Genomic DNA, 41,750 nt, shown 5'->3' with positions numbered 1-41,750 from the left:
TCCGCGTACACCGCAAAACCTGTGGGAGCTGGCGTTGCCAGCGATGAGGCCGGCAAGACCCACGAATAACCAGCAGGTCAGCGCTTCTCCGCCTCATAGTTATCCAGCGTATCCCGGGCAATCTCCCTGCCCAGGGCAATCAGCTCCGGCGCCTTGTAGAACTCGAAGAAGCGGCACACCCGCTTCGGCACGTTGACCAGCACATCCGGGGGATACCCGGCGATCTTGTATTGCGCCAGCGAGGTCTGCATCACTTCGAAGCTCTGGTTGATCAGGTCCAGCAGCGACGCCGGTCCGACGTTGTCGACGATGAACGAGCCCGTGGCCGAACGCGGTGCGCCGTCGCTTTCCGGCGCCGCCGAAGGTTGCTGGGCCTTGGGGCTGGCAGCGTCGGCCAGCCACGGGTTGGGGACCGGTGCAGGTTCGGCAGGCAGGTCCTGCTCCAGCTCCAGTTCCTTCTCCAGCCCCAGCAGCGCCTCGGCCTGCTTGCGGCGGAACGGCAGGCGCGAGCCCACCGAGCTGATCAACTGGTTGAAGCGCAGCTTGAATGCCGCCGGCCGTTCGATCACCGGCAGCACGTAGTGCTTCTGGTTGGTGGCATTGAGGTTGACCGCGATGATCAGGTCGCAGTGACTGGACACCACCGGAATGATCGGCAACGGGTTGAGGATGCCGCCGTCGACCAGGGTGCGGTTGCCCTGGACCACCGGGGTGAACAGGCTGGGAATCGCCGCCGAGGCGCGCATGGCCTGGTGCAGGCAGCCTTCCTGGAACCAGATCTCCTGCTGGTTGGTGAGGTCGGTGGCGACCGCCGTGTAGGGGATGCGCAACTGCTCGATATTGATCTCGCCGACGATCTTGCGGATCTGGCCGAAGACCTTTTCGCCGCGGATCGCGCCCAGGCGGAAACTCACGTCGACCAGGCGCAGCACATCCAGGTAGTCGAGGCTTTCGATCCAGTTGCGGTAGTCCTCCAGCTTGCCGGCGGCATAGATCCCGCCGATGACCGCACCCATGGAACAGCCGGCGATACAGGCGATCTCGTAGCCGCGCCGCTCGATTTCCTCGATCACGCCGATATGCGCATACCCCCGGGCACCGCCCGAGCCCAACACCAGTGCCACGCGCTTTTTCATGGTTCGACCCCCTGTCACATGACGTAACAATGCACCTGTTCACCGCTGCGCTTCAATCACCGTCGGCGCTGGGCTACGCTGGTCATGGCACTTTTCAATGGCCGCGCCGTCGAACACGGCAACATCACCGATTTATCCTTTTGAGGTAACACCCCATGAAAGCCTGGATTACCCTGCCCCTGATCGTTCTGGCCCTGGCTGGCTGCGCGGGCAAGACGGCCTATCGTGACAGTTGCGGCTCCCAGCTCGACGCCGCCTGGAAAGAACTCGACCTGGCCAAGGCCGAAGGTTTCGCCGGCACCGTCAGCTATTCCAAGGCCCTGTCGCTGCTGACCGGCGCCAAGACCCAGCAACAATTCGAGGCCTTCGAGGGCTGCACCAAGAAAGCCGAGAAAGCCCGTTTCTATATTCGCGAGTCCCGCGCCGGACGCTGAGCAATGAGGGGGTGGCATGTCGAAGATGTTCGATCACGTCGTCGCCGAGATCCTTGGCCTGCAGGTACGCCTGATGGCGTGCCAGGCACGCCTGGCGGCGAACACCGACAGCGAGGCGCTGCATGACCTGCGCACCACGGTGCGGCGCCTGCGCAGCCTGCTGCGACCGCTGCGCGGATTGCCGGGGGTGGATCAGTTGGAAAGCGCGGGCAAGGCCATCGGCGACCTGACCACGCCACTGCGCGACCGCGAGGTGCTGGCCGAACAACTGGTCGAGCGCGACATGCCGGCGGCCGCGCAGCGACGCCTGGCGGGGGAGGGGGTGATCTTCGCCTCGGTGGCTTCCAGCACGCAGTTGCAGAAATTGCTGGCGATCATCGACGCCTTCCCCGGCTTTCTTCGTGCCATCGACCATCAGCGACTGGTGCCGGACCTCGGCAAACGCATCAGCAAGCGCCTGGACAAGCAGTGGAAGACCATCGTCAAGGCCATGCACGACCCCGCCCATGATCGTCACCGTCTGCGCCTGCTGATCAAGCGCGCGCGTTATGGCACCGAGGCGTATCCGAAGCTGAGCCGGATCGGCAAGTCGATGCGTGCCGAACTGAAGAACGCCCAGGACGATCTCGGCCACTGGCACGACCTCCTGCAATGGCTGACCCAGGCGGAAAAACAGGCGGACCTGGCGCCGCTGGTGGCGCAATGGCAGGCGCAACTGGTGGACGCCGAGCGCAAGGCCGACAAGACCCTGGCCCGCCTGCTCAAGCATATCGACGAGCGATAGGCCGCTGAATTGGCAGTTATGCGGCCTGCCTCCCGTCCATGTCTGCTCTTAAGATCGTAGGACTTTTCCGCAGGACGAGGTCCGCATGAATTTTTCCCAACTGCTCACCGCCGTCCGCCAGCGCCCGCAGGAGGTAGTGATCCCCGCCGAATGGGCCCAGGGGCGCGCCTGTTTTGGCGGCCTGATGGCGGCGCTGGTGTATGAGGCCATGCACGCCCGGGTATCGCCGGAGCGTCCGGTACGCTCGCTGGCCATCACCTTTGTCGGTCCTGCCGAGCCCAATGTACCGATCAGCTTCGAAGTGGAACTGCTGCGTGAAGGCAAGGCGGTCAGCTCGCTGCTGGGTCGGGCGATCCAGAACGGCCAGACGGTGACCCTGGTGCAGGGCAGCTTCGGTGCCGGGCGCAATTCGGTGATCGATATCCCGGCGCTGCCGGCGGTGGAGATGAAGAGCCTGGCCGAGTCCAGCCCGGAAATGCCCTATATCCCCGGTGTGACCCCGGAATACATCCGCTTCCTGTCGATGCGCTGGGGTATTGGCAGCCTGCCGTTCGCCAACAAGCCCGATCGCCAGATGGGTGGCTGGATGCGTCTGCGCGATGCGGTGGAAGAGCCGGTGACCGAGGCCCATCTGCTGGCGCTGGTGGATGCCTGGCCGCCGGCGACCTTGCCCTGGCTGAGCAAGCCGGCGGCCGGCAGCACCCTGACCTGGACCATCGAATTCGTCCAGCCGGTGGCCAGCCTGAGCACCCTGGACTGGTGCAAGTACTGCGCGGTGATCGAGCATTCCCGCGATGGCTACGGGCATACCGCCGCCTGCACCTGGAATGCCGCAGGCGAGTTGCTGGCGATCAGCCGGCAGACGGTGACGGTGTTCGCCTGACCCTCAATGATGCCGGTGGCGTTCGCGCCAGGTGCGCCACCAGGCACCACTCAAGACAAAGCGCGGAAAGGTGATGAACTGCTCGGTGAGCAGGCGCTTGACCGCGTCCTGCCGGTCGCTGAACGGCTCCGGCTGTGCGGCTTCCAGGCGATGGCCATGGCGTTGCAGGCCGAGGCCGGCGATCAGGCTGATGATGCCGACGATGATCTGGCCCGGGTCGAGGCTGAACAGTCCTGACAGCACCAGCAGCGCGCCGACGATGAACAGCGGCACGGCGATCAGGTGCAGCACCAGGTTGGTCGGGTTGCGGTGATTGTGGTGATAGCCGCGCCATTGCCAGGCGGGCAGGTTGGGCAGGCGTTTGTTCATGGGTATTCCTCGGACTTTGCGGTGGCGCGTGTCGGAAGAATAGTTGTGGCTTGTGGGTGGGGCCAATTGAGGGGATTGATCGGTGGTATAGGTGTGTCTGTTGCTGCCTCATCGCGGGCAACGCCCGCTCCCACAGGGTTCGGCGGTATACGCGGTCCTTGTGGGAGCGGGCGTTGCCCGCGATGAGGCCCTCCAATTCCCTACAGCTTCAGCTGTCCGATCACCTTGTTCAGCTCCCCGGCCAGTGTCGCCAGTTCGCTGCTGGTGCTGGCCGACGACACCGTCTGCTGCACCGTGTCCTCGGTCACGTCACGGATGCTCACCACCGCGCGGTTCATCTCTTCCGCGACCTGGCTCTGCTGCTCCGCCGCCACGGCGATCTGCGTGTTGCTTTCGCGCATCTGCGCCACTGCCGCGGTGATTTCCGCCAGCGCCTCGCCAGCCTCCTGGGCCTGCTTGACGCAGTCGTCGGCCTTGAACGAACTCTCGGTCATGAATTCCACCGCATCCTTGGTCCCGGCCTGCAGGGCGGAGACCATTTCGGTGATTTCGTCGGTGGAGGTCTGCACGCGCTTGGCCAGGTTGCGCACCTCGTCGGCGACCACGGCGAAGCCACGGCCCAGGTCGCCGGCACGGGCAGCCTCGATGGCGGCGTTGAGGGCGAGCAGGTTGGTCTGTTCGGCAATGCTGTGGATCACGTTGACCACGCCGTTGATCTTCTGGCTGTCCTCGGCCAGCTGGCGAATCATCTCGGCGGTCTGCTGCACGCCGCTGGAGAGCCCGGCGATCGAGGTCTGCACCCGGTTGACCACCTCCTTGCCGCTGCCGGCGAGGGAGTCGGCGGTCTGCGACAGGTCGCGGGTGGCGCCGGCGTGCTGGGCGATGTGGTAGACGGTGGCGGACATCTCGTTGATCGCCGTGGCCGCCTGGTCGGTCTCGCTCTGCTGGCCGAGCATGCCCTGGCGCACGTCGCTCATGCTCGAGGCCAGGCGCGCGGCGCCGGAGTCCAGTTGCGCGGCGGTCACCGCGACGGTGTTGACCACCCGGTGGTAGGTGGTCTGCATGGCGTTGAAGGCACTGGCCATCTGGCCGACCTCGTCGCCGCAGGACAGCGGCACGCGGGCCGACAGGTCGCCGGTTTTCTCGACGTGCAGGATCACGTCCTTGAGGGTGTTGAGCTGGGCGAGCAGGAAGCGGATCAGCAACTGCGAGGCGCAGAGCATCGCCAGCATCAGGATCAGCACGCACACCGCGTAGTTGCCGAAGCGGTCGCTGTAGACCTGCATGAAGCTGGGCGACGGCGCCAGCACGGCGATGCGCTGACCGTCGCGGCTGATCACCTGGGCCCCGGCCAGCGGCGCTTCGCCGAACACTGCGTAGGGTTCCAGGCTGACCCAGCCGCTGGCGTTGGCCAGGGCAGCGACCGGCTGGCCCTGGTAGCTGGGCGTCTGCCCCGGGGCGAAGGCGAGGATATGCGGTGCCTGCGGCAGCGCCTGCCCGGCCGGCCAGGCGGCGAGCAATCGGGCTTCGGCGACGGCGCGGTCATGGGCTTCGTCGACCCGGGCCTGCTGTTCGAGGAAGACCGCGTACAACACCAGGAACAGGGTGGTGACGAAGGCGACCGCGTTGACAGCCCAGAACTTGTACTTCAGGGAGATGTTGCTAAGCCAGGCACCCATGGTAGGTCTTCTCTGAGTTAAGCGTTTGAGCGGAAAGTTTTTTGGCAAGGTGCCAGCATTCTGGTCGACTAATCAGCAATAAATCTTGATATGTGTCAAGCCAGCTCCGGGAGGCCGAAGAAGCGTCGGGCACACAGGGTTGTATGTGCCGCCAGCTGGGCTTCGGACTCGCCGCGATGCCGGGCCACTTCGCGCAATACCTCGGGCAGGTATGCCGGCTCATTGCGACCGTTCTTCGGCTTCGGTCGCAGGCTGCGCGGCAGCAGGTAGGGGGCGTCGCTTTCCAGCATCAGGCGGCCTTCGGGGATATTGCCGACCAGGCCATGCAGGTGGGTGCCGCGGCGCTCGTCGCAGATCCAGCCGGTGATGCCGATATGCAGGTCGAGGTCGAGGTAGCCGAACAGCGCCTCGCGCTCGCCGGTGAAGCAGTGCACCACGGCAGCGCTGAGGTGGTCGCGGTAGTCCTTGAGGATATGCAGCAGGCGCTCGCTGGCGTCGCGCTCGTGAAGGAACACCGGCATTTGCAGTTCGACGGCCAGGGCCAACTGCTCTTCCAGGGCCTTTTCCTGTTGCGGGCGCGGCGAGAAATCGCGGTTGAAGTCGAGGCCGCATTCACCCACCGCCTGCACCCGTGGCTGCTCCAGCAACTGGCGCAGATGGCGCGGGCTGTCGGCGCCCCATTGACTGGCATCGTGAGGGTGCACGCCAGCGGTGGAGAACAGGCGCTGGCCGCTTTCATCGAGGCGCTGGCACAGTTCCAGGGCTTCCTCGCTGCCGGCCAGGCTGGTGCCGGTCAGGAGCATCTGCCGCACCCCGGCGGCCTCGGCGCGGTCCAGCACATCCTGATGAATGCCGGCAAAACTGGAGTTGGTCAGATTGACGCCGATGTCGATGAGTTGCATGGTGCTACCTCGAATTTCGCGGATAAACCCGCTGGCAAAGCCGAAAAATAACAATAAACACAAGAACTTCAATGAGTTGCCGTGGTCATTTGCGGTCAATTGTCATAAGGCCGCTGCATAGTATGCCGCCACGCACGCCATCACGGCCTGTTCCTGGAGACCGGATGTCCCGAGCTTTGCTGATGATCCTGCTGTTCGCCGGGCTGCTTGTTGCAGGGCCGGCGCATGCGCGGGTGGCCGGTCCGCCCCAGGTGGCCAGCAGCGGCAAGGACCGCGACCTGGCGCAGATCCGCGCCAGCCGCGAGCTGCGGGTGCTGGTCAACCAGAGCCGCAACAGCTCGGGGGAGGTCAAGGGGCAGCCCTACGGCGTCGAGTATCACCGCGTGCGGGCCTTCGAACACTACCTCAACGCTCGCGCCCGCGACGGCCAGGAAATCCGTCTGAAGCTGATTCCAAAGGCCAAGGAGCAACTCATTCCGGCACTACAGCGGGGCGAGGGCGACCTGGTGGCGCCGGGCGAACTGCTCGATCCGGTGTCGACCCGTGGCGTCAGTGCCAGCGACCCGGTATTGGCCCATGTGCCGCTGGTACTGGTGGGGCGCAAGGGCGAGCGCAGCTATAGCAAGGTCGAGCAACTGTCCGGACGCACGTTGGTTCTGCCCGCTGGTAGCGCCGCCGGTGACACCCTGCACGAGCTCAACCAGCGCCTGGCCCTGCGCAAGCATGCGCCGATCAAGGTCGAGTGGATCGATCCGAGCCTGGCGGTGGAGGACGTGCTGGAGATGGTCCAGGGCGGGATCCTGCCGCTGACGGTGGTCGAGCAGCCGATTGCCGAGCGCTGGGCCAAGGTCATGCCCAAGCTGCAGATCCAGCGCAAGGTCAGCCTGACGGCACCGGAATCGACTCACTGGTTCATGCGTCGCGATGCGGTGATGCTGCATGCCAGCGTCGATCGTTTTCTCCAGGAATACCGCGTTCCGGCGGACCAGGACGTGGCCTTCGAGCGCATCTACCGGCGCCTGTACAAGGTGCATTACCCGCTGGCCAAGGCCAACCGCCAGCGCCTGGACAAGCTGCGTCCGCTGCTGCAAAAGCATGCCGAGGCGCAGAACCTCGACTGGCTCAACCTTGCCGCGCTGGCCTTCAAGGAGTCCTCGCTGAACCCGGCGGCCCGCGGTGCCGGCGGTGCCCACGGGCTGATGCAGATCACCCCGAGCGCGGCGCAGCGGGTCGGGGTCAGCGATATCAACAGCGTCGATGGCAATGTCCAGGCCAGTGCGCGCTACCTGGCACTGATCCGGCGCAAGTTCTTCTCCAGCAACCAGCTCAACGAGCGCGAGCGCATGGCGTTCGTCCTGGCCGCCTACAACCTCGGCCCGGAACGGGTCCAGGCCATGCGTGCGGAAGCGCGGCGGCGCGGGCTGAACCAGAACCAGTGGTTCTTCCAGGTCGAGCGGGTGGCCCTGGAGCAGGTGGGAATGGGGCCGGTCAGCTATGTTAATAGCGTCAACAAGTACTTCCTGGCCTTCGACCGGGAGCGGGCGGCGCTGGAGTCCTCCCGGGGTGGCAAGGTGAAGGGTGGTAAGTGATCCATTAATTCGATCTTTATGATGGATTAATTGCGATTTTCATATCCATAAATATGATTATTATGGCGCCAACAACACAACACACCTTGTAAGGAACACAGCAAATGAACGCCATCCACTCCGTAATGACCACCCGCGCTGGCTGGGGCATGACAATCCTGCGCATCATCGTCGGCATCATCTTCATGGCCCACGGTTCGCAGAAACTCTTTGGCTGGTTTGGCGGTGGCGGCCTGGCGGGTACCGCGCAGTTCATGGAGAGCCTTGGCCTGACCCCGCCCACCCTGATGGCGGCCTTGTCCGGCGGCGCGGAGTTCTTCGGCGGCCTGGCCCTGGTCATCGGCCTGCTGGTGCGGCCGGCAGCGGTGGCACTGATTGGCCTGCTGGTGGTGGCGATCTTCTCGGTGCATATCCACAACGGCCTGTTCATGCAGAACAACGGCTACGAATTCGCCCTGGCGCTGCTGGGCGGCGCGCTGGCGGTACTGTTCGAAGGGGCAGGGCGGGCGTCGCTGGACGCGGCGATTTCGAAAAGCTGAAGCCGTTGAAAAGGGCCTGTCATGCAGGCCCTTTGTCATTGGTCGTGTTGACAGTCCGCCAGCGGCTTCTCTAGGATGCCCACCTGCGCCGATTTAAACAGCTACTTGCGGGGCGCGGGAGAGCCCTCCAAGGTGATCCGAATACCGCTAAAACGCTGGTTCGGTGATGCCTCCCACCGCAGCCCAGCGGGATCTGCGAGGCGGAGAATATGACTCCATGAGTTGCCCACGTTCCAGTGTCTGTCTGACCCCCCTGTCTTCCAGCCAGTCGGCGCGCACCCCACGGGTGTTGCTGAGTGGTCCGCACCAACCGACCCTGGTTCGCTTCCTCGATGGCTGGCCGCGACGCAAGGGCCGCGCCACTGCACTGCTGATTCAATTCGTCGATCTGGAAACGTCGCTGGCGGACTTCGCCGATGACCGCTTCGACCTGGCCGTGGTCCAGGCGCCGGGCAAGGAGCAGGCGGCCGAGGTGATCGGGCATCTGACCCGGATTGCGCGGCAGGGGTTGATCACTCGGGGTTGAGGTTTTCTTTGTGCTCCCGGGCCCTATCGCTGGCAAGCCAGCTCCCACAGGGATCGCATGCACCGCTGAACCTGTGGGAGCTGGCTTGCCAGCGATAGGGCCTGAGAGAGCGATGCAACTCATCGGGGATAACTGATGCTGTTCACATACCAGGTCGCCTCACCCCCAGGCGTCTGCACCACCACCTCGTCATCCTTTTCCTTCTTCAGCAGCGCCCGGGCCATGGGCGAGTCGACCGAGATGTAGTCGTTGCGCCCGTAGATCTCGTCATAGCCGACGATGCGGAATTTCATCTGCTCGCCGTCGTCGTTCTCGATCTCCACCCAGGCGCCGAAGAACACCCGGCCTTCCTGTTCCGGGCCGTAGTCGACCACCTTCACATCCTCAAGGCGCTTGCGCAGGTAGCGCACGCGGCGGTCGATCTCGCGCAGGAGCTTCTTGTTGTACTGGTAGTCGGCGTTTTCGCTGCGATCGCCCAGGGAGGCGGCCCACGCCACCTTCTGGGTGATCTCGGGGCGGTATACCCGCCACAGGTGGTCCAGTTCCGCCTTCAGTGCCTCGTGTCCCTCGCGGGTGATGATGTTGGTAGCCAATCCGTTCTCCTGGGCGGGCGTTACGTCAGGGACGCTAGTGTGGTGTTTTGCAAATACGACCAATAAGTCGCGAGTGATTTTTGTGCTCAGGCAAGGCGGCGCGACGAGTCGTAGCCCAGCTACGGCGAGGAGCGACAACGCAGCATGAGCGCAAAAAGCGCCGCGAATTATGGTCGTTATTTGTGAAACACCACACTAGGGTAACCCGTGCTCAGCCTTCACGCAGCACCGCCAGCGGGCTGGCATTCAGCGCCCGGCGGGTACCCAGTACGCCGGCGCCGCCGACCAGTACCGCACCCACCAGCGGCAACAGCAGCAGCGAAGGATGCGGGCTCCATTCCAGGTCGAAGGCATAGCGGTACAGCACCCAGGTGATCAGTTCGCAACCGATGGCCGCCAATACACCGCTGGCGGCGCCGAGCAGGCCGAACTCGATGCGCCGCGCCTTGACCAGCAACGCCCGCCCGGCACCGAGGGCGCGCAGCAGGGCGCCCTGGCGGATGCGCTCGTCGAGGGTCGCCTGCAGGCCGGCGAATAGCACCGCGAGGCCCGCTGCCAGGACGAACAGCAGCACGTACTGCACCGCCAGGGTGACCTGAGCGAGGATGCTGCGCAGTTGTTCGAGCAGGGCATCGACCTGGAGGATGGTCGCCGCCGGGAAGGCCCGGGACAGGGCGACGATCTGCTGGTCGTTGCCCGGCGCCAGGTAGAAGCTGGTCAGGTAGGTGGCCGGCAGACCCTGCAGGGTGCCGGGCTGGAAGATCATGTAGAAGTTGGGCTGGAAGGTATCCCAGTTGACCTCGCGCAGGCTGCTGACCACGGCCTCGCGGGTGTCGCCGCCAATCACGAAGGTCAGCTTGTCACCCAGCTTGAGCTTGAGGCTTTCCGCCAGCTTGGCCTCCACCGATACGCCGGGGATCGCCTCGGTCTGTGGCTGGCCCTGCCACCATTGCCCGGCGCTGATGCTGTTGTCGTCCGGCAGCTCGGCGGCCCAGGTCAGGCTCAGGTCGCGCTGTACGGCGCGGTCGCCGGCGGAATCCTTGCTGACGATCTGTTGCACCGCTTCGCCGTTGATCTGCGTGAGACGCCCCGGCACCACCGGGTACAGCGGCGCGGCGTGACTGGAGAAACCGGCCAGTTCCTTGCTGAACGCGGCCTTGTCGTCTTCGAGGATATTCAGCGCGAAGTAGTTTGGCGCGTCCTCGGGCAACTGGTTGTGCCAGGTGTCCAGCAACTCGATGCGCAGCAAGGTGATCAGGCCCATGGCCAGGAGGATCAGGCCGAAGGCCAGGGACTGCCCGGCGGCGGCCAGCGGGTGGCGCAGCAACTGGCCGAGGCCGAGGCGCCAGGCCAGCGGCGCACCGGCCAGCAGGCGGCGCAGGCTGCGCAAGCCGACGAGCAGCAGGCCGCCCAGCAGCAGCGCGGCGACCAGGCCGCCGCCGAGCAGGGCGAAGGTCAGCAGCAGGTCGAGGCTCAGGCGCCACATGATCAGGCCGAGGGCGAGGATCGCCGCGCCGTACACCAGCCAGCTGCTTGGCGGTACGGGCAGCAGGTCGCGGCGCAGGACCCGCAGTGGCGGTACCCGGCCGAGGGCGGCCAGTGGTGGCAGGGCGAACCCGGCCAGGGCCACCAGTCCGGTAGCGATCCCGGCCAGCGCCGGGGCCACGCCACCATCAGGGATTTCTGCTGGCAGCAGGCCGTCGAGGAGGGCGAACAGACCGAGCTGGGCCAGCCAGCCGAGCAGGGCACCGGTCAGCGCGGCGAGGCTGCCGAGAATCGCCAGTTGCAGGCAGAACAGGCTCAGCGCTTGGCGCCGCGACAGGCCCAGGCAGCGCAGCAGGGCGCTGGCATCGAAACGGCGCACGGCAAAGCGGCTGGCCGACAGTGCCACCGCCACGCCGGCCAGCAGCACCGCGACCAGGCTGGCCATGTTCAGGTAGCGCTCGGCCTTGCCCAGGGCGCCGCCGATCTGCTGGTTGCCATCGCGGGCATCGCGGATGCGCTGGTTCGGCGCGAGGTTGCCGTCGAGGAACTGGCGGTAGTCGGCGAGCACCAGGTTGTCGCCACGCCACAGCTCGCGGTAGGTCACCCGACTGCCGGGCTGGACCACGCCGGTGGCATCGAGGTCGGCGAGGTTGATCATGACCCGCGGGGTGAGGCTGTAGAAATTGCCGGCGCGGTCCGGTTCGTAGGTCAGCACCCGGCTCAGGCGCAGGGTCTTCATGCCGACGTCGATGCTGTCGCCGATCTTCAGGTTCAGCGCCGCCAGCAGGCGCGGTTCGACCCAGGCTTCGCCCGGCGCGGGTCCGCCGCCACTGGTTTCCGTGCCATAGGGTTCCGGCGCGCTGCGCAGTTCGCCGCGCAGGGGATAGGCGGCGTCGGCCGCCTTGACGCTGGACAGCTGGATGCCGTTGTCGGTGGCGATCACGCTGGAAAATTCAACGACCTTGGCGTGGGCCAGGCCGAGCGTGGTGCCACGCTCGATCTGCTCGGCACTGGCCGGCGAGCTGCCCTGCAGCACCAGGTCGGCACCGAGGAATTCGGTGGCGCGCAACAGCATCGCGCCGTTGAGGCGAGCACCGAAATAGCCGATGGCGGTACTCGCCGCCACGGCGATCAGCAGGCCGAAGAACAGCACCCGCAACTCGCCGGCACGGGCGTCGCGAAGCAACTGGCGCACGGCCAGGGCGAACAGGCGGAACAGGGACAGGTGTGCCATCTAGGGCTCCATCGGGGTGACCATATGGCCCGCATCCAGGCGGATCTGCCGGCGGCAGCGGCGCGCCAGGCGTTCGTCGTGGGTCACCAGGATCAGGGTGGTGCCGCGCTCCTTGTTCAGTTCGAACAGCAGGTCGCTGATGCGCTCGCCGGTGTGGCTGTCGAGGTTGCCGGTGGGTTCGTCGGCGAACAGTACGTCCGGCTCGGCGGCGAAGGCTCGGGCAATGGCCACCCGCTGCTGCTCGCCACCGGACAGCTGGCGCGGCGAATGGCTCAGGCGCTGGCCCAGGCCGACCCGTTCGAGCAGGGTGCGGGCGTGCTCGCGGGCGTCGCGGCGACCGTCCAGTTCCAGCGGCAGCATGACGTTTTCCAGGGCATTGAGGCTGTCGAGCAACTGGAACGACTGGAACACGAAGCCGACGTGTTCGGCACGGACCTTGGCGCGCTGGTCTTCATCGAGGGGGCCGAGGTCGTGGCCGGCCAGGGTTACCGAGCCGGCACTGGGCTGGTCGAGGCCGGCGAGCAGGCCGAGGAGGGTGGACTTGCCGGAGCCCGAGGCCCCGATGATGGCCAGGCTGTCGCCTTCCGCCAGTTCCAGGGAGAGTTCATGCAGGATGGCGAGGTTGCCTTCCGCGCTGGGAACCACTTTGCTAAGGTTCCGCGCAATGAGAATGCTGGGGCCCATGGAGAATCCGATGCGAGTGTGGTTATTGAGTGCTGGCCTGGCCTTGCTGTGCATGGCGCAGAACGCAGCGGCGGGTACCGTGTTGATCGTCGGCGATAGTATCAGCGCCGCTTTTGGCCTGGATACCCGCCAGGGGTGGGTCGCCCTGCTGGAGAAGCGGCTCAGGGACGAGGGTTTCAAGGACAAGGTCGTCAATGCTTCGGTCAGTGGCGACACCAGTGCAGGCGGCCAGGCGCGGCTGCCGGCGCTGCTTTCCGAGCACAAGCCGAGCCTCGTGGTGCTGGAGCTGGGCGGCAATGACGGGCTGCGTGGGCAGCTTCCTACGCAATTGCAACAAAATCTTGCCTCGATGATCGACAAGTCCCGGGCATCCGGGGCCAAGGTGCTCCTGCTTGGCATGCAACTGCCGCCGAACTACGGCGCGCGCTATACCAAAGCCTTCGCTCAGGTCTATTCCGATCTCGCCATGCAGAAGAACGTTCCCCTGGTGCCGTTCTTCCTCGAAGGTGTGGGCGGGCATCCCGAGCTGATGCAGGCCGATGGCATCCACCCGGCGCAGAACGCCCAGGGCCAGTTGCTGGAAAATGCCTGGCCGGCAATAAAACCGCTGCTTTGACGCTTTTATAGTGACCGGCTTTCGGCTAATGTTGCGCCCCCGATTTGGAGCCCCCGATGCCGCGTCCCGCCTGGTCCCTGTATGCCTATCAATTGATCGAGCCCGACGAGCAGCTTGACCTGTTCGCCTGTCAGGAGATCCGCGTGCACCTGGTGGCCCGTCAACTGGAGCTGGGTGGCTCGGCAGACCGCACCCTGTGCGGCACCTTGCTGCCGGCCCAGCCACGTTGGTCGGGCGTGCCCAGTACGGTCTACCGCGACCGCCGCCTGTGCCCATTGTGCCGGGCGATCCTGGAGGCCCAGCGTAGAGGCACAAGGCCAGTCTGGCCGGAGCTCTGAAGGACGCTTCCCATCCGGCAGCCGTGGATGCCGAAAATTCCTACAGCGGTGTACAATCGCTTCCTTGACCCCCGAATTTTCGAAGGATTTCCCGGATGTTGCCGCGCTTTCCCGCCGTCACCCGTTGCCTGTCCCTGGCTGCCTTGCTGGCGGCCGGTCCCGTTTCCGCGCTGGAGTTTCCTCTGCCACCGCCAGGCGAAGACATCATCGGTCAGGTCCAGGTGATCAAGGCCAAGTACGAAGACACCTTCGCCGATATCGGCACTGCCGGTGACCTGGGCTATCTGGAAATGGTCGCCGCCAACCCGGGCGTCGATCCGTGGCTGCCGGGTGCTGGCACCGAGATCATCCTGCCAACCCGCTTCATCCTGCCGCCGGGTCCGCGCGAGGGTATCGTCATCAACCTCGCCGAGTACCGCATGTACTACTTCCCGAAAGGCGAGAACGTAGTGCACACCTACCCGCTGGGCATCGGCCGTGAAGGCTGGGGCTCGCCGATCGCGCAGACCAAGGTGACCGCCAAGACGCCGAACCCGACCTGGACTCCGCCGGCTTCGATCAAGGCCGAGCACGCCGCCGATGGCGATCCGCTGCCGAACGTGGTGCCGGCTGGTCCGGACAACCCGCTGGGGCCGTTCAAGTTCACCCTGGGCGTGCCGGGTTACCTGATCCACGGCTCGAACAAGAAGTTCGGCATCGGCATGCGCACCAGTCATGGCTGCTTCCGCATGTTCAACAACAACGTGCTGGAACTGGCGAAGATGGCCCCGGTAGGTACGCCGGTGCGGATCATCAACGAGCCGTACAAGTTCGGCATGAGCGGCGGCAAGGTCTACCTTGAGGCGCACACCCCGCTGGACGACAAGGGCGATCCGTCGGTAGTGGACAAGCACACCGCCGTGATCAACGCCCTGCTCAAGCGTGAAGACCTGGCCAACAGCGTGCAGGTTAACTGGGATATGGTGCGTGACGTGGTGGCTGCCGAGGATGGGATGCCGGTCGAGATCGCGGTGCCGAGCGCAGCGGATGGCAATGTGCCAATGGTCTCGAGCAATCCATATCAACAGCAGTAGTTGTCAAAAAGATGTATCGAGGGACCGCATTGCGGTCCCTTTTTGTTTGCCCGGGAGAATGTGACAGGCAATAAAAAAGCCGACCCACAAGTGGGTCGGCTTCAAATAACAATCCCGAAGGATTATTACTTGCGGCTGGCTTTTTCCAGCATACGCAGAGCGCGCTCGTTAGCTTCGTCAGCAGTTTGCTGAGCTTTCTGAGCGGCAGCCAGAGCGTCGTCGGCTTTGCGATACGCTTCGTCAGCACGAGCTTGTGCACGAGCTGCTGCGTCTTCGGTAGCAGTCAGACGAGCTTCGGTTTCTTTGGATACGCTGCTGCAACCGGTAGCCAGAACTGCGGCCAGGGCCAGAGCAGAGAATTTCAGAACGTTGTTCATCGTGTTCCCCTTCAAGGACTTTCTATTAAATAGCCATCTCTCAACAAAGAGAAACTGGCCGGCGTACATAGTACCCATTACTTGTAGTAAGTAAACTGACAGAGCGCAAGAATTGGAAAAAAATTGTCTTGCCATCCGCCTTGACAGCGGGAGTGTACGAAAACCGTGCATTTCCGGGCGTTGCTAGTGTAAGGCGTTCTTGTAAAAGTACTTTTTCTTGAACTAATGGTGACTTTTAGTGTCATGTTGCGTCATAACAAACGGATCATCCGGTTAGCAGTTCAGGACGTTGCCGTGCACGCCATCCAGGTGTCCCGCGACGTGGAATTTTTTCCGACCAGTACCTTGAGCATCCGGGCAGGGGGCGCCTACTATTTGTAGCGTGCCTGGGGCCTGGAGAACGAGCAGGCCGTTCTTGCTGTCCACATGGGCACGGGGTGGCGTAGAGGTTCCTTCGCCGGACAAACATCGGTTAAGGTAGGGTTTTGTTACAAGACCCGCGAGGAGTAGTGATGAGCGAGGCGTTGTCCATCCACCATGACCAGGCCGGTCATCAATTCGAGACCAATGTGGACGGTCATCGTGCCTACCTGACTTACATGGACCTGGGTAAGCAGACGCTGGATATCTATCGCACTTTCGTGCCAAACGCCCTGCGCGGCCGCGGTATCGCCGCTGCCCTTACCGAACGGGCGCTGGCCTATGCCGAGGAGCGCGGCTATACCGTGATCCCGTCCTGCTCCTATGTCGAGCGCTACATGGAGCGGCACCAGAAGCATTCGTCCAAGGTCTGACCGCTTCTTCTATTTATTGCGCATATGAAAACGCCGGGCATTGCCCGGCGTTTTCGTTCATGCCTTTCAGGCGCGCCGTTTTGGCAGCACGTCCTTGAGCTTGGTGCGCATGTTGCGCAGGGTGGTGGCGGTGGCTTCCCAGTCGATGCAGGCGTCGGTGATGGAAACCCCGTACTGCAACTGGTCGAGGTCCTTTGGAATCGCCTGGCAGCCCCAGTTCAGGTGGCTTTCCACCATCAGGCCGATGATCGACTGGTTGCCTTCGAGGATCTGGTTGGCGACGTTCTCCATCACCAGTGGCTGCAGGGCCGGGTCCTTGTTGGAGTTGGCGTGGCTGCAGTCGACCATGATGTTCGGCTTGATCTTGGCCTTGTTCAGCGCCTGCTCGCACAGGGCGACGCTGACCGAGTCGTAGTTCGGCTTGCCGTTGCCGCCGCGCAGGACCACGTGACCGTAGGCGTTGCCCTTGGTGGTGACGATGGATACGCCGCCTTCCTGGTTGATGCCGAGGAAGCGGTGCGGGCTGGAGACCGATTGCAGGGCGTTGATCGCTACGGTCAGGCCGCCGTCGGTGCCGTTCTTGAAGCCGACCGCGGAGGACAGGCCGGAAGCCATTTCGCGGTGGGTCTGGGATTCGGTGGTGCGTGCGCCGATGGCCGACCAGCTGATCAGGTCCTGCAGGTACTGCGGGGAAATCGGGTCGAGGGCTTCGGTGGCGGTCGGCAGACCCATTTCCGCCAGGTCCAGCAGCAGTTGGCGACCGATGTGCAGGCCGTCCTGGATCTTGAACGAGTCATCCAGGTACGGGTCGTTGATCAGGCCTTTCCAGCCCACGGTGGTGCGTGGCTTCTCGAAATAGACGCGCATCACCAGGTACAGGGTGTCGGAGACTTCCGCAGCGAGAACCTTGAGGCGCTCGGCGTACTCATGGGCGGCCTTGACGTCATGGATGGAGCAGGGGCCGACCACGACGAACAGGCGATGATCCTTGCCGTCGAGGATATTGCGCACCACTTCACGGCCTGCGGTCACGGTCTGAAGCGCGGTGGCGCTGAGTGGGATCTCCTTCTTGAGTTGATCGGGCGTGATCAGTGTCTCGTTGGAGGCAACGTTAAGGTCGTCGATCGGTAAATCAGCCATCGTGTTACTCGTCAGGTCACGGATGCCGGCCGCCAGCGATCCCCGTGCGGCGGAGCAGCATGATTGAGCTCAGCGGGGAGCGGAACCTTAGCGCGTAATCCCTTGCCTCGACAATGGGCAAATGCCTGATAACAGTGCGCTTCGGGCCTTTGAAACCGGGTTTTTGCGACTAAAGTGGCTGAGGTCGCTCCAATGTCGGCAGAAATCCCTAATATCGACCGCGTACATCCTTCAATCACAAGGCAGAAGTGCAATGAGCAAAGGCCTGAACGACAAACTGGTGGTGGCGATCTCCTCGCGGGCACTGTTCGACCTGGGGGAGAGTCACCGGCTGTTCCTCGCCGAAGGCGTCGAGGCTTATCGCCAGTATCAGATCGAGCACGAGGATGAGCCCCTGCAACCTGGCGATGCCTTCCTGCTGGTGCAGAAGCTGCTGGGACTGAATACCTTGCTCGGCCAGCCCCGGGTCGAGGTGGTGCTGGTCTCGCGCAACAGTGCCGACACCGGCCTGCGCGCCTTCAACTCCATCGAGCATTACGGTCTGGGTATTTCCCGTGCGGCCTTCGTCGGCGGGCGCAGTCCTTATCCTTATCTGGCGGCCTTCGGTTGCCACCTGTTCCTCTCCACTGACGCCGACGACGTGCGCAGCGCCCTGGATGCCGGGTTTGCCGCTGCCACCATTCTTTCCGGCGGGATCCACCGTGAGGCGACCGAGGAGCTGCGCATCGCTTTCGATGGCGATGCCGTGCTGTTCTCCGACGAGTCCGAGCGGGTCTACCAGATGGGCGGGCTCGAAGCCTTCCAGGCCAACGAGCGGCTGGCCGCCCGCCAGGCCCTGCGCGGCGGGCCGTTCAAGCCATTCCTGGCGGCTCTGAATCAATTGCAGGGCGAGTTCCCCAGCACCGCCTGCCCGATCCGTACCGCGCTGGTCACCGCCCGCTCGGCACCGGCGCATGAGCGGGTGATCCGCACCCTGCGCGAGTGGGATATCCGTCTCGACGAGTCGCTGTTTCTTGGTGGCCTGGACAAGTCGGCGTTCCTCGAAGCGTTCGCCGCCGACGTGTTCTTCGACGACCAGACCGGGCATTGCGAGCGGGCCGGCAAGGTCGTCGCCACCGGCCACGTGCCGCACGGTATCAGCAACCAGTCGGACCTGCCGTAAGCCCCGCCGGACGGGGCCTGCGCATCGGTTTGGCGCTGCTAAGCTGAAGCTTGCCCTGCCGCTCTGGCAGTCGAGGAGGTCAAATGATCCGTTCGATGTTGTACGCCACGGACCTCGGTGTATACGCGCCTTATGTCATGCAACACGCGCTGGCCCTGGCGCGGAATTTCAATGCGGAGCTCTACGTGATCCATGCCGTCGAGCCCATGGGGCAATTCGCCGAATCGCTGCTGCAGAGTTACCTCGACGAGCAGACCCTGGACCAGTTGCACAGCCAGGGCGTGAATACCGTGATGGCCAACATCGAACAGCGGGTGCTGGAAAACTTTCGCGATGAACTGGGGGATCAGGAGGATCTGGCGCTGATTCGCGCGGTGCGGGTGCGCCAGGGGGATCCGGCGGAGGTGATCCTGGAACAGGCCCATCGCCTCAATGTCGATCTGCTGATTGTCGGCAGCCATAGCCAGGGGGCCGGGGCGGAGATTCCGATTGGCCGCACGGCGGTGCGGATTCTGCAGTTGTCGCCGGTGCCGGTATACATGGTGCCGCTCGCGCAACATCTGGGGCGGCGGAAAGTTTGAAGGGTTTTTCCGTATCGCCTGTAAGAAAACCGGTGAAATTGTTCTAGATTTATTCTCCTGACCACTAATATAGTTATAACTCGTCGCTGTTGCCGGTGACGCCCAGCCTCTGAGGGATACCTATGAAGCTTCAACAATTGCGCTACATCTGGGAAGTGGCGCACCACGATCTCAACGTTTCCGCGACAGCGCAGAGCCTGTACACCTCCCAGCCGGGGATCAGCAAGCAGATTCGCCTGTTGGAAGACGAGCTGGGCGTGGAAGTGTTTGCCCGCAGCGGCAAGCATCTGACCCGTGTCACGCCTGCGGGCGAGCGGATCATCAACACTGCCGGGGAAATCCTGCGCAAGGTCGAGAGCATCAAGCAGATCGCCCAGGAATTCTCCAACGAGAAGAAGGGCACCCTGTCCATCGCCACCACCCACACCCAGGCGCGCTATGCCTTGCCGCCGGTGATCAGCTCGTTCATCAAGCAATACCCGGAAGTGGCCCTGCACATGCACCAGGGTTCGCCGATGCAGATCGCCGAGATGGCCGCCGACGGCACCGTCGACTTCGCCATCGCCACCGAAGCCCTGGAGCTGTTCGGTGACCTGGTGATGATGCCGTGCTACCGCTGGAACCGCTGCGTGGTGGTGCCCCAGGGCCATCCGCTGACCAAGCTGCCGAAACTGACCCTGGAAGTGCTGGCCGAATACCCGATCGTCACCTACGTGTTCGGTTTCACTGGTCGTTCCAAGCTCGACGAAGCCTTCAGCCACCGCGGCCTGACCCCGAAAGTGGTGTTCACCGCCGCCGACGCCGACGTCATCAAGACCTACGTGCGCCTCGGCCTGGGTGTCGGCATCGTCGCCAAGATGGCGGTGGATCCGAAGCTCGACAGCGACCTGGTGGTGCTCGATGCCAGCGAGCTGTTCGAGTCCAGCATCACCAAGATCGGTTTCCGTCGCGGTACCTTCCTGCGTGGCTTCATGTGCGACTTCATCGAGAAGTTCGCCCCGCACCTGACCCGCGAAGTGATGGCCAAGGCGATCCAGTGCCATAACAAGCAGGAACTGGAAGAGCTGTTCGAAGGTGTCGAACTGCCGGTGCACTGAGTTTCAGGCACCCATGAAAAAACCGGCCTTGGCCGGTTTTTTCGTTTCTGCCGATCAGCTCTTGGTGATCAGGTTGCCGGCATGCAGCCCGCATTCCTTCTGGGTCGACTCTTCCCACCACCAGCGGCCCTCGCGCTCGTGCTGGTTCGGCAGCACCGGGCGGGTGCATGGCTCGCAGCCGATGCTGATGAAACCGCGCTCGTGCAGGCTGTTGTACGGCAGTTCGAGCATGCGGATATAGCCCCAGACTTCCGCGCTGCTCATCTGCGCCAGCGGGTTGAACTTGTACAGGGTGCGCTCCGGGGTGGAGAAGGCGCTGTCGATTTCCAGGGCCGCCACCTGGCTGCGGGTGCCCGGGCTCTGGTCGCGGCGCTGGCCGGTGGCCCAGGCGCTGACCGTGCTCAGCTTGCGCCGCAGCGGTTCGATCTTGCGCACGCCGCAGCATTCGCCGTGGCCGTCCTTGTAGAAGCTGAACAGGCCCTTTTCCTTGACGAAGGGGTCGAGCCTGTCGCGATCCGGCGAGAGGATCTCGATCGGCAGCTTGTATTGCTCGCGCACCTGATCGATGAAGCGGTAGGTCTCGGGATGCAGGCGCCCGGTATCGAGGCTGAACACCTTGACCTGCTTGTTGAGCTTCCAGGCCATGTGCACCAGCACCACGTCTTCGGCGCCGCTGAAGGAAATCCACAGGTCGTCGCCGAAATGCTCGAAGGCGAGCTTGAGGATGTCCTGGGGTGACTTGTTGGCGTAGGTCGCGGCAAGGGCGGCGACGTCGAAGGGTTGGCTCATCAGGCGGCTTCCGGTCATTGAATGGCGCTGGGCGCTCGTAGTGGGCAGATGTTACCAAAAAATGCCGGGTAGACGGGCTGCATTGCTGGCCTTAGAGTGCGCCTTCCATTTTTGGCGTTGTTCGAGGAGTGAGCTGTGGAAATTGCCTGTCTCGATCTGGAAGGCGTACTGGTCCCGGAAATCTGGATCGCCTTCGCGGAAAAAACCGGAATCGAATCGCTGCGGGCCACCACCCGCGACATTCCGGACTACGACGTACTGATGAAGCAGCGCCTGCGCATCCTCGACGAGCACGGCCTGAAGCTGGCGGATATCCAGGAAGTCATCGCTACCCTCAAGCCGCTGGACGGCGCCATCGAGTTCGTCAACTGGCTGCGCGAGCGCTTCCAGGTGGTGATCCTCTCCGACACTTTCTACGAGTTCTCCCAGCCGCTGATGCGCCAGCTGGGCTTCCCGACCCTGCTGTGCCATCGCCTGATCACCGACGAGAATGATCGCGTTGTGAGCTACCAGCTGCGCCAGAAGGACCCCAAGCGCCAGTCGGTGCTGGCGTTCAAGAGCCTGTACTACCGGGTGATCGCGGCGGGGGATTCGTACAACGACACCACCATGCTGGGTGAGGCGGACGCGGGGATCCTGTTCCATGCGCCGGAAAATGTGATCCGCGAGTTCCCGCAGTTCCCGGCGGTGCATGATTTCGAGGCGTTGAAGCAGGAGTTCATCAAGGCTTCGAACCGGGCGTTGAGCCTTTAGATAATGCAGGGTCTGTGAAGGCCCTATCGCTGGCAAGCCAGCTCCCACAGTGACCGCGTGCGCCGCCGAGCCTGTGGGAGCTGGCTTGCCAGCGATGAGGCCCTCACAAGCCCTGAAGAGTTTCCAGAAGCACCCGCACCTTGGTAATCGACTCCTGATACTCGGCCTCCCACTCCGAGTCCGCCACCACCGCACCACCACCCCAGCAGCACACCTGCCCATCCTTCACCAGCAAACTGCGAATGGCGATCGAGCTGTCCATCTCGCCGCGCACGTCCACATACAACAGCGACCCGCAATACAGCGCCCGGCGGCTGGGCTCCAGCTCGTCGATGATGGCCATCGCGCGGATCTTCGGCGCGCCAGTGATCGAGCCGCCGGGGAAGCTGCCGGCGATCAGGTCCAGGGCATCCCTGTCCGCCGCCAGGCGCCCGGTGACGCTGCTGACCATATGGTGAACGTTGGGGTAGCTCTCCAGGCTGAACAGCTCCGGCACCCGCACCGAACCGATCTCGCAGGTGCGCCCGAGGTCGTTGCGCAGCAGGTCGACGATCATCAGGTTCTCGGCGCGGTCCTTGGTGCTGGCCAGCAGTTCCTCGCCGTTGGCGCGATCTTCCTGTGGATCGGCGCTGCGTGGCCGGGTGCCCTTGATCGGCCGGGTTTCCACCTGGCCGTGGCTGACCCTGATAAAGCGCTCCGGCGACAGGCTCAGCAGGGCGCTGCCATCCTCCAGTACCTGGAAGCCGGAAAACGGTGTGGGACAGGCGGCGCGCAATGCCTGGTAGGCACTCCACGGATCGCCCTGGCACGGCGCGCGGAAGCGCTGGGTCAGGTTGATCTGGTAGCAGTCGCCGGCCTGGATGTACTGCTGGACCCGTTCGAAGGCCTGGCGATAGTCGTCGGGGGTAAGGTCACCGCGCATCGGGGCATCGAGACGGAAGCCGGTTCCGTTATCTGCTTCAGCGGGCAGGGTGAACAGGTCGACCAGACGCTGGCGCTCGGCTACGGGCAGGGTGGGGTGGAACAGCAACTGGCTGGTGCCCAACTGGTGATCACTGAGCAGCGCCCAGGCATACAGCCCAAGGGTCGCATCGGGCAGGCCGAGATCGTCCCGGGCCAGCGCCGGCAGGTGCTCCAGGCGGCGGCCGAAGTCATAGCTCAGGTAACCGATCAAACCGCCGGCAAACGGCAGCTCGACCCCGACCGGCAACTGCGCCTCGCCGAGTTGCGCGAGGCTTTCGCGCAGGCGCTGCAAGTACGCCGTACCGCTTTCACCCTCCTGGGCCACCAGGCTGTGCAGCGGCCAGGCGCTGAGCAGGTCGAAGCGGCCGCGTTCGGCACCGGGACGGGCGCTGTCCAGCAGCACCGCGCCGGGCGCATGGCGTACTCGGGCGAAATAAGGCGCCGGATCGGGAAGATAGGGCAGGGGAACCAGGGTGCAGGTCGGCATTCGTCTGAACGGTCGGCGAGGCGGGGGAGGCATTGTAGACCCCCGAAACGATTGCTCCTAGGGGTTTGAACGACCGCCCCGTGCGCAAGAGCGCCGGGGCGGCAGTCGTTACTGCTTGGAAGGAACGTGACCGAACAGCTGCTGGGCGAAGCGCACGCGCTCCTCGGCAGTTTCCTGCTTGCCATCCTTTGCCAGCTCTTCGAGGTGCGCCTCGATGGCGTGGGTGCGCTGGGTCAGGCCGCAGTCGTTGGCGATCTGGATGTTCAGGCCGGGGCGGGCGTTGAGTTCGAGGATCAGCGGACCCTTGTCCTGGTCCAGGACCATGTCCACGCCGATGTAGCCCAAGCCGCACAGCTCGTAGCAGCCGGCGGCGAGTTTCATGAAGCCGTCCCAGTTCGGCAGTTGCACGCCGTCCACCGCGTTGGTGGTGTCCGGGTGCTTGCTGATGATGTTGTTCAGCCAGGTGCCGCGCAGGGTGACACCGGTGGCCAGGTCGACACCGACGCCGATGGCGCCCTGGTGCAGGTTGGCCTTGCCGCCGGACTGGCGGGTCGGCAGGCGCAGCATGGCCATCACCGGGTAGCCCATCAGCACGATGATGCGGATGTCCGGCACGCCTTCGTAGCTGATGCTCTTGAAGATCTGGTCCGGGGTTACCCGGTATTCGATCAGCGCGCGGTCGCGGTGTCCGCCGAGGGAGTACAGGCCGGTGAGGATACTGGAGATCTGGTGCTCGATTTCCTCGTGGCTGATGATCTTGCCGGACACCGTGCGGTAGCGGTTCTCGAAGCGGTCGGCGATGACCATGATGCCGTCACCGCCGGCACCCTGGGCCGGCTTGATGACGAAGTCGCTGCGTCCGCCGATGATCTCGTCGAGTTTCTCGATCTCTTTCTCGGTGGAGATGATCCCGTACATTTCCGGCACATGGATGCCGGCCTGGATCGCCCGCTCCTTGGTGATGATCTTGTCGTCGACGATGGGGTACAGGTGGCGCTTGTTGTACTTCAGGACATAGTCCGCGTTGCGCCGGTTGATACCCATGATGCCCCGGGCTTCCAGGGCCTTCCAGGTTTTCCAGAGTCCGAACATCAGGCGTCAGCCTTTACGAAAGCCTTGAAGCGAACCAGCTCCGTCAGGCGGTAGCCGCGGTAGCGACCCATCGCCAGCATGAAGCCCACCAGGATCAGCAGCACCGCCGGGAAGGTGAAGACGAAGTACACCAGCTCCGGCACGCTCATCAGCAGATGCGCCAGGGAGGCGGCGAACAGCGTGCCGATGGCGACCTTCATGGCGTGGCCGCCGCCGCGCTCTTCCCAGGTGATGGACAGGCGTTCGATGGTCATGGTCAGGATCACCATCGGGAACAGCGCCACCGACAGGCCGCGTTCCAGGCCCAGCTTGTGGCTGAACAGGCTGATGGCGGCGATCAGTACCACGACGAAGGTCAGCACCACCGACAACCGCGGCAGCATCTGCAACTTGAGGTGTTCGAGGTAGGAGCGCAGCGACAGGCCAAGCGCCGTGATCACCGTGAACAGGACGATACCGAAGCCCAGCTGGGTCTCGCGGAAGGCCAGGGCGATCAGCACCGGGGTGAAGGTACCCAGGGTCTGCAGGCCGATCAGGTTGCGCAGGATCAGGATCACCAGCACGCCGATCGGGATCATCACCATGATCATGAAGGTCTGCTGGGTCTGCAGTGGCAGGCCGTAGAGGGAGTATTCGAGGAAGTCGGCGTCGGTGTTCTCGTCGGTCAGCTTGGCCAGGCGGATGGCGTTCATCTCGCTGTTGTTCAGGCTGAAGCTGACGTTGACCTTCTTGCCGCCGTCGACGGTGATCAGGTTGTCGTCACCGGTCCACCACAGCAGGCGGTCGCTGGGCAGGCCCTGCTCGCCGGTCTCGGGGTTGAAGTACAGCCAGTCGTTGCCGTTGAAGCTGCGCAGCCAGAGTTCCGGGGTCTGCGGCTGGTCGGCCACCAGGCGGATGGTCTGCACCCGTTCCAGCGGCACGTGGGCGATGGACAGCAGCAGGTCGATGACCTTGGCCTTCTTCTGCACCGAGGTATCGCCGGCCAGCAGCAGCTTGACGTTGTCGTCGTTGAGATTGTTGACACGCTTGATGGTCTCGCTGACGAAGGTCTCGACGTCGGCGGAGTGCTGGCGGATCGGCGCCATCAGGGCTTCGGCGGCGATCTTCTCGGGACCTTCCACCGGCAGGCTGTCGCGGAAGGTCGGGCCCTTGACCTTGGGTTTTTCGCTGCTGTAGCGCTTGGTCAGGACCAGGCGGTAGTACAGGGTCTGGTTGCCGCTGGCGCGGCGTGCCGACCAGGTCACCTTGCGGTTGCCGTCGACGCGGTTGACGCTGACCCCGTAGTTGTTGGAGATGAAGCTCTCGTTGAGGCTGACGTAGTCATGGCTCAGCGGCGGTACGTACATCTGGACCTTGACCGGGTCTTTCGGGCTGGCGACGAACTCGACCTTGGCGTCGATGTTCCACAGGTCGTCGGTCTCGTCCTCGGTCACCGGGATGCCGAGGAAGAAGATCTGATAGGCCGTGATCAGGACGCCCAGGAGCACCAGGACGGTGATCAGGACTTTCAGATGAAGGGTAAGAGAGCGCATCGGAATTACTCTGCGGTGTGAGCGTCAGTGGCGCAGGCGGGTTTGCCGGCAGCGTATTTAAGGCTTGGATCGACCAGTGCGTCGAAGTGCTTGAGCGCTTCGGAACCGATCAGCAGCGGATACTGGAAGGCGCTGCGGTCGGTGAGGTTGACTTCGATCTCGCGCAGGGCATTGCCCATGCAGATGTTCAGGGCGATCACCGGGCGGGCGGTGTAGGCCTTGCCTTCCTCGGGATCGTAGTCGCCGGCGCGGCGCTTGATCTTGCTGACCCGCGCCAGCGGGCGTTCGATCGGGTGGCTGTGGGCGGCGTCGATGGCCAGGTAGAAGCGCACCCAGGACTCGCCGTTGCGCTTGAAGCGCTTGATATCGCGGGCGCTGAGGGAGGCGGTCTTGGCCCCGGTGTCGAGTTTGGCGGCGACTTCCAGGTCGATGTCGCCGAGCCGGGCGTATTCGTTCAGGCCGTACACGGTCTTGCCGGTTGCCTGGGCCACGAGGGGCAAGCAACAGAGGCCGAGCAACGATAGAAGTGGCGAAAGTCTCATAGATCCTGGCGCAATGCTGTGGGGTATTCGGGTCAAGGCCACTGGCAAACTCTGCGCAAGCTCCTCGTTCGTCTGGCACAAGAAGATGACAGACACACTATCCATGCCACAAAAAACGGGGCGGCGGCATTCTATCACGCTGATGGTGGTACGCCAGCAGCGGCAATGAGACAACGCCGGCGGCGGTGAAGTTCGTTCTTAGACGATTGTCGACAATATTGATTTTGTCTTTGACTGCGAGGGTCAATTTGGCTAGTTTTGCCGCATTGATTTTCAAAGGTGTCGACAATCATGCTGGACACAGCCCAAGCCCCCGGAGTCGTTGCAGACGAGTCGGAAACCCTGTCCGAGAACGTCTTCCGACGCATCCAGGCGGCCATCGTCAAGGGCGAGATCGCCCCGGGCAGCAAGATCTCCGAGCCAGAACTGGCACGCACCTACGGCATCAGCCGCGGCCCGCTGCGCGAGGCCATCCACCGCCTGGAGGGCCAGCGCCTGCTGGTGCGCGTGCCCCATGTCGGCGCGCGGGTGGTGTCGCTGTCCCACGCCGAGCTGATCGAACTCTACGAAATCCGCGAATCCCTCGAAGGCATGGCCTGCCGCCTGGCCGCCGAGCGTATGAGCGTAGCCGAGATCGACGAGCTGCGGCGGGTGCTGGATACCCACGAACGCGACGCCGCGTTCCAGGCCGGGGTTGGCTACTACCAGCAGGAAGGCGACTACGACTTCCACTACCGGATCCTCCAGGGCAGCGGCAACAAGACCCTGGTCAAGATGCTCTGCGACGACCTTTACCAGCTGGTGCGCATGTACCGCATCCAGTTCTCGGCCACGCCCAACCGGCCGCGCCAGGCCTTTGCCGAACACCACCGGATTCTCGATGCCATCGCCGACCGTGACGGCGAACTGGCGGAACTCCTGATGCGCCGGCATATCGGCGCATCCAAACGCAACATCGAGCGTCACTACCTGGACGCCACTAGCCCACGAGGTGAGTCATGAGTCAGAAAAGCAGTCCCGGCCAGCGCTTTCGCGACGCGGTAGCCGCCGAGCACCCGCTGCAGGTGGTCGGTACCATCAATGCCAACCACGCCCTGCTGGCCAAGCGCGCCGGGTTCAAGGCCATCTACCTCTCCGGTGGCGGTGTCGCCGCTGGCTCCCTGGGCCTGCCAGACCTGGGCATCACCGGCCTGGACGACGTGCTCACCGATGTGCGCCGCATCACCGACGTCTGCGACCTGCCGCTGCTGGTGGATGTCGACACCGGTTTCGGCGCCTCGGCGTTCAACGTCGCCCGTACCGTCAAGTCGATGATCAAGTTCGGCGCCGCCGCCATCCATATCGAGGACCAGGTCGGCGCCAAGCGCTGCGGCCACCGTCCGAACAAGGAAATCGTCTCGCAACAGGAGATGGTCGACCGCATCAAGGCCGCCGTCGATGCCCGTACCGATGACAGCTTCGTGATCATGGCGCGTACCGACGCCCTCGCCGTCGAAGGCCTGGAAGCCGCCCTGGACCGCGCCGCCGCCTGCATCGAAGCCGGCGCCGACATGATCTTCCCCGAGGCCATCACCGAACTGTCGATGTACAAGACCTTCGCCGAGCGCGTGCGCGCGCCGATCCTGGCCAACATCACCGAATTCGGCGCCACGCCGCTGTACACCACCGAGGAGCTGGCCTCCGCCGACGTATCCCTGGCGCTGTACCCGCTGTCGGCCTTCCGCGCCATGAACAAGGCCGCCGAGAACGTCTACGCCGCCCTGCGCCGCGACGGCACGCAGAAGAACGTGATCGACACCATGCAGACCCGCATGGAGCTGTACGACGCCATCAATTACCACGCCTTCGAGCAAAGCCTCGACGCCCTGTTCGCGCAGAAAAAGGCCTGAGCCAAAGGCCCCTGATTAGCCAATAGCTTCCATAACAAGTTCAAGAAAGGAGATATCCCATGGCCGAAGCAAAAGTACTCAGCGGAGCCGGCCTGCGTGGCCAGGTGGCCGGGCAGACCGCACTGTCGACAGTCGGTCAGGCCGGTGCCGGGCTGACCTACCGCGGCTACGACGTGCGTGACCTCGCCGCCAACGCCCTGTTCGAGGAAGTCGCCTACCTGCTGCTCTACGGCGAGCTGCCGAACAAGGCGCAACTGGCCGAATACCAGGCCCGCCTGAAAACCCTGCGCGACCTGCCGCAAGCGCTGAAGGAAGTGCTCGAACGCATCCCGGCCAACGCCCACCCGATGGACGTCATGCGCACCGGCTGCTCGGTGCTCGGCACCCTGGAGCAGGAACTGAACTTCGACCAGCAGCGCGACAAGACCGATCGCCTGCTCGCCCTGTTCCCGGCAGTGATGTGCTACTGGTACCGCTTCAGCCACCACGGCGTGCGCATCGACTGCACCAGCGACGAAGACACCATCGGCGGCCACTTCCTGCACCTGCTGCACGGGAAGAAGCCGAGCGAGCTGCACGTCAAGGTGATGAACGTCTCGCTGATCCTCTACGCCGAGCACGAGTTCAACGCTTCGACCTTCACTGCGCGGGTCTGTGCTTCGACCCTGTCCGACCTGTACTCCTGCGTCACCGCGGCCATCGGCTCGCTGCGCGGCCCGCTGCATGGTGGTGCCAACGAAGCGGCGATGGAACTGATCGAACGCTTCCAGAGCCCGCAGGAAGCGGTGGCCGAACTGCTCAAGATGCTCGAGCGCAAGGACAAGATCATGGGCTTCGGCCATGCCATCTACAAAGAGTCCGACCCGCGCAACGAGGTGATCAAGGGCTGGTCGAAGAAACTTGCCGACGAAGTGGGCGACAAGGTCCTGTATCCGGTCTCCGAAGCCATCGACAAGACCATGTGGGAGCAGAAGAAGCTGTTCCCGAATGCCGACTTCTACCATGCCTCGGCGTACCACTTCATGGGTATCCCGACCAAGCTGTTCACCCCGATCTTCGTCTGCTCGCGCCTGACCGGCTGGGCGGCGCACGTGTTCGAGCAGCGCGCCAACAACCGCATCATCCGTCCGAGCGCCGAGTACACCGGCGTCGAGCAGCGCGCCTACGTGCCGATCGAGAAGCGTTGATATAGACCTTGAGCACACCGCTTGATCCTGTGGGAGCTGGCTTGCCAGCGATAGGCCAGACCCGGCAATGAAGCTGTTCCTGCCGACCTCATCGCTGGCAAGCCAGCTCCCACAGGGGGCGGTGGGGCTCTTGAGAATAATGATCGACACAAAACCGAACCCGTGACCGAGCCGACCTGAAATGAACACCGAATTCCGCAAGTCCCTGCCAGGTACCGCCCTGGACTATTTCGATGCCCGTGCGGCGGTCGATGCGATCGCGCCGGGTGCCTACGACCGCCTGCCCTACACCTCCCGCGTGCTCGCCGAGAACCTGGTGCGCCGCTGTGATCCGGCAACCTTGAACGCCTCGCTCGGCCAGCTGATCGAGCGCAAGCGCGACCTCGACTTCCCCTGGTTCCCGGCCCGTGTCGTCTGCCACGACATTCTCGGCCAGACCGCCCTGGTCGATCTCGCCGGCCTGCGTGACGCCATTGCCGACAAGGGCGGTGACCCGGCCCAGGTCAACCCGGTGGTGCCGGTCCAGTTGATCGTCGACCACTCCCTGGCCGTGGAATGTGGCGGCTTCGACCCGCAGGCGTTCGAGAAGAACCGCGCCATCGAAGACCGCCGCAACGAAGACCGTTTCCACTTCATCAACTGGACCAAGAAGGCGTTCAAGAACGTCGATGTGATCCAGCCGGGCAACGGCATCATGCACCAGATCAACCTGGAGAAGATGTCCCCGGTGATCCATGCCGAACGCGGCGTGGCCTATCCCGATACCTGCGTCGGCACCGACAGTCACACCCCGCACGTCGATGCCCTGGGCGTGATTGCCATCGGTGTCGGTGGTCTGGAAGCCGAGAACGTGATGCTCGGTCGCGCCTCGTGGATGCGCCTGCCGGAAATCGTCGGCGTCGAGCTGTCCGGCAAGCCGCAGCCAGGCATCACCGCCACCGACGTGGTGCTGGCCCTGACCGAATTCCTGCGCAAGCAGAAAGTGGTCGGCGCCTACCTGGAGTTCCATGGCGAGGGCGCCCGGGCCCTGACCCTCGGTGACCGCGCCACCATTTCCAACATGGCCCCGGAATACGGTGCCACGGCGGCGATGTTCGCCATCGACCAGCAGACCATCGACTACCTGCGCCTGACCGGCCGCGACGAGCAGCAGGTCAAGCTGGTGGAAACCTATGCCAGGGAGGCCGGCCTGTGGGCCGACAGCCTGGTCAACGCCGAGTACGAGCGGGTACTGCGCTTCGACCTGTCCAGCGTGGTGCGCAACATGGCCGGCCCGTCCAACCCCCATGCCCGCGTCGCCACCAGTGATCTTGCGGCCAAGGGTATCGCCGGCGCCTGGGAGGAAGTCCCGGGGCAGATGCCGGACGGTGCGGTGATCATCGCCGCCATCACCAGTTGCACCAACACCAGCAATCCGCGCAACGTCATCGCTGCCGGCCTGCTGGCGCGCAATGCCAACAAGCTGGGCCTGACCCGCAAGCCGTGGGTCAAGTCATCGCTGGCGCCGGGTTCGAAGACCGTGGCCCTGTACCTCGACGAAGCCGGACTGACCGACGATCTGGAGCAGCTGGGCTTCGGCGTGGTGGCCTTCGCCTGCACCACCTGCAACGGCATGTCCGGCGCGCTGGATCCGGTGATCCAGCAGGAGATCATCGATCGCGACCTGTACGCCACCGCCGTGCTCTCCGGCAACCGCAACTTCGACGGGCGTATCCACCCGTATGCCAAGCAGGCCTTCCTCGCTTCGCCGCCGCTGGTGGTGGCCTATGCCATCGCCGGGACCATCCGCTTCGATATCGAGAAGGATGTGCTGGGCGTGGTCGACGGCAAGGAAATCCGCCTCAAGGACATCTGGCCGAGCGACGAGGAAATCGACGCGGTGGTCCGCGCCTCGGTGAAGCCGGAGCAGTTCCGCCAGGTGTATATCCCGATGTTCGCCATCGAAGAGGACAAGGGGCCGAAGGTCGCGCCGCTGTACGAATGGCGGCCGATGAGCACCTATATCCGCCGTCCGCCGTACTGGGAAGGCGCCCTGGCCGGCGAACGCACGCTCAAGGGCATGCGCCCGCTGGCGGTGCTGCCGGACAACATCACCACCGACCACCTGTCGCCGTCCAACGCCATCATGATGGACAGCGCGGCCGGCGAGTACCTGGCGAAAATGGGCCTGCCGGAAGAGGACTTCAACTCCTACGCCACCCACCGCGGCGATCACCTGACCGCCCAGCGCGCCACCTTCGCCAACCCGAAACTGTTCAACGAAATGGTCCAGGAAGGCGGCAAGGTCAAGCAGGGTTCGCTGGCGCGGATCGAGCCGGAAGGCCAGGTCACGCGCATGTGGGAGGCGATCGAAACCTACATGGAGCGCAAGCAGCCGCTGATCATCGTCGCCGGTGCCGACTATGGCCAGGGCTCGTCCCGTGACTGGGCGGCCAAGGGCGTGCGCCTGGCGGGTGTCGAGGCCATCGTTGCCGAAGGCTTCGAGCGTATCCACCGCACCAACCTGGTGGGCATGGGCGTGCTGCCGCTGGAGTTCAAGCCGGGCACCGACCGCAAGACCCTGGAACTGGACGGCAGCGAACTGTACGACGTGGTCGGCCAGCGCACGCCGCGGGCGACCCTGACCCTGGTCATCACCCGCAAGAACGGCGAGCGCGTCGAAGTGCCGGTGACCTGCCGCCTGGATACCGCCGAGGAAGTGTCTATCTACGAGGCTGGTGGCGTGTTGCAGCGCTTTGCCCAGGACTTCCTCGAAGGCGCGGCTTGATGGCAAGGCCCGGGCAGTGATGTCGGCTGTCCGGGCCTCATCGCTGGCAACGCCAGCTCCCACAAGGTTCGCGGTGCATGCGATACCTGTGGGAGCTGGCGTTGCCAGCGATTGGGGTTTCACCAATTGAACTGACAGGACAAATCCATGGCGCATGTACCCCAGATAAAAATCCCCGCCACCTACATCCGTGGCGGCACCAGCAAGGGTGTGTTCTTCAATCTCCAGGACCTGCCCGAAGCCGCCCAGCTCCCCGGCGCGGCCCGCGATGCCCTGCTGCTGCGGGTGATCGGCAGTCCCGATCCCTACGGCAAGCAGATCGACGGCATGGGCGGCGCCACCTCCAGCACCAGCAAGACAGTGATCCTGTCGCGCAGCATCAAGCCCGATCACGACGTCGATTACCTGTTCGGCCAGGTCTCCATCGACAAGGCCTTCGTCGACTGGAGCGGCAACTGCGGCAACCTTTCGGCGGCGGTGGGCTCCTTCGCCATCAGCGCCGGCCTGGTCGACGCCAGCCGCATCCCGGCCAGCGGCATCGCCACCGTGCGTATCTGGCAGGCCAATATCGGCAAGACCATCATCGCCCATGTGCCGATCACCAATGGCGAGGTCCAGGAAACCGGCGACTTCGAGCTGGACGGTGTGACCTTCCCGGCAGCCGAAGTGCAGCTGGAGTTCCTCGATCCGGCGGCGGACGAGGATGGCGACGGCGGGGCGATGTTCCCCACCGGCAACCTGGTGGACCAACTGGAGGTGCCGGGTGTCGGCAGCTTCGAGGTCACCCTGATCAACGCCGGGATCCCGACCATCTTCGTCAATGCCGAGGCCATCGGTTACACCGGCACCGAGTTGCAGGACGCGATCAACGGCGATGCCGAGGCCCTGGCCCGGTTCGAGACCATCCGTGCCCACGGCGCGGTGCGCATGGGGCTGATCAAGCATGTCGACGAAGCGGCGGGGCGCCAGCACACGCCGAAGGTGGCCTTTGTCGCGCCGCCGGCGGATTACCTGTCGTCCAGTGGCAAGCAGGTCAAGGCTGCGGATATCGACCTGCTGGTGCGGGCGCTGTCCATGGGCAAGCTGCACCACGCCATGATGGGTACGGCGGCGGTGGCTATCGGCACGGCGGCGGCGATTCCGGGCACGTTGGTGAACTTGGCGGCCGGTGGTGGCGAGCGTGAGGCGGTGCGTTTCGGCCATCCGTCCGGGACCCTGCGGGTGGGCGCGCAGGCGCAGCAGGTGAGCGGGCAGTGGAGCGTGACCAAGGCGATCATGAGCCGCAGTGCGCGGGTGTTGATGGAAGGGTGGGTGAGGGTGCCGGGGGATTCGTTCTAAGGCACTTTCTTCTGCGGGAGAAGCGGTGTTCGTCGTGAGGCGGGCACCGCTTTTTTGTTGTCCTCTCGGGCCTCATCGCTGGCAAGCCAGCTCCCACAGGTTCGGCAGTACATGCAATCCTTGTGGGAGCTGGCTTGCCAGCGATGAGGCCCGGAAGAGCACTGCAAAACCCCCAGGCATAAAAAAAGCCCCGCTTTTCAGCGGGGCTCTTTCAACGCAGGGTCCAGCTTAGACCTGAACAGCCGGGATCTTGGCGTTCGCAGCGGCTTCGCGGAACTCGGCGATCTGGTCGAAGCTCAGGTAGCGGTAAACGTCGGCAGCCATGCTGTCGATGTTCTTCGCGTACTCCATGTACTCCTCGACGGTCGGCAGCTTGCCGATGATCGAAGCGACTGCGGCCAGTTCGGCCGAAGCCAGGTACACGTTGGTCGCGTCGCCCAGGCGGTTCGGGAAGTTACGGGTCGAAGTGGAGACCACGGTCGAACCGGTCTGCACACGTGCCTGGTTACCCATGCACAGCGAGCAGCCTGGCATTTCCATGCGTGCGCCAGCCTTGCCGTAGATGCCGTAGTAGCCTTCTTCGGTCAGCTGGTGGGCGTCCATCTTGGTTGGTGGAGCCAGCCACAGACGGGTTGGAATGCCACCCTTGACCTTGTCCAGCAGCTTGCCGGCAGCGCGGAAGTGACCGATGTTGGTCATGCACGAACCGATGAACACTTCGTCGATCTTCTCGCCCTGTACGGTCGACAGCAGGCGGGCATCGTCCGGGTCGTTCGGCGCGCAGAGCACAGGCTCCTTGACGTCGGCCAGGTCGATCTCGATGATCTCGGCGTATTCGGCATCGGCGTCGGCAGACAGCAGCTCAGGGTTGGCCAGCCAGGCTTCCATGGCTTGCGCGCGGCGCTCCAGGGTGCGTGGGTCGCCGTAGCCTTCGCCGATCATCCAGCGCAGCAGGGTGATGTTGGACTGCAGGTACTCGGCGATAGCTTTCTCTGGCAGCTTGATGGTGCAACCGGCAGCGGAACGCTCGGCCGAGGCGTCGGACAGTTCGAACGCTTGCTCGACGGTCAGGTCGTTCAGGCCTTCGATCTCCAGGATGCGGCCGGAGAAGGCGTTTTTCTTGCCTTTCTTCTCGACGGTCAGCAGGCCTTTCTGGATCGCGTAGTAAGGGATCGCGTGAACCAGGTCGCGCAGGGTGATGCCAGGCTGCAGCTTGCCCTTGAAGCGAACCAGGATCGATTCAGGCATGTCCAGCGGCATGACGCCGGTGGCTGCGGCGAAGGCGACCAGGCCGGAACCGGCCGGGAACGAGATGCCGATCGGGAAGCGGGTGTGCGAGTCGCCACCGGTGCCGACGGTGTCAGGCATCAGCATGCGGTTCAGCCAGCTGTGGATGATGCCGTCGCCAGGACGCAGGGACACGCCGCCACGGGTGCGGATGAAGTCTGGCAGGGTGTGGTGGGTGGTGACGTCGATCGGCTTCGGATAGGCCGCGGTGTGGCAGAACGACTGCATGACCAGGTCGGCGGAGAAGCCCAGGCAGGCCAGGTCTTTCAGCTCGTCGCGGGTCATCGGGCCAGTGGTGTCCTGGGAGCCGACGGTGGTCATCTTCGGCTCGCAGTAGGTGCCCGGGCGAACGCCGGCTACGCCGCAGGCCTTGCCGACCATCTTCTGCGCCAGGGTGTAGCCCTTGCCGGTGTCGGCAGGCTGCTCTGGCTTCTTGAACAGGTCGGAAGCGCCCTGGCCCAGTTCGGCACGGGCTTTTTCGGTCAGGCCACGGCCAACGATCAGCGGGATACGGCCGCCAGCGCGGACTTCATCCAGCAGGACTTCGGTTTTCAGCTCGAAGTTGGTGACCAGCTCGTCGCTGCCGTGACGGCGGACTTCACCCTTGAACGGGTAAACGTCGATGACGTCGCCCATGGCCAGGTTGGTGCAGTCGAATTCGATCGGCAGGGCGCCGGCGTCTTCCATGGTGTTGTAGAAGATCGGGGCGATCTTGGTGCCGAAGCAGAAACCACCGGCGCGCTTGTTCGGCACGTACGGGATGTCGTCGCCGAAGAACCACAGCACGGAGTTGGTAGCGGATTTACGGGAAGAACCGGTACCGACCACGTCACCGACGTAGGCGACCGGGAAGCCCTTGGCCTTGACCGCTTCGATCTGTGCCAGCGGGCCGACCGAACCAGGTTGCGAAGGCTCGATGCCGTCACGGGCCATTTTCAGCATGGCCAGGGCGTGCAGCGGGATGTCAGGGCGCGACCAGGCGTCCGGGGCAGGGGACAGGTCGTCGGTGTTGGTTTCGCCAGGCACCTTGAACACGGTCAGGGTGTACTTCTCGGCGATGGCCGGACGCGAGGTGAACCACTCGCCGGCAGCCCAGGATTCCAGCACGGCCTTGGCGTGAACGTTGCCGGCCTTGGCTTTTTCGGCCACGTCGTGGAAGGCATCGAACATCAGCAGGGTGTGCTTCAGTTGCTCGGCCGCGACGGCGCCCAGCTCGGCGTCATCCAGCAGCTCGACCAGGGTGGCGATGTTGTAGCCGCCCTGCATGGTGCCCAGCAGCTCGGTGGCACGCTTGCGGTCGATAAGTGGGGAAGTGGCGTCGCCCTTGACGATGGCGGAGAGGAAAGCGGCCTTGACGTAGGCGGCTTCGTCGACTCCCGGGGGAACGCGGTCGGTGATCAGTTCAACGAGGAAGGCTTCTTCGCCGGCCGGCGGGTTTTTCAGCAGCTCGACCAGGCCTGCAGTTTGTTCGGCGTTGAGCGGCTGGGGAACGATACCCAGTGCTGCGCGCTCTTCGATATGTTTGCGGTAGGCTTCAAGCACAGTTATTACCCTCATCAGTGGTCCCAAATGGGTGTCCGGGACGCTCATCCAGAAAATCCGCACTCATGCGCAAATACGGCTTTTTGAGCCGCGTAGCCAGAGTTGCAGGAAATCCTTACAGAAGCTGCTTTCAAAGTTTTACGCCTGTAGAACGGAGGCTGATGAGGGCTGGTGCGGGACATTCAGGGCTGAATCTCCCGAACCAACGCCGTTCTACCGGATGAACTGTGCTCGTGACGCTTTGAAAACAGCTTCTAACGGACATTGGTGCCTAAAAAGGCGGTGTGATTCTACGGCAATTTCCAAATAAAGGTAAGGCGACGACGAAGACTTTAGCGAGTGACCCCCGTTAGACAAAGGGCTAACATGGCCGCCTGTTTCACTGCCATGCTGTCGATTCGCCCATGTCCAATCAGTCCATCAAGACGCCTTGCGTCGGCCTCTGCTCCACGGTTTACGGGGATACGGTGTGCCGTGGCTGCAAGCGCTTCCACCACGAAGTGATCCACTGGAACGGCTATAACGACGACGAGAAACGCGCCGTCTGGCTGCGCCTGGAGCAACTGCTGGTGCAGGTGATGACCGCCAAGCTGGAGGTGTTCGACATCGAGCGCCTGCGCCAGCAACTGGAGCAGCGCAAGATCCGCTACGTGGCCCACCAGTCGGAATATTGCTGGGCCTACCAACTGATCGCCCGCGGCGCCCGGGTGATCCGCGAGCTGGAGGCCTACGGCCTGGTCCTGCTCCCCGAGTTCCGCGACTGGGAACTGCCGGAACTGCGCGACGCCATCGATACCGAGTTCTTCCTGCTTTCCGAAGCCCACTACCAGCGCTACATCGCCCCGGGGTTCCTCAAGGATGCCCTGGGCGCCAGGTAGTTCGTCAGTTGCTCCGGCTTTTGTTCCAGAGGCTTGTATGCTCAAGGAACCACTCGGGTATTCGTGAAACTGATCAGCAGTCGTTTCAACGTCAGGGAGACTGAACGATGAACACTGCTGCCCCCGCCGTACACCGGCATACCCCGACGCTCCGGGCATTCGATGCACGCGGCCTGGTGATTCGCGATATCGCCTATCTGCGCGAGCTGGACGTAGTGCCTGTAACCTGCCTGATCAGCCGCCATCAGCATGACGCCCGTGGATTCCCGCTGCGCAGTGCCGATCCGCGCCTGTACGAGCAGGGTCTATGGAACGTCGCCTGGCACACCGACCTGGCCGGCCAGGCGCTGTGTACCCGTAGTCTGGATGCCGGCCTTAGCGTGACCCTGCACGATGCTGCTCGTCGTCCCGGTCTGCAGGTCGACCATATCCGCCAGCTCGACGGCGGCGGCGAGGATCCTGCCGAGGCCGTCACCCGGCTCTGGAGTTACGAAAGCCCGACACTGCGTGGACGTGTGCTGACCCTCAGCGAGCAGCTTGCCGGGCAGCCGGCAAGGATTACCGAACGCTTCGTTTACGCTGCGGCGACCCCCGCCGAACAGGCATTGAATCTCGCCGGCCTCTGCGTACAGCACTTCGACCCGGCCGGGGTAGTGGTCATCGACCAGATGACGCTGACCGGTGTAGCGCTTTCGCTTAGCCGGTTCCTGCTGGACGGCGCCGATGACGCCGAGCATGAAGCCGACTGGCAGCAGGCAACGTTGCCGCTTGGAGACGTCCACACCAGCCTGACCCGCAGCGATGCCACCGGCGCAGTGCTGACCACCACGGATGCCGCCGGCCACCGCCAACGTATTGCCTATGACCTGGCCGGGCAGTTGCGCAGCCGCTGGCTAGTGCTGCCAAGCGGCGAAGACGTGCAAATGGTTGCCGCACTGGACTATGACGCCGCCGGCAACCTGCTGCGCCAAGTGCATGGCAACGGAGTAGAGGTCAGCTGTCGCTACGAGGCGCAGACCCTGCGCCTGGCTGCGATCCGTGTCGAGCGTCCCGCCGGGCATCCGCTGGGCGCGGCGCTGCTCCAGGACTTGCGCTACGAGTACGACCCCGTCGGCCATGTCACGGGCATCGCCAATGAAGCCGCAGGCCCGACCTACTGGCGCAACCAGCGGGTCTCGGCGCGCAGCACCTATCGACATGACAGTCTCTATCGGCTGGTCGAGGCCACGGGTCGGGAAATGGCCAGCGCCCATTGGCAGGGCGGTCGCCTGATGCCGGTAGCGGTCGCCCTGGATGATGCCACCTACACCCGCTACGCCCAGGGCTACCGCTATGACCATGGCGGCAATCTCAGGCAGATTCGCCACAGTGCGCCCGTTGCGGCCAGCAGCCACACCACCGAGATTACCGTCAGCGCCTGCAGCAATCGCGCCGTGCTCGCCAGCCTGGGCGACAGTCCGCAGCAGGTGGATGCGCTGTTCACCGCTGCCGGCGCTCAGCGCCAGCTGAACCCCGGCCAGGCGTTGCGCTGGACGCCGCGTGCCGAGCTGCGCAGCGTGGTGTTGGCCACCCGTGACGTCGATCAGGAGCACTATCGCTATGACGCGGCCAGCCAGCGCGTGCTGAAAGTCACCCGCAGCAGTGGGGCGCCGACCCGACGGGTGGTCTATCTGCCGAATCTGGAGCTGAGGAGCATGGGCCATGGCGACGAAGCGCTCGAGGCGCTGCAGGTCATTCAGGTGCCCGACAGCGGCCGGGTGCGGGTCCGCCTGTTGCATTGGCAAAGCGGCAAGCCGGATGGCATCGACAACGATCAGTTGCGCTACAGCTACACCACCCTCACCGGCAGTTGCGGCCTGGAAATCGACGGCAACGGTGCGCTGATCAGCAACGAAGAGTTCTATCCCTTCGGCGGTACTGCGATCTGGACCGCACGCAATGCGCTGGAGGCGGACTACAAGACCCTGCGCTACTCGGGCAAGGAGCACGATGCCAGCGGCCTGTGCTATTTCGGCTATCGCTACTATCAGCCTTGGGTCGCTCGCTGGTTGAGCGCGGACCCGGCGGGAACGCGGGACGGGCTCAATCCCTATGCGATGGTCGGCAACGACCCGGTGAGCTTCTTCGATGCCCAGGGATTGATGCGACGTTCGCCGCAGGCCGGTGGCAGCAGGCCGTCCACGCCACCCTTCATCACCATGGCAAGGGGCTTGCACCAGTTCCCCTCGCTGGAGCGGCGCCAGGTGATCGATGCCCTGCAAGACGCCCGGGGCATCATGGCCAAGGTACTCCATCCCGATCCTTTGCCCGATGAGGAGATGCGCACCTGGTTCGGCCCGGCGTATCCGATGCAAGCCCGGCAGGTGGTGGAAACCTGGGGCAAGGTTGCGCAATTCCTGACCACCTACAGCTCGCCTTATCCGGGCTACGACAAGTTCCACAGGGTGCTCTCTCCCGAGCCCGACCAATATGCGCTGGTCGACAGCGATGACTTCGATGGCGTATTGAGGATCGATTCGGGCTTCTTCGATAGCAGTACCTCGGCTGTCGAGCGAACGGCGACAGTCATCCACGAGCTTTCCCACCTGAGCCGGGTATCGAAGGTTCCGGTGCCAGGGCCGGGTACGCGGGATTTCTTCTATCTGCTGGAAGGCAATGCACGAAGGGATTCGGACAGGATGGTCAATAAAGGGGACATGGCGCCCGAGGATCTCGAGGATCCCCAGTCCCTGTTCAACGAAATCGCTACGCTAGACAACCTGGTTGTGGAGCATGTGGATGAAACCGTCATGAAGTACTCCACGCCGCTCAAGCGTGACTTCATGGTCGTCAGGCAGGCGCGCCACGAATTCGAAAGCCGGCCATTGCTGCGAGCCCGGGTTGCAGCCAGGAATGCCGACAGCATCGCCCAGGCGGCGATGGCGATCGCTGCCCGACGTCCTTGAGCGGTTGCTGGCCGGACGCGGCGCCGGCCAGCGACATTAAGCTCAGCCCTGCGCCAGTTCGTTCAGGTGCGCCGCGACCTCTGCGGTCTTCAGTACCAGCACGTCGCTTTCCAGCGAGTCCAGCACCACTTCCGCGGTATTTCCGATCAGTGCCCCTGTAATCCCGGTGCGGGCCACGGTGCCGATGACCGTGACCACGGCGTCCAGCTTGCTGGCGGTGTAGGGAATCAGCACATCCGCCGGCCCTTCGGCGACATGCAGGCGCTCGTCGCTGATGTCGAATTCGGCCTGGAACGCCGCGCATTCCTCGCGATAACGCTGTTCGATGGTTTCCTTGAGCTGGTACACCGGATCCGCCGCCGAGAGCATCGGCGACGGATGGGCGGCGATCACGTGCAGGTCGCCCTTGGCCAGCCCGGCGATGGCGTAGCCGTGGTCGATGATGTCGCCGTGCAGCACACGGTGGTCCTGGTCGCGGTTGCCGACGTCGACCGCCGCCAGGATCACCCCGCCGGTCCATGGCCGTTCGGTCTTGACCATCAGCACCGCCGCCGGGCACAGGCGCAGCAGCTTCCAGTCCGAGGGAGTGAGCAGGGCCTTTTTCAGCGGGTTGTCCGGGCGATGCTCCTTGATCACCAGCTCGCAGCCCTCGGCCTGCTGCACATCGATGATCGATTCGTGCAGGGTGTCGTGCCAGGCCTGCTCGAAGGTGACGTTGTCGTAGCCATCGTCGTGCAACTGGCTGCTGAGCAGGCTGAGCAGGGCGCTGTGGTCGTGCTTGCGATCGCACATCAGCAGGTGCAGGCGCGCGCCGGTGGCCGTGGCGATGAGCTTGGCCCGGGTCAGGGCGCGGCTGTGGGCGTGTTCGGGATCGAGGACCACGAGGATGCTGCGGACGGCTTGCATGAGTCTGGACTCCCTTGGGAAATGACGACCGATGCCTGACTATAGTCGGCGCCCGCCGCGACGGAGCTTGATGCATATCAAAGCATAGTCACTGGTGCGCGCCGGCCGCGCCGGTATAATCGCCGGCCCTGTCGCCCTCATGCCGTTTGTGAATCATGGAACCCATTCCCGAAATCGACGCCTTCCTCGGTTGCCGCACCCCCGACGCCTGGGTGCAAGCGGCGCTGGCCGACCAGGAAACGATGCTGATCGACCATAAGAACTGCGAATTCAAGGCGGCGAGCACCGCCCTCAGCCTGATCGCCAAGTACAACGCCCATATCGACCTGATCAACATGATGTCGCGCCTGGCCCGCGAGGAGCTGGTCCATCACGAACAGGTGCTGCGCCTGATGAAGCGCCGCAAGATCCCCCTGCGTCCCGTGTCCGCCGGCCGCTACGCCTCGGGCCTGCGCCGTGTGGCCCGGGCCCACGAGCCGGCCAAGCTGGTCGACACCCTGGTGATCGGCGCCTTTATCGAAGCGCGCAGTTGCGAGCGGTTCGCCGCACTGGTGCCGCATCTCGACGAAGAACTCGGCAAGTTCTACTACGGCCTGCTCAAGAGCGAGGCGCGGCACTATCAGGGGTATCTGAAGTTGGCCCTGCAATACGGCGATGCCGAGGATATCCAGCGCACCGTGGACAAGGTGCGTGAGGTCGAGGTCGAGCTGATCCTTTCCCCGGATGAAGAATTCCGCTTCCACAGCGGCGTCCCTGCCTGAGTTGACTCTACACCCCCCCCTGTGGGAGCGGGTTCACCGGGACGCCGGACCGCCGCGATGACGGCAGTGAAGCCACC

38 protein-coding genes are annotated in these 41,750 nt (G+C 64.0%); 22 read left to right on the top strand and 16 right to left on the bottom strand.

Annotated features, from left to right (window positions below; translation table 11 throughout):
- Positions 1 to 77 precede the first annotated feature (77 nt).
- A complete protein-coding gene (locus ACODSK_RS24165) occupies positions 78 to 1,136 on the bottom strand; it encodes a patatin-like phospholipase family protein (protein WP_489019609.1) in 1,059 nt (352 codons plus the stop codon).
- A gap of 155 nt (positions 1,137 to 1,291) precedes the next feature.
- Between ACODSK_RS24165 and ACODSK_RS24160 the strand changes: the two genes are divergently transcribed.
- The 3 genes from ACODSK_RS24160 to ACODSK_RS24150 all read left to right on the top strand — a co-directional run bounded on the left by ACODSK_RS24160 (position 1,292) and on the right by ACODSK_RS24150 (position 3,237).
- Positions 1,292 to 1,570 (top strand): hypothetical protein, encoded by a 279-nt coding sequence (locus tag ACODSK_RS24160; protein WP_009394459.1) that lies wholly within the window; start codon positions 1,292 to 1,294, stop codon positions 1,568 to 1,570.
- A gap of 16 nt (positions 1,571 to 1,586) precedes the next feature.
- Complete coding sequence (locus tag ACODSK_RS24155; RefSeq protein ID WP_489019608.1) at positions 1,587 to 2,354, top strand: CHAD domain-containing protein; 768 nt, start codon at positions 1,587 to 1,589, stop codon at positions 2,352 to 2,354.
- Between the two features lie 85 nt (positions 2,355 to 2,439).
- Positions 2,440 to 3,237, top strand: coding sequence for an acyl-CoA thioesterase (locus ACODSK_RS24150; RefSeq protein ID WP_489019607.1), 798 nt, complete (start codon positions 2,440 to 2,442; stop codon positions 3,235 to 3,237).
- A gap of 3 nt (positions 3,238 to 3,240) precedes the next feature.
- Here ACODSK_RS24150 and ACODSK_RS24145 read toward each other — a convergent pair whose 3' ends face one another.
- The 3 genes from ACODSK_RS24145 to ACODSK_RS24135 form a co-directional block, all read right to left on the bottom strand.
- Entirely contained in the window at positions 3,241 to 3,606 is a 366-nt protein-coding gene (locus ACODSK_RS24145; RefSeq protein WP_489019606.1) for an Mpo1-like protein, read from the bottom strand.
- 200 nt (positions 3,607 to 3,806) lie between these two features.
- Positions 3,807 to 5,285, bottom strand: coding sequence for a methyl-accepting chemotaxis protein (locus tag ACODSK_RS24140; protein ID WP_489019605.1), 1,479 nt, complete (start codon positions 5,283 to 5,285; stop codon positions 3,807 to 3,809).
- Positions 5,286 to 5,380: 95 nt separating this feature from the next.
- A complete protein-coding gene (locus ACODSK_RS24135; RefSeq protein WP_489019604.1) occupies positions 5,381 to 6,187 on the bottom strand; it encodes a TatD family hydrolase in 807 nt (268 codons plus the stop codon).
- A gap of 164 nt (positions 6,188 to 6,351) precedes the next feature.
- Here ACODSK_RS24135 and ACODSK_RS24130 point away from each other — a divergent pair, with 164 nt between their 5' ends.
- From ACODSK_RS24130 to ACODSK_RS24120, 3 genes are all read left to right on the top strand, one after another.
- Positions 6,352 to 7,776 (top strand): MltF family protein, encoded by a 1,425-nt coding sequence (locus ACODSK_RS24130; protein WP_489019603.1) that lies wholly within the window; start codon positions 6,352 to 6,354, stop codon positions 7,774 to 7,776.
- Positions 7,777 to 7,880: 104 nt separating this feature from the next.
- The gene (locus tag ACODSK_RS24125) at positions 7,881 to 8,315 is read left to right on the top strand and encodes a DoxX family protein (protein WP_489019602.1); all 435 of its coding nucleotides are present in this window, start codon (positions 7,881 to 7,883) and stop codon (positions 8,313 to 8,315) included.
- Positions 8,316 to 8,532: 217 nt separating this feature from the next.
- Entirely contained in the window at positions 8,533 to 8,841 is a 309-nt protein-coding gene (locus ACODSK_RS24120; protein ID WP_489019601.1) for a hypothetical protein, read from the top strand.
- A 119-nt stretch (positions 8,842 to 8,960) separates the two neighbouring features.
- On the opposite strand, the gene greB is transcribed toward ACODSK_RS24120, so the two are convergent.
- The 3 genes from greB to ACODSK_RS24105 form a co-directional block, all read right to left on the bottom strand.
- On the bottom strand, positions 8,961 to 9,434 hold the full coding sequence (gene greB, locus ACODSK_RS24115; RefSeq protein ID WP_489019600.1) for a transcription elongation factor GreB: 474 nt from the start codon (positions 9,432 to 9,434) through the stop codon (positions 8,961 to 8,963).
- Positions 9,435 to 9,645: 211 nt separating this feature from the next.
- On the bottom strand, positions 9,646 to 12,153 hold the full coding sequence (locus ACODSK_RS24110; protein WP_489019599.1) for an ABC transporter permease: 2,508 nt from the start codon (positions 12,151 to 12,153) through the stop codon (positions 9,646 to 9,648).
- Entirely contained in the window at positions 12,154 to 12,837 is a 684-nt protein-coding gene (locus tag ACODSK_RS24105; protein ID WP_489019598.1) for an ABC transporter ATP-binding protein, read from the bottom strand.
- A 10-nt stretch (positions 12,838 to 12,847) separates the two neighbouring features.
- On the opposite strand from ACODSK_RS24105, the gene ACODSK_RS24100 reads away from it, so the two are divergent.
- The 3 genes from ACODSK_RS24100 to ACODSK_RS24090 all read left to right on the top strand — a co-directional run bounded on the left by ACODSK_RS24100 (position 12,848) and on the right by ACODSK_RS24090 (position 14,864).
- Entirely contained in the window at positions 12,848 to 13,453 is a 606-nt protein-coding gene (locus tag ACODSK_RS24100; RefSeq protein ID WP_489019597.1) for an arylesterase, read from the top strand.
- A gap of 56 nt (positions 13,454 to 13,509) precedes the next feature.
- On the top strand, positions 13,510 to 13,791 hold the full coding sequence (locus tag ACODSK_RS24095; protein ID WP_489019596.1) for a hypothetical protein: 282 nt from the start codon (positions 13,510 to 13,512) through the stop codon (positions 13,789 to 13,791).
- 95 nt (positions 13,792 to 13,886) lie between these two features.
- Positions 13,887 to 14,864, top strand: a complete 978-nt coding sequence (locus tag ACODSK_RS24090) for a L,D-transpeptidase family protein (protein ID WP_489019595.1) — start codon at positions 13,887 to 13,889, stop codon at positions 14,862 to 14,864.
- 125 nt (positions 14,865 to 14,989) lie between these two features.
- Here the strand turns inward: ACODSK_RS24090 and oprI are convergent, their stop codons facing one another.
- Positions 14,990 to 15,241 (bottom strand): outer membrane lipoprotei OprI, encoded by a 252-nt coding sequence (oprI, locus tag ACODSK_RS24085; protein WP_037058464.1) that lies wholly within the window; start codon positions 15,239 to 15,241, stop codon positions 14,990 to 14,992.
- A gap of 512 nt (positions 15,242 to 15,753) precedes the next feature.
- On the opposite strand from oprI, the gene ACODSK_RS24080 reads away from it, so the two are divergent.
- Positions 15,754 to 16,035, top strand: a complete 282-nt coding sequence (locus tag ACODSK_RS24080; protein ID WP_042125370.1) for a GNAT family N-acetyltransferase — start codon at positions 15,754 to 15,756, stop codon at positions 16,033 to 16,035.
- A gap of 66 nt (positions 16,036 to 16,101) precedes the next feature.
- On the opposite strand, the gene ACODSK_RS24075 is transcribed toward ACODSK_RS24080, so the two are convergent.
- A complete protein-coding gene (locus ACODSK_RS24075) occupies positions 16,102 to 17,175 on the bottom strand; it encodes a 3-deoxy-7-phosphoheptulonate synthase (RefSeq protein WP_489019594.1) in 1,074 nt (357 codons plus the stop codon).
- 253 nt (positions 17,176 to 17,428) lie between these two features.
- On the opposite strand from ACODSK_RS24075, the gene ACODSK_RS24070 reads away from it, so the two are divergent.
- The 3 genes from ACODSK_RS24070 to cysB all read left to right on the top strand — a co-directional run bounded on the left by ACODSK_RS24070 (position 17,429) and on the right by cysB (position 20,015).
- On the top strand, positions 17,429 to 18,337 hold the full coding sequence (locus ACODSK_RS24070) for a 5'-nucleotidase (RefSeq protein WP_489019593.1): 909 nt from the start codon (positions 17,429 to 17,431) through the stop codon (positions 18,335 to 18,337).
- Positions 18,338 to 18,420: 83 nt separating this feature from the next.
- Entirely contained in the window at positions 18,421 to 18,918 is a 498-nt protein-coding gene (locus ACODSK_RS24065) for a universal stress protein (protein WP_489019592.1), read from the top strand.
- Positions 18,919 to 19,040: 122 nt separating this feature from the next.
- Positions 19,041 to 20,015: an HTH-type transcriptional regulator CysB gene (gene cysB, locus ACODSK_RS24060; RefSeq protein ID WP_009394496.1), complete on the top strand. Its 975-nt coding sequence runs from the start codon at positions 19,041 to 19,043 to the stop codon at positions 20,013 to 20,015.
- A gap of 54 nt (positions 20,016 to 20,069) precedes the next feature.
- On the opposite strand, the gene ACODSK_RS24055 is transcribed toward cysB, so the two are convergent.
- On the bottom strand, positions 20,070 to 20,804 hold the full coding sequence (locus ACODSK_RS24055; protein WP_489019591.1) for a phosphoadenylyl-sulfate reductase: 735 nt from the start codon (positions 20,802 to 20,804) through the stop codon (positions 20,070 to 20,072).
- A 135-nt stretch (positions 20,805 to 20,939) separates the two neighbouring features.
- Between ACODSK_RS24055 and thrH the strand changes: the two genes are divergently transcribed.
- A complete protein-coding gene (gene thrH / locus ACODSK_RS24050) occupies positions 20,940 to 21,557 on the top strand; it encodes a bifunctional phosphoserine phosphatase/homoserine phosphotransferase ThrH (RefSeq protein ID WP_489019590.1) in 618 nt (205 codons plus the stop codon).
- A gap of 103 nt (positions 21,558 to 21,660) precedes the next feature.
- Here the strand turns inward: thrH and pabB are convergent, their stop codons facing one another.
- The 4 genes from pabB to rloA all read right to left on the bottom strand — a co-directional run bounded on the left by pabB (position 21,661) and on the right by rloA (position 26,173).
- The gene (gene pabB / locus ACODSK_RS24045) at positions 21,661 to 23,007 is read right to left on the bottom strand and encodes an aminodeoxychorismate synthase component I (RefSeq protein ID WP_489019589.1); all 1,347 of its coding nucleotides are present in this window, start codon (positions 23,005 to 23,007) and stop codon (positions 21,661 to 21,663) included.
- 108 nt (positions 23,008 to 23,115) lie between these two features.
- Positions 23,116 to 24,099 carry an alpha-L-glutamate ligase-like protein gene (locus tag ACODSK_RS24040; RefSeq protein WP_489019588.1) on the bottom strand — a complete coding sequence of 328 codons (984 nt, stop codon included), beginning with the start codon at positions 24,097 to 24,099 and terminating at the stop codon, positions 23,116 to 23,118.
- The gene (gene rloB / locus ACODSK_RS24035) at positions 24,099 to 25,631 is read right to left on the bottom strand and encodes an osmotic stress tolerance membrane protein RloB (protein ID WP_489019587.1); all 1,533 of its coding nucleotides are present in this window, start codon (positions 25,629 to 25,631) and stop codon (positions 24,099 to 24,101) included. Before rloB ends, ACODSK_RS24040 begins: the two co-directional genes overlap by 1 nt.
- 5 nt (positions 25,632 to 25,636) lie before the next feature.
- The gene (gene rloA / locus ACODSK_RS24030) at positions 25,637 to 26,173 is read right to left on the bottom strand and encodes a retropepsin-like aspartic peptidase RloA (protein WP_489019586.1); all 537 of its coding nucleotides are present in this window, start codon (positions 26,171 to 26,173) and stop codon (positions 25,637 to 25,639) included.
- Positions 26,174 to 26,464: 291 nt separating this feature from the next.
- On the opposite strand from rloA, the gene ACODSK_RS24025 reads away from it, so the two are divergent.
- The 5 genes from ACODSK_RS24025 to prpF all read left to right on the top strand — a co-directional run bounded on the left by ACODSK_RS24025 (position 26,465) and on the right by prpF (position 33,354).
- Positions 26,465 to 27,175 carry a GntR family transcriptional regulator gene (locus tag ACODSK_RS24025; RefSeq protein ID WP_489019585.1) on the top strand — a complete coding sequence of 237 codons (711 nt, stop codon included), beginning with the start codon at positions 26,465 to 26,467 and terminating at the stop codon, positions 27,173 to 27,175.
- Positions 27,172 to 28,062 (top strand): methylisocitrate lyase, encoded by an 891-nt coding sequence (gene prpB / locus ACODSK_RS24020; RefSeq protein WP_330074710.1) that lies wholly within the window; start codon positions 27,172 to 27,174, stop codon positions 28,060 to 28,062. The genes ACODSK_RS24025 and prpB overlap by 4 nt, the downstream gene beginning before the upstream one ends.
- A gap of 59 nt (positions 28,063 to 28,121) precedes the next feature.
- Positions 28,122 to 29,249: a bifunctional 2-methylcitrate synthase/citrate synthase gene (gene prpC / locus ACODSK_RS24015; protein ID WP_489019584.1), complete on the top strand. Its 1,128-nt coding sequence runs from the start codon at positions 28,122 to 28,124 to the stop codon at positions 29,247 to 29,249.
- Positions 29,250 to 29,430: 181 nt separating this feature from the next.
- On the top strand, positions 29,431 to 32,016 hold the full coding sequence (gene acnD / locus ACODSK_RS24010) for a Fe/S-dependent 2-methylisocitrate dehydratase AcnD (protein WP_489019583.1): 2,586 nt from the start codon (positions 29,431 to 29,433) through the stop codon (positions 32,014 to 32,016).
- 147 nt (positions 32,017 to 32,163) lie between these two features.
- Entirely contained in the window at positions 32,164 to 33,354 is a 1,191-nt protein-coding gene (gene prpF, locus ACODSK_RS24005) for a 2-methylaconitate cis-trans isomerase PrpF (RefSeq protein WP_489019582.1), read from the top strand.
- Positions 33,355 to 33,582: 228 nt separating this feature from the next.
- On the opposite strand, the gene acnB is transcribed toward prpF, so the two are convergent.
- Positions 33,583 to 36,183, bottom strand: coding sequence for a bifunctional aconitate hydratase 2/2-methylisocitrate dehydratase (gene acnB, locus ACODSK_RS24000; protein ID WP_489019610.1), 2,601 nt, complete (start codon positions 36,181 to 36,183; stop codon positions 33,583 to 33,585).
- 404 nt (positions 36,184 to 36,587) lie between these two features.
- On the opposite strand from acnB, the gene ACODSK_RS23995 reads away from it, so the two are divergent.
- Both ACODSK_RS23995 and ACODSK_RS23990 read left to right on the top strand, forming a co-directional pair.
- Positions 36,588 to 37,061, top strand: a complete 474-nt coding sequence (locus tag ACODSK_RS23995; protein ID WP_489019581.1) for a DUF1289 domain-containing protein — start codon at positions 36,588 to 36,590, stop codon at positions 37,059 to 37,061.
- Between the two features lie 107 nt (positions 37,062 to 37,168).
- Entirely contained in the window at positions 37,169 to 40,006 is a 2,838-nt protein-coding gene (locus tag ACODSK_RS23990; RefSeq protein ID WP_489019580.1) for an RHS repeat protein, read from the top strand.
- A 42-nt stretch (positions 40,007 to 40,048) separates the two neighbouring features.
- On the opposite strand, the gene ACODSK_RS23985 is transcribed toward ACODSK_RS23990, so the two are convergent.
- Complete coding sequence (locus ACODSK_RS23985) at positions 40,049 to 40,912, bottom strand: universal stress protein (protein WP_489019579.1); 864 nt, start codon at positions 40,910 to 40,912, stop codon at positions 40,049 to 40,051.
- Positions 40,913 to 41,067: 155 nt separating this feature from the next.
- On the opposite strand from ACODSK_RS23985, the gene ACODSK_RS23980 reads away from it, so the two are divergent.
- Positions 41,068 to 41,673, top strand: coding sequence for a MiaE family protein (locus ACODSK_RS23980; protein ID WP_489019578.1), 606 nt, complete (start codon positions 41,068 to 41,070; stop codon positions 41,671 to 41,673).
- The last annotated feature ends 77 nt before the right edge of the window (positions 41,674 to 41,750 follow it).

The sequence above is a fragment of the Pseudomonas sp. FG98 genome (assembly GCF_057808595.1).
This window is presented reverse-complemented; position numbering and strand designations above follow the sequence as displayed.

Coding starts and splice junctions, on each gene's coding strand:
- ACODSK_RS24080 (WP_042125370.1), top strand. CDS start 15,754: ATGAGCGAGGCGTTGTCCATCCACCATGACCAGGCCGGTCATCAATTC.
- ACODSK_RS24025 (WP_489019585.1), top strand. CDS start 26,465: ATGCTGGACACAGCCCAAGCCCCCGGAGTCGTTGCAGACGAGTCGGAA.
- ACODSK_RS24095 (WP_489019596.1), top strand. CDS start 13,510: ATGCCGCGTCCCGCCTGGTCCCTGTATGCCTATCAATTGATCGAGCCC.
- acnD (WP_489019583.1), top strand. CDS start 29,431: ATGAACACCGAATTCCGCAAGTCCCTGCCAGGTACCGCCCTGGACTAT.
- ACODSK_RS24070 (WP_489019593.1), top strand. CDS start 17,429: ATGAGCAAAGGCCTGAACGACAAACTGGTGGTGGCGATCTCCTCGCGG.
- ACODSK_RS24075 (WP_489019594.1), bottom strand. CDS start 17,175: ATGGCTGATTTACCGATCGACGACCTTAACGTTGCCTCCAACGAGACA.
- pabB (WP_489019589.1), bottom strand. CDS start 23,007: ATGCCGACCTGCACCCTGGTTCCCCTGCCCTATCTTCCCGATCCGGCG.
- ACODSK_RS24135 (WP_489019604.1), bottom strand. CDS start 6,187: ATGCAACTCATCGACATCGGCGTCAATCTGACCAACTCCAGTTTTGCC.
- ACODSK_RS23985 (WP_489019579.1), bottom strand. CDS start 40,912: ATGCAAGCCGTCCGCAGCATCCTCGTGGTCCTCGATCCCGAACACGCC.
- ACODSK_RS24140 (WP_489019605.1), bottom strand. CDS start 5,285: ATGGGTGCCTGGCTTAGCAACATCTCCCTGAAGTACAAGTTCTGGGCT.
- ACODSK_RS24125 (WP_489019602.1), top strand. CDS start 7,881: ATGAACGCCATCCACTCCGTAATGACCACCCGCGCTGGCTGGGGCATG.
- ACODSK_RS24120 (WP_489019601.1), top strand. CDS start 8,533: ATGAGTTGCCCACGTTCCAGTGTCTGTCTGACCCCCCTGTCTTCCAGC.
- ACODSK_RS24145 (WP_489019606.1), bottom strand. CDS start 3,606: ATGAACAAACGCCTGCCCAACCTGCCCGCCTGGCAATGGCGCGGCTAT.
- rloB (WP_489019587.1), bottom strand. CDS start 25,631: ATGCGCTCTCTTACCCTTCATCTGAAAGTCCTGATCACCGTCCTGGTG.
- ACODSK_RS24165 (WP_489019609.1), bottom strand. CDS start 1,136: ATGAAAAAGCGCGTGGCACTGGTGTTGGGCTCGGGCGGTGCCCGGGGG.
- oprI (WP_037058464.1), bottom strand. CDS start 15,241: ATGAACAACGTTCTGAAATTCTCTGCTCTGGCCCTGGCCGCAGTTCTG.
- ACODSK_RS24090 (WP_489019595.1), top strand. CDS start 13,887: ATGTTGCCGCGCTTTCCCGCCGTCACCCGTTGCCTGTCCCTGGCTGCC.
- ACODSK_RS23980 (WP_489019578.1), top strand. CDS start 41,068: ATGGAACCCATTCCCGAAATCGACGCCTTCCTCGGTTGCCGCACCCCC.
- ACODSK_RS24150 (WP_489019607.1), top strand. CDS start 2,440: ATGAATTTTTCCCAACTGCTCACCGCCGTCCGCCAGCGCCCGCAGGAG.
- ACODSK_RS24105 (WP_489019598.1), bottom strand. CDS start 12,837: ATGGGCCCCAGCATTCTCATTGCGCGGAACCTTAGCAAAGTGGTTCCC.
- ACODSK_RS23995 (WP_489019581.1), top strand. CDS start 36,588: ATGTCCAATCAGTCCATCAAGACGCCTTGCGTCGGCCTCTGCTCCACG.
- ACODSK_RS24065 (WP_489019592.1), top strand. CDS start 18,421: ATGATCCGTTCGATGTTGTACGCCACGGACCTCGGTGTATACGCGCCT.
- ACODSK_RS24055 (WP_489019591.1), bottom strand. CDS start 20,804: ATGAGCCAACCCTTCGACGTCGCCGCCCTTGCCGCGACCTACGCCAAC.
- ACODSK_RS24110 (WP_489019599.1), bottom strand. CDS start 12,153: ATGGCACACCTGTCCCTGTTCCGCCTGTTCGCCCTGGCCGTGCGCCAG.
- prpF (WP_489019582.1), top strand. CDS start 32,164: ATGGCGCATGTACCCCAGATAAAAATCCCCGCCACCTACATCCGTGGC.
- cysB (WP_009394496.1), top strand. CDS start 19,041: ATGAAGCTTCAACAATTGCGCTACATCTGGGAAGTGGCGCACCACGAT.
- prpB (WP_330074710.1), top strand. CDS start 27,172: ATGAGTCAGAAAAGCAGTCCCGGCCAGCGCTTTCGCGACGCGGTAGCC.
- ACODSK_RS24040 (WP_489019588.1), bottom strand. CDS start 24,099: ATGTTCGGACTCTGGAAAACCTGGAAGGCCCTGGAAGCCCGGGGCATC.
- ACODSK_RS24160 (WP_009394459.1), top strand. CDS start 1,292: ATGAAAGCCTGGATTACCCTGCCCCTGATCGTTCTGGCCCTGGCTGGC.
- ACODSK_RS23990 (WP_489019580.1), top strand. CDS start 37,169: ATGAACACTGCTGCCCCCGCCGTACACCGGCATACCCCGACGCTCCGG.
- ACODSK_RS24130 (WP_489019603.1), top strand. CDS start 6,352: ATGTCCCGAGCTTTGCTGATGATCCTGCTGTTCGCCGGGCTGCTTGTT.
- prpC (WP_489019584.1), top strand. CDS start 28,122: ATGGCCGAAGCAAAAGTACTCAGCGGAGCCGGCCTGCGTGGCCAGGTG.
- ACODSK_RS24100 (WP_489019597.1), top strand. CDS start 12,848: ATGCGAGTGTGGTTATTGAGTGCTGGCCTGGCCTTGCTGTGCATGGCG.
- ACODSK_RS24155 (WP_489019608.1), top strand. CDS start 1,587: ATGTCGAAGATGTTCGATCACGTCGTCGCCGAGATCCTTGGCCTGCAG.
- rloA (WP_489019586.1), bottom strand. CDS start 26,173: ATGAGACTTTCGCCACTTCTATCGTTGCTCGGCCTCTGTTGCTTGCCC.